Annotated in this window: 56 protein-coding genes, 1 tRNA gene and 2 pseudogenes (1 of these 59 cut by a window edge); 28 read left to right on the top strand and 31 right to left on the bottom strand. The window is 66.6% G+C overall.

Annotated elements, in window-relative coordinates; translation table 11 throughout:
* A partial coding sequence (locus tag TX76_RS18095) for a hypothetical protein (RefSeq protein WP_062946288.1) occupies positions 1-216 on the top strand: 216 nt, incomplete at its 5' end.
* Positions 179-1,795 (top strand): DUF11 domain-containing protein, encoded by a 1,617-nt coding sequence (locus TX76_RS09235; RefSeq protein ID WP_049901895.1) that lies wholly within the window; start codon positions 179-181, stop codon positions 1,793-1,795. The genes TX76_RS18095 and TX76_RS09235, both read left to right, overlap by 38 nt.
* A gap of 41 nt (positions 1,796-1,836) precedes the next feature.
* On the opposite strand, the gene TX76_RS09240 is transcribed toward TX76_RS09235, so the two are convergent.
* The 4 genes from TX76_RS09240 to TX76_RS09255 form a co-directional block, all read right to left on the bottom strand.
* Positions 1,837-3,117 carry a glycosyltransferase family 87 protein gene (locus TX76_RS09240; protein WP_049901898.1) on the bottom strand — a complete coding sequence of 427 codons (1,281 nt, stop codon included), beginning with the start codon at positions 3,115-3,117 and terminating at the stop codon, positions 1,837-1,839.
* Between the two features lie 70 nt (positions 3,118-3,187).
* Positions 3,188-3,706 carry an orotate phosphoribosyltransferase gene (pyrE, locus tag TX76_RS09245; RefSeq protein ID WP_049901901.1) on the bottom strand — a complete coding sequence of 173 codons (519 nt, stop codon included), beginning with the start codon at positions 3,704-3,706 and terminating at the stop codon, positions 3,188-3,190.
* 831 nt (positions 3,707-4,537) lie between these two features.
* A complete protein-coding gene (locus TX76_RS09250; RefSeq protein WP_049901904.1) occupies positions 4,538-5,317 on the bottom strand; it encodes a sugar phosphate isomerase/epimerase family protein in 780 nt (259 codons plus the stop codon).
* Positions 5,318-5,409: 92 nt separating this feature from the next.
* Entirely contained in the window at positions 5,410-6,672 is a 1,263-nt protein-coding gene (locus TX76_RS09255) for a tRNA(Ile)(2)-agmatinylcytidine synthase (protein WP_049901907.1), read from the bottom strand.
* Between the two features lie 146 nt (positions 6,673-6,818).
* Between TX76_RS09255 and TX76_RS09260 the strand changes: the two genes are divergently transcribed.
* Both TX76_RS09260 and hemL read left to right on the top strand, forming a co-directional pair.
* Positions 6,819-7,775: a transcriptional regulator gene (locus tag TX76_RS09260; protein ID WP_049901911.1), complete on the top strand. Its 957-nt coding sequence runs from the start codon at positions 6,819-6,821 to the stop codon at positions 7,773-7,775.
* Positions 7,776-8,183: 408 nt separating this feature from the next.
* On the top strand, positions 8,184-9,524 hold the full coding sequence (gene hemL, locus TX76_RS09265; RefSeq protein ID WP_049901913.1) for a glutamate-1-semialdehyde 2,1-aminomutase: 1,341 nt from the start codon (positions 8,184-8,186) through the stop codon (positions 9,522-9,524).
* A gap of 220 nt (positions 9,525-9,744) precedes the next feature.
* Here the strand turns inward: hemL and TX76_RS09270 are convergent, their stop codons facing one another.
* The gene (locus TX76_RS09270; protein WP_195156034.1) at positions 9,745-10,098 is read right to left on the bottom strand and encodes a hypothetical protein; all 354 of its coding nucleotides are present in this window, start codon (positions 10,096-10,098) and stop codon (positions 9,745-9,747) included.
* 191 nt (positions 10,099-10,289) lie between these two features.
* On the opposite strand from TX76_RS09270, the gene TX76_RS09275 reads away from it, so the two are divergent.
* The 3 genes from TX76_RS09275 to TX76_RS09285 all read left to right on the top strand — a co-directional run bounded on the left by TX76_RS09275 (position 10,290) and on the right by TX76_RS09285 (position 12,892).
* Positions 10,290-11,513 carry an AI-2E family transporter gene (locus tag TX76_RS09275; protein WP_049901916.1) on the top strand — a complete coding sequence of 408 codons (1,224 nt, stop codon included), beginning with the start codon at positions 10,290-10,292 and terminating at the stop codon, positions 11,511-11,513.
* A gap of 105 nt (positions 11,514-11,618) precedes the next feature.
* Positions 11,619-11,852: a DUF4177 domain-containing protein gene (locus TX76_RS09280; RefSeq protein ID WP_049901920.1), complete on the top strand. Its 234-nt coding sequence runs from the start codon at positions 11,619-11,621 to the stop codon at positions 11,850-11,852.
* Positions 11,849-12,892: a hypothetical protein gene (locus TX76_RS09285; protein WP_049901923.1), complete on the top strand. Its 1,044-nt coding sequence runs from the start codon at positions 11,849-11,851 to the stop codon at positions 12,890-12,892. The genes TX76_RS09280 and TX76_RS09285 overlap by 4 nt, the downstream gene beginning before the upstream one ends.
* A gap of 29 nt (positions 12,893-12,921) precedes the next feature.
* On the opposite strand, the gene TX76_RS09290 is transcribed toward TX76_RS09285, so the two are convergent.
* Positions 12,922-13,317: a hypothetical protein gene (locus TX76_RS09290; RefSeq protein WP_049901925.1), complete on the bottom strand. Its 396-nt coding sequence runs from the start codon at positions 13,315-13,317 to the stop codon at positions 12,922-12,924.
* Between the two features lie 130 nt (positions 13,318-13,447).
* On the opposite strand from TX76_RS09290, the gene TX76_RS09295 reads away from it, so the two are divergent.
* From TX76_RS09295 to TX76_RS09320, 6 genes are all read left to right on the top strand, one after another.
* On the top strand, positions 13,448-13,645 hold the full coding sequence (locus tag TX76_RS09295) for a DUF4177 domain-containing protein (protein ID WP_006078362.1): 198 nt from the start codon (positions 13,448-13,450) through the stop codon (positions 13,643-13,645).
* Positions 13,638-14,639: a hypothetical protein gene (locus TX76_RS09300; protein WP_049901930.1), complete on the top strand. Its 1,002-nt coding sequence runs from the start codon at positions 13,638-13,640 to the stop codon at positions 14,637-14,639. The genes TX76_RS09295 and TX76_RS09300 overlap by 8 nt, the downstream gene beginning before the upstream one ends.
* A gap of 76 nt (positions 14,640-14,715) precedes the next feature.
* Positions 14,716-15,831: a tRNA (guanine(26)-N(2))-dimethyltransferase gene (locus TX76_RS09305; protein WP_049901933.1), complete on the top strand. Its 1,116-nt coding sequence runs from the start codon at positions 14,716-14,718 to the stop codon at positions 15,829-15,831.
* A 78-nt stretch (positions 15,832-15,909) separates the two neighbouring features.
* Positions 15,910-16,746 carry a YihY/virulence factor BrkB family protein gene (locus TX76_RS09310; protein WP_049901935.1) on the top strand — a complete coding sequence of 279 codons (837 nt, stop codon included), beginning with the start codon at positions 15,910-15,912 and terminating at the stop codon, positions 16,744-16,746.
* Positions 16,747-16,820: 74 nt separating this feature from the next.
* Positions 16,821-17,681, top strand: coding sequence for a YihY/virulence factor BrkB family protein (locus tag TX76_RS09315; protein ID WP_049901938.1), 861 nt, complete (start codon positions 16,821-16,823; stop codon positions 17,679-17,681).
* Complete coding sequence (locus tag TX76_RS09320) at positions 17,678-18,130, top strand: ribonuclease BN (RefSeq protein ID WP_049901941.1); 453 nt, start codon at positions 17,678-17,680, stop codon at positions 18,128-18,130. The genes TX76_RS09315 and TX76_RS09320 overlap by 4 nt, the downstream gene beginning before the upstream one ends.
* A 65-nt stretch (positions 18,131-18,195) precedes the next feature.
* Here TX76_RS09320 and glnA read toward each other — a convergent pair whose 3' ends face one another.
* Positions 18,196-19,566 carry a type I glutamate--ammonia ligase gene (gene glnA, locus TX76_RS09325; protein ID WP_049901943.1) on the bottom strand — a complete coding sequence of 457 codons (1,371 nt, stop codon included), beginning with the start codon at positions 19,564-19,566 and terminating at the stop codon, positions 18,196-18,198.
* Between the two features lie 126 nt (positions 19,567-19,692).
* On the opposite strand from glnA, the gene lrp reads away from it, so the two are divergent.
* Positions 19,693-20,151: an HTH-type transcriptional regulator Lrp gene (gene lrp / locus TX76_RS09330; RefSeq protein WP_049901946.1), complete on the top strand. Its 459-nt coding sequence runs from the start codon at positions 19,693-19,695 to the stop codon at positions 20,149-20,151.
* Here lrp and TX76_RS09335 read toward each other — a convergent pair.
* Together TX76_RS09335 and thsB are read right to left on the bottom strand one after the other, a co-directional pair.
* The gene (locus TX76_RS09335) at positions 20,148-20,492 is read right to left on the bottom strand and encodes a hypothetical protein (protein WP_049901949.1); all 345 of its coding nucleotides are present in this window, start codon (positions 20,490-20,492) and stop codon (positions 20,148-20,150) included. The genes lrp and TX76_RS09335 overlap by 4 nt on opposite strands.
* 302 nt (positions 20,493-20,794) lie before the next feature.
* Complete coding sequence (gene thsB, locus TX76_RS09340; RefSeq protein WP_049902204.1) at positions 20,795-22,462, bottom strand: thermosome subunit beta; 1,668 nt, start codon at positions 22,460-22,462, stop codon at positions 20,795-20,797.
* Between the two features lie 136 nt (positions 22,463-22,598).
* On the opposite strand from thsB, the gene TX76_RS09345 reads away from it, so the two are divergent.
* Entirely contained in the window at positions 22,599-23,435 is an 837-nt protein-coding gene (locus TX76_RS09345; protein WP_228842348.1) for a nucleoside phosphorylase, read from the top strand.
* 1 nt (position 23,436) lies between these two features.
* Here the strand turns inward: TX76_RS09345 and TX76_RS09350 are convergent, their stop codons facing one another.
* From TX76_RS09350 to aglM, 8 genes and pseudogenes are all read right to left on the bottom strand, one after another.
* The gene (locus tag TX76_RS09350) at positions 23,437-23,835 is read right to left on the bottom strand and encodes a DUF7383 domain-containing protein (protein WP_049901954.1); all 399 of its coding nucleotides are present in this window, start codon (positions 23,833-23,835) and stop codon (positions 23,437-23,439) included.
* A 76-nt stretch (positions 23,836-23,911) separates the two neighbouring features.
* Positions 23,912-24,417: pseudogene (locus TX76_RS09355) on the bottom strand (hypothetical protein).
* Positions 24,418-24,720: a hypothetical protein gene (locus TX76_RS09360; RefSeq protein WP_049902205.1), complete on the bottom strand. Its 303-nt coding sequence runs from the start codon at positions 24,718-24,720 to the stop codon at positions 24,418-24,420.
* Between the two features lie 97 nt (positions 24,721-24,817).
* The gene (locus tag TX76_RS17590) at positions 24,818-25,561 is read right to left on the bottom strand and encodes a hypothetical protein (RefSeq protein WP_154019044.1); all 744 of its coding nucleotides are present in this window, start codon (positions 25,559-25,561) and stop codon (positions 24,818-24,820) included.
* 249 nt (positions 25,562-25,810) lie between these two features.
* Positions 25,811-25,883, bottom strand: a tRNA-Pro gene (locus TX76_RS09365).
* Positions 25,884-25,949: 66 nt separating this feature from the next.
* On the bottom strand, positions 25,950-26,342 hold the full coding sequence (locus tag TX76_RS09370; protein ID WP_079890795.1) for a CHY zinc finger protein: 393 nt from the start codon (positions 26,340-26,342) through the stop codon (positions 25,950-25,952).
* Positions 26,342-26,938 carry a tRNA (pseudouridine(54)-N(1))-methyltransferase TrmY gene (trmY, locus tag TX76_RS09375; protein ID WP_049901957.1) on the bottom strand — a complete coding sequence of 199 codons (597 nt, stop codon included), beginning with the start codon at positions 26,936-26,938 and terminating at the stop codon, positions 26,342-26,344. The genes TX76_RS09370 and trmY overlap by 1 nt, the downstream gene beginning before the upstream one ends.
* Before the next feature lie 57 nt (positions 26,939-26,995).
* A complete protein-coding gene (aglM, locus tag TX76_RS09380) occupies positions 26,996-28,300 on the bottom strand; it encodes a UDP-glucose 6-dehydrogenase AglM (RefSeq protein ID WP_049901960.1) in 1,305 nt (434 codons plus the stop codon).
* A 126-nt stretch (positions 28,301-28,426) separates the two neighbouring features.
* Between aglM and aglF the strand changes: the two genes are divergently transcribed.
* Positions 28,427-29,209 (top strand): UTP--glucose-1-phosphate uridylyltransferase AglF, encoded by a 783-nt coding sequence (aglF, locus tag TX76_RS09385; protein ID WP_049901963.1) that lies wholly within the window; start codon positions 28,427-28,429, stop codon positions 29,207-29,209.
* A gap of 13 nt (positions 29,210-29,222) precedes the next feature.
* Here aglF and TX76_RS09390 read toward each other — a convergent pair whose 3' ends face one another.
* The 5 genes from TX76_RS09390 to TX76_RS09410 form a co-directional block, all read right to left on the bottom strand.
* Positions 29,223-30,224, bottom strand: coding sequence for an NAD-dependent epimerase/dehydratase family protein (locus tag TX76_RS09390; RefSeq protein WP_049901966.1), 1,002 nt, complete (start codon positions 30,222-30,224; stop codon positions 29,223-29,225).
* Complete coding sequence (locus tag TX76_RS09395) at positions 30,221-31,144, bottom strand: NAD-dependent epimerase/dehydratase family protein (RefSeq protein ID WP_049901969.1); 924 nt, start codon at positions 31,142-31,144, stop codon at positions 30,221-30,223. Before TX76_RS09395 ends, TX76_RS09390 begins: the two co-directional genes overlap by 4 nt.
* A complete protein-coding gene (locus tag TX76_RS09400; protein WP_049901971.1) occupies positions 31,144-32,319 on the bottom strand; it encodes an NAD-dependent epimerase/dehydratase family protein in 1,176 nt (391 codons plus the stop codon). The genes TX76_RS09395 and TX76_RS09400 overlap by 1 nt, the downstream gene beginning before the upstream one ends.
* Positions 32,320-32,435: 116 nt before the next feature.
* Positions 32,436-34,226, bottom strand: a complete 1,791-nt coding sequence (gene glmS / locus TX76_RS09405; RefSeq protein ID WP_049901973.1) for a glutamine--fructose-6-phosphate transaminase (isomerizing) — start codon at positions 34,224-34,226, stop codon at positions 32,436-32,438.
* Entirely contained in the window at positions 34,226-35,425 is a 1,200-nt protein-coding gene (locus TX76_RS09410) for a sugar phosphate nucleotidyltransferase (protein ID WP_049901974.1), read from the bottom strand. The genes glmS and TX76_RS09410 overlap by 1 nt, the downstream gene beginning before the upstream one ends.
* A gap of 98 nt (positions 35,426-35,523) precedes the next feature.
* Here TX76_RS09410 and TX76_RS17595 point away from each other — a divergent pair.
* The 6 genes and pseudogenes from TX76_RS17595 to TX76_RS09435 all read left to right on the top strand — a co-directional run.
* A pseudogene (locus TX76_RS17595) lies at positions 35,524-35,727 on the top strand (zinc ribbon domain-containing protein); the annotation flags it as partial.
* 194 nt (positions 35,728-35,921) lie between these two features.
* Complete coding sequence (locus TX76_RS09415; protein WP_049901975.1) at positions 35,922-37,433, top strand: lipopolysaccharide biosynthesis protein; 1,512 nt, start codon at positions 35,922-35,924, stop codon at positions 37,431-37,433.
* 84 nt (positions 37,434-37,517) lie between these two features.
* Positions 37,518-38,921 (top strand): tRNA pseudouridine(54/55) synthase Pus10, encoded by a 1,404-nt coding sequence (locus TX76_RS09420; protein ID WP_049901978.1) that lies wholly within the window; start codon positions 37,518-37,520, stop codon positions 38,919-38,921.
* Between the two features lie 289 nt (positions 38,922-39,210).
* On the top strand, positions 39,211-39,573 hold the full coding sequence (locus TX76_RS09425; protein WP_049901981.1) for a VOC family protein: 363 nt from the start codon (positions 39,211-39,213) through the stop codon (positions 39,571-39,573).
* 40 nt (positions 39,574-39,613) lie between these two features.
* Positions 39,614-40,297, top strand: coding sequence for a ribonuclease HII (gene rnhB / locus TX76_RS09430; RefSeq protein WP_049901983.1), 684 nt, complete (start codon positions 39,614-39,616; stop codon positions 40,295-40,297).
* A 294-nt stretch (positions 40,298-40,591) separates the two neighbouring features.
* Positions 40,592-43,084: a DUF2298 domain-containing protein gene (locus TX76_RS09435; protein ID WP_049901986.1), complete on the top strand. Its 2,493-nt coding sequence runs from the start codon at positions 40,592-40,594 to the stop codon at positions 43,082-43,084.
* A 412-nt stretch (positions 43,085-43,496) separates the two neighbouring features.
* Here TX76_RS09435 and TX76_RS09440 read toward each other — a convergent pair whose 3' ends face one another.
* The 5 genes from TX76_RS09440 to TX76_RS09460 form a co-directional block, all read right to left on the bottom strand.
* Positions 43,497-45,140: a preprotein translocase subunit SecD family protein gene (locus tag TX76_RS09440; RefSeq protein WP_049901989.1), complete on the bottom strand. Its 1,644-nt coding sequence runs from the start codon at positions 45,138-45,140 to the stop codon at positions 43,497-43,499.
* The gene (gene secF / locus TX76_RS09445; RefSeq protein ID WP_049901992.1) at positions 45,137-45,994 is read right to left on the bottom strand and encodes a protein translocase subunit SecF; all 858 of its coding nucleotides are present in this window, start codon (positions 45,992-45,994) and stop codon (positions 45,137-45,139) included. The genes TX76_RS09440 and secF overlap by 4 nt, the downstream gene beginning before the upstream one ends.
* A gap of 84 nt (positions 45,995-46,078) precedes the next feature.
* The gene (locus tag TX76_RS09450) at positions 46,079-46,276 is read right to left on the bottom strand and encodes a hypothetical protein (protein WP_049901995.1); all 198 of its coding nucleotides are present in this window, start codon (positions 46,274-46,276) and stop codon (positions 46,079-46,081) included.
* Positions 46,277-46,343: 67 nt separating this feature from the next.
* The gene (locus tag TX76_RS09455; protein ID WP_049902208.1) at positions 46,344-46,862 is read right to left on the bottom strand and encodes a DUF5812 family protein; all 519 of its coding nucleotides are present in this window, start codon (positions 46,860-46,862) and stop codon (positions 46,344-46,346) included.
* A 68-nt stretch (positions 46,863-46,930) separates the two neighbouring features.
* Positions 46,931-47,578 (bottom strand): hypothetical protein, encoded by a 648-nt coding sequence (locus TX76_RS09460; protein ID WP_049901996.1) that lies wholly within the window; start codon positions 47,576-47,578, stop codon positions 46,931-46,933.
* Between the two features lie 75 nt (positions 47,579-47,653).
* Between TX76_RS09460 and TX76_RS09465 the strand changes: the two genes are divergently transcribed.
* Positions 47,654-48,940 carry a hypothetical protein gene (locus TX76_RS09465; protein ID WP_049901998.1) on the top strand — a complete coding sequence of 429 codons (1,287 nt, stop codon included), beginning with the start codon at positions 47,654-47,656 and terminating at the stop codon, positions 48,938-48,940.
* A 63-nt stretch (positions 48,941-49,003) separates the two neighbouring features.
* The gene (locus TX76_RS09470) at positions 49,004-49,768 is read left to right on the top strand and encodes a CPBP family intramembrane glutamic endopeptidase (protein WP_049902001.1); all 765 of its coding nucleotides are present in this window, start codon (positions 49,004-49,006) and stop codon (positions 49,766-49,768) included.
* Positions 49,769-49,790: 22 nt separating this feature from the next.
* Here the strand turns inward: TX76_RS09470 and TX76_RS09475 are convergent, their stop codons facing one another.
* The gene (locus TX76_RS09475; protein WP_049902003.1) at positions 49,791-50,249 is read right to left on the bottom strand and encodes an NOB1 family endonuclease; all 459 of its coding nucleotides are present in this window, start codon (positions 50,247-50,249) and stop codon (positions 49,791-49,793) included.
* The gene (locus tag TX76_RS09480) at positions 50,249-50,491 is read right to left on the bottom strand and encodes a PRC-barrel domain-containing protein (protein WP_049902006.1); all 243 of its coding nucleotides are present in this window, start codon (positions 50,489-50,491) and stop codon (positions 50,249-50,251) included. Before TX76_RS09480 ends, TX76_RS09475 begins: the two co-directional genes overlap by 1 nt.
* Before the next feature lie 150 nt (positions 50,492-50,641).
* On the opposite strand from TX76_RS09480, the gene infB reads away from it, so the two are divergent.
* Together infB and TX76_RS09490 are read left to right on the top strand one after the other, a co-directional pair.
* Positions 50,642-52,459, top strand: coding sequence for a translation initiation factor IF-2 (gene infB / locus TX76_RS09485; RefSeq protein ID WP_049902008.1), 1,818 nt, complete (start codon positions 50,642-50,644; stop codon positions 52,457-52,459).
* Between the two features lie 62 nt (positions 52,460-52,521).
* Positions 52,522-52,773, top strand: coding sequence for a hypothetical protein (locus TX76_RS09490; RefSeq protein ID WP_049902011.1), 252 nt, complete (start codon positions 52,522-52,524; stop codon positions 52,771-52,773).
* 93 nt (positions 52,774-52,866) lie between these two features.
* Here TX76_RS09490 and TX76_RS09495 read toward each other — a convergent pair whose 3' ends face one another.
* Entirely contained in the window at positions 52,867-54,081 is a 1,215-nt protein-coding gene (locus TX76_RS09495; RefSeq protein WP_049902015.1) for an inorganic phosphate transporter, read from the bottom strand.
* Positions 54,082-54,340: 259 nt separating this feature from the next.
* On the opposite strand from TX76_RS09495, the gene TX76_RS09500 reads away from it, so the two are divergent.
* Together TX76_RS09500 and TX76_RS09505 are read left to right on the top strand one after the other, a co-directional pair.
* A complete protein-coding gene (locus TX76_RS09500; RefSeq protein WP_049902020.1) occupies positions 54,341-54,670 on the top strand; it encodes a hypothetical protein in 330 nt (109 codons plus the stop codon).
* 342 nt (positions 54,671-55,012) lie between these two features.
* A complete protein-coding gene (locus TX76_RS09505) occupies positions 55,013-55,723 on the top strand; it encodes an SdpI family protein (protein WP_195156035.1) in 711 nt (236 codons plus the stop codon).
* Between the two features lie 361 nt (positions 55,724-56,084).
* Here the strand turns inward: TX76_RS09505 and TX76_RS09510 are convergent, their stop codons facing one another.
* Positions 56,085-56,248, bottom strand: partial view of a hypothetical protein gene (locus TX76_RS09510; protein WP_049902026.1) — the 3' portion only. The gene runs 643 nt beyond the window's last position; the window shows 164 of its 807 coding nt (coding positions 644-807); its start codon lies off the right edge, out of view; the stop codon is at positions 56,085-56,087.

Genomic DNA, 56,248 nt, shown 5'->3' on the forward strand with positions numbered 1-56,248 from the left:
GCCAACTGCAACGCCAACGCCGACGCCAACTGCAACGCCGACGCCGACGCCAACTGCAACGCCGACGCCGACGCCAACTGCAACGCCGACGCCAACGCCGACGCCGACGCCAACGCCGGAAAAGATCGACTTGGAGCTGAACAAGACGATCTCGAACCGGACTCCGGCCGGCGTGTGTGTGCCGAACACCGGGTTCGAGACGGGATCGGACGGTGAGCCGCTCGAAGCCGGACAGATCATCGACGACGAGTTCGCCGACGACGGCATCACCGTGAGCACGGAGAACGCGGGCGGCCGCGAGGTGATGGTGTTCGATTCGAGCGACCCGACCGGCGGCGACTTCGATCTGGGCTCGCCCAACGAGGACTTCGGTGGGCCGGGAGTCGGCGACGGTGGCGAGGCGGGCGAACCCGGCGAGAACAACATGTCGCTCGGCAACGTGTTCATCATCTCGGCCGACGGCGATCAGAGCGATCCGGACGACTTCGACGGTGGTGGGACGATCGTCTTCGAGTTCGACCAGCCCACGCGCGTCGACCAGCTCGAGTTCCTCGACATCGACGAGGGCGAGGCCGCGACCATCACGGCGTTCGACGCCGACGGGAACGTCGTCGCGTCGACCGAGTCGCCGGATCTCGGCGACAACAGCTACAACGTGGCCCAGCTCGACGCCGAGAACGTCCGCCGACTGGAGGTCACCTTCCCCGGCAGCGGCTCGGTCTCGGGGATCACCTTCTGTGAGCAGATCCAGCAGGGCGACGAGGTGACGTTCGACGTCACCGTGAACAACGACGGCTCGACGACCGCCACCGGCGTCACCGTCGAGGACGTGCTGCCCGAGGGGCTGGAGTTCGTCTCCTCGAGCGCGAGTCAGGGTAGCTACGACGCCGATTCGGGCATCTGGACGGTCGGCGAGCTCGCCCCCGGTGAGAGCGCCACGCTCCAGCTCACCGCGGAGCTGACCACCGACGAGGCCGTCGAGAACGTCGCGCAGGTCGAAACCGCCGATCAGGAGGACGTCGACTCGACGCCGGGCAACGACGACCCCGACGAGGACGACCAGGACAGCGTGACGGTCGAACCCGACGATGGGGAGGGTGAACCCACCGAAACCACGACCGAGACGACCACCGAAGCAACGGACACCACGACTGAGGAGACGACCACCGAAGCAACGGACACCACGACTGAGGAGACGACCACCGAAGCAACGGACACCACGACTGAGGAGACGACCGATACCACCTCCCCGGAAACCACGACGGACGACACCACGACGACCGACACCGATACAACCGACACTACGACGACCGACACTACGACGACCGATACAACCGACACTACGACGACCGACACTACGACGACCGAGACACCGACGCCAGTCGAGGGACAGCCGGAGATCAGCTTCGCTGCCTTCTGCACCGCGGGTGACGCCGACGCCGCCTCCGTCGACATCACCGACGCGTTCTACGACGACGAGGGCGAGCTGTACGCGTTCTCCTACGAGGGGTCCGGGATCGACACGGTCGTCGTCAAAGGTGGGCAGATCTTCGAGGACTTCGACGGTCGAGCGAGCGATACGGTGGTGTTCGGGAACGGCGAGGACGTGAGCGACGACCGATCGCCGTCGAACCCCTGTCCCGCGGGTCAGAACGAGATCAGGAAGTTCGAGCAGGATGAAGGGGACTTCCCGCCGTCCGGGTCGGCGGGCTCGGGGACGCCAGCACAGAGCGTGTTCGGCCTCGTCGGCGGGCTCGCCGCGGTGTCGCTCCTGATCAGACGGTCCGAGCGCTGATCTCGGCCGTCTTCGTTCGACACCGTTCGCAGCAGCCCCGTTCACCGAACGTCCGACAACCCTCGCGACAGCCACGTCGGCACCGACGCGTGTTCGGCGACACGCACGGTGGCGAGCCCGACGAGCAGGAGGTTGCCCCACAGTCCGGGTTGGAGAAGACCGTACGCCGGCTGGAGTGCCTCGACGAACCCGAACTGCGCTCGGAACGGGCCGACGAGAAGCTTGAGCCCCAGCGCGTGAACGTGCAACGAGAGGAGCGCGATCACGGGCACCACCGGCCGGCCATCGTCGCGCCGTAGCTCGATGGCGAGCAGTGCGACGACCGCCGGAAGGAGCGCCGCGAACGTGTACGTGTATCGCTGCGGAGCCAGCAACGGAAGTGCGGTCACCCCCAGTGCGAACGTCTGGGTGTCGGCGTCGCCCGACGCGGCCGCGAGCGCGAGGCCACCGACCACGACCACGCCGAAGACGCGCACCGTCGTCCCGGCGTGTCGAACCGCGTAGAGGGGATGGTAGTAGGCGACGTTCGACAGTCCCGGCGGCCTCGGATCGCCCCCCGACGCGATCCCCCAGCGAAGGACGTCGAGGTAGCGGAGGTGGGTTTCGAGACCGAAGGCGAGCAGCGAAACGGCGACCAGCAGCCCCCCGGTCACGACCGCTCCCGTCAGTCGGTCGCGGTCGCCGAGGAGGTGCGCCCCGGCGGTCAGGTAGGTGAGTTTGACCGCGGCCGCGATCGTGGTCAGCGCACCGCTCGCCGCCCGGTCGAGCCGCCCGTTCGGCACCGCTCGCCCGGTCGATCGCGATTTCCCGCGTTCGAGCCCCACGAGCGCGAACGCGAGCACCCCGCCGAGGAAGATCGACACCTGGCCGTGCTTGAACGAGAACCAGAGCGGGTAGAACCCGACCAGCGCCCACAGCAACACGCCGCACTCCCACCACGGGAGATCGAGGCCGTACGCCGCGACGACGAGCTGGAGGCCGATCCACAGCAACGCGAGCGAGAACAGCTCCCACGCCCACTTGGGGTGGGGCAGTCCATCGAACAGGTCGAACAGGAGCAAGACGAGCGGCGGGTAGAGGAACCCGCCGAAGTGACCGCCGCTCTCGTTCGGCCGATATATCGGCTCGCCAGCCTGCCAGGCGTCGAGTGCACCGAAGTACACTCCGGCGTCGTAGAACTCGACCGGTTCGAGCACACCCGTCGCCCGCAGATACCAGTCCGCGAACGGCCACTGGAGGAGCACCACGAGCGTGACGAGCGAAACCGCCACGAAGACGGGTCGTCGCTCGCCGCGGGACAGCAGGTCGGCGAGGGCTGACACGACTCGATCCCGTATCGTTACTCGGCTCGCACCACGTAAACGTGGGGGACGATCCGTACCGCGAGCGAGGTCAGTCGTCGAGCAACGCCGAGGCGGTCACGAGCGACGCGAGTTCGACGTCCGCCGCGGCCAGCGTCTCGCGTGCACCCTCCTCGCGGTCGACGACCACGAGCACGCGATCGACGATCGCGCCGGCCTCGCGGAGCGCACGGACGGCCGACAGCGCGCTCTCGCCGGTGGTGGCGATGTCCTCGAGCACGACCACCCGTTCCCCGTCGGCCAGGTCGCCCTCGATCCGGTTCCCGGTGCCGTACTCCTTCTGTTCTTTCCGCACGATCACGTACGGCGTGCCGGTCTCGACGCTCGTCGCGGCGACCAGCGGGACGGCCCCGAGTGCGACGCCCGCGAGTTTCGCCCCGTCGATCCGCCCGGCGAACGCCGCCGCGATCGTCGAGAGACAGCCCGGATCGGTCTCGAAGCGGTACTTGTCGACGTAGTAGTCGCTCGTGCCGCCGTGGGAGAGTTCGAACTCGCCGAACTCGACGGCGTCAGCTCTCTGGAGCGCGTCGATGAGGTCCTGATTCGCCATTGTCCTCCGGTCGGACGGCCCCGACATAAGCGGCGCGGAGCGTCGAACCGTGATCCGTACCTCTGATCGCTGGCACGATTCCCTGATCTGTCATCTCGCCATCCCTGAGCATCTCTCAGAGAGCCATCCTTGGGACATTTCACCCCTCTAACACCTGTGGACCGCAATGAGATCAGTTCGACAAACAGTTTATGTTGACCGTTGGATCTGTATAGCACATCGATGGACTCGAAAATGACTCGACACCAGTTCCTCGCTGCTGGGGCGAGTGTTATCGCTACTGCGCTTTCTGGCTGTACGGGGATTATCGGTGGATCAGAGAACACGCCCCCAGAGCTCGATCAAGTAGCACTCAGAAATGCGGATCATGAAGATCGTGTTCTCTCTGTGTGAATCAAGACGGACAGCAGTGTTGCCCATCGTACAACAGTAACGCTCGAAGCACCATCACGAAACGAAGAGGAGCAGGTCAGGAGCATTGATAATCAATTACTTAACAGTTCTGGCTGGGAAGACATGTCTAGTGAATGGACGATAGCGACTCGGACCGATACTGAGTCGCCGTGGTCAGAAAAGCTCGTTAGTAGCGACGTTAGTAGTGACTCGGACTGCTATTCGGTTCTAATCATAATTACGTTAGATGGAATATCGTAGCGCGAAGTTTGGGATGTTACAGTTCTTTAGTAACCACTAGTGACGTAGGGACGAGCCGTTAGACGGGATAAGTATGAGTGTGGAACGTGCAAGATACGCGCCCTAGGTCTTGCACGCCGATTTCAACGAGTCGGCAATCCGTGATGTGAGAACTCCGAAGACCTCCGCCAATCCTTATCAGAGCAGCTCGTCGAGCCGGTCGACGCTGGTCTCGATGTAGCCCCTGTCGTCGGTGAACACTTCGAGCGAGAGCGTGCCGGTCCACCCATCTCGAAGCGGTTCGAACACCTGCTCGAAGTCGATGGTGCCCGCGCCGAACGGCAGGTGTTCGTCCTTCGGCATCCGGGTGTCGTTGAGGTGGAGGTGGCCCACCCGATCGCCGTGTTCGGCGAGAAAGTCGGCCATCGCCGCCGCGTCCATCCCGTTCATCCGCGCGTGGCCGGTGTCGAGGGTCATGCTCGCGTCGGTCTCGTCGAACAATCGGGGGAACGATGCGGCGGGAAAGAACTCGCTGGCGACGTTCTCGACGCAGAGTTCGAACTCGCGTTCGCGGCCGAACGCGTCGAGATCGCGGATCGACGAGAGGAGGTGTTCACGGAGCGGATCGTGCTCCCATGCCGGCGGCCAGGCATCGGTGCTCGCGTGGATCACGCCCTTCTCCGCGCCGCACTCGCCCGCGGTCTCGATCGCCGCGAGGAGTTCGCGGAGCGAACCCTCGCGGACGTGCTCGAACGGCGAGGCGATGTCGAGACGGAAGGGGAGATGCACGACGAGATCGAGCCCTCGTTCGTCCGCGAGCGCGCGCACCCGATCGGCTTCGTCGGCGAGCGCGGTGCGCTCGTGCGCGCCGTCCATCATCAGCTCCACGTAGTCGAGCCCGAACGACTCCGCATGCTCGAACGCCTCCTCGTAGCCCATCCCGAGCTGGGTGACGAACCCACGACGAATCGCGCTCATACAGCGCCTACGTGACGCGACTCCTTAACCGCTCCCGGGTGAGAGGCCGGCCGAGCCACGGCGACGAACCGGGATGGTGAGGAACCGATCGGTCACCGCTCGGGATGGATCGGCGCGTCGAACCCACCCCGGACGAGGGGTCTGGCGATGTGGCGGCGCGCACACGGCGGCACCTCGTACCAGCCGGGTTTGAGGTCGCGTTCGATCGCGCGCTCGATCTTTCCGTCCCGACCGGTTCCGCAGTCTCGACACCGATACCCCTGATCGCGGCCCGCGCTCTCCATCGACCGCCCGCAGTCCGGACAGGACGGCACTGCGGACTCGGTCCGCACGAGGTCGCGGACGGCGAACTTCTCGAGTTTGAGGGTCCCGTCGGAAACCTCACCACAGACGGCGAGGCGATCCCCGACCCGGAGCGCGCGCACGCGCTCGCGGAACCGCTTCGTCGGCTCGAACGCGGCACACGCGAGCGACGCATCACCGTCTTCGAGGCTGAAGAAGACGTGGCCGCCCCGCCTGGTCTCGGGCTGCGTCGAAACGGTTCCCGCAACCCGGTAGGCCCGCCCGTCACGGAGCTCGCCCACGCTTCCCTCGCGGAGATGGGCGTCGGTGCCCTGGTTCGTGACGAATATCCCTGTGCGCTCTACCGGTTCGCTCTCGATCCGATCGGCGACGCCACGGACGACGTCGGGATCGTCGCCCCGGATCCCGTAGAGGATCGGTCCGGGAGCGCGGGGAACACACACCGAACTCCCCTCGTCGCGGTCGACGGTGTCCCACGCTGTCGGGTATCCCCAGTCGGCCGCCGCGAACACCGACTCGTGATCGACCTCGCGCGGCGTCCCTCTCCTGTGGGCCTCGCGATAGGCGATGTACTCGCAGGTCCACTCGTCGAACGCCGCCCATGCCCCGACCGCGGCGAGCGCGCCGATCAACCCCCTCGATTCCTTCCAGTCGGCGTGACGATACTCCCAGGCCCCGATCAGTCGACGCGCCCCGTCGATCGTGAGGCGCTCGCGGACGGCTCGACGGGCGAAATCGATCACCGGCTCCGATATCGCCCCGTCGGGCGCGACCACGACACCGGGATTCGTCCGCGGATCGTCGGTCACCGCCAGCGCCTCGACCGTCTCGCGAGCGACGCCGAGCGCACCCTCGACGTCGAGATCGGTATGGATCGCGAGCGCCGCGTTCCCCCGTGTCTTGTGCTCGATCGCGGGGTTCAGCCGAACGAGAACCTGGCGCTCGACGGCACCACCCTCCTCACGGACACGTGCCGCCACCCGCGCGGCGAGATACGTCGTACACATCCCTCGCTCGCGCGAATCGGTGTCGTCGATGCCGATGACCGTCACACCCCTCTTCACGACTCCACGGAACAACCGCGTTCCGGCTCGAATCTCGTATATAAATCTACCGTCGGGTACGGCAGCAACCGCCGGAAGAGAGGGATATATCGACGGCACAACCACTATATACGAGGCGCTACTTACGTACACCCATGTCACGGTCCGCACTGGTCGGCAACGTGACCGCGATGCTGGAGGACGCGGGGTTCCTCGTCAGCGACCGGTGTGCGGTCCGCCCGAAGAGCTTCGACGTCGCCGCGCGCCGCAGCGACGAGCTCCTCCTCGTGAAGATCCTCGGCAACATCGACGCGTTCGACGGCACCACCGGGGTCGAGATGCGCCGACTCGGGCGGTTCCTCGACGCGACGCCGCTGGTCATCGGGCTGCGGACCAGGGACGAGGAGCTGAAACCGGGCGTGATGTACCTCCGCCACGGCGTGCCCGTGCTCAGCCCCGACACCGCGCTCGACCTGTTCGTGGAGGAGGTCCCGCCGATGATCTACGCCGCCCCCGGCGGCCTCTACGTGAACATCGACGGCGAGGTGCTCGCCGACGAGCGCGAGGATCGCGACTGGAGCCTCGGCCGGCTCGCCGACGAACTCGGCGTCTCGCGACGGACGGTCTCGAAGTACGAGGACGGGATGAACGCCTCGGTCGAGGTCGCCGCACGGATGGAGGATCTCCTCGACGCGCCGCTCGCGAACCCGGTCGACGTGCTCGACGGCGCGGACGAGGTCGTCGACGACTCGGTCGACCGCTCCGACGCTCCCGAGGCCGACGACGAGGATCTCGTCGCGGTCCTCACTCGGGTCGGCTTCGACGTCCATCCGACGACGCGCGCGCCGTTCAAGACCGTCAGCGAGGACGACGGCGGGGCCGAGAACGTGCTGACCGGGCACTCCGCGTTCACGAAGACCGCCGAGAAGCGCGCCCGGATCATGAGCTCGCTCGGCGCGGTGACCCGGACCCGATCGGTGTACGTCGTCGACGACGCCTCGCGCGACGCCGTCGACGACACCGCGCTGATCGAGCGCGAGGAGATCGCGGCGATCGACGACCCCGACGCGCTCCGTGATCTGATCCGCGAGCGCGCGAAATCCTCCGCCTGAACCTTTTTACTGCGGGGGGTGCGCTCGCTCGTTTCACTCGCTCGCCCACCCCCGCTTGCAAAAACGTCCTCAGAAGTCGAAGACTTCTGATGGGCTGCGTTAGAGCTCCGCTCTAACGAACGTTCATGAAAAACACCCGCTCACTCGGCCTTCGGCCTCGTTCGCGGTAGAACTACTCCTCCTCCCCGCAACCGCACAGCACCGCCCGAGCCCTCACTCCCGTTGGTCGCTCGCCCTCGATCCTCCGAGGTCCCCCTCCGCAGCCGCACCGCCGAAGCCCTCACTCGCTTCGCTCGTTCGCCCTTCATCCGCCGAGGACCGCTACCGCACCGCAGCCGCCACCGCACCGCCACCGCACCGCCACCGCCGCTCAGTAACGTCTTTCAGCCCGACAGCCCAATCCGGCGCATGAACCGCTCGACCTCGCGCGATCTCTACGACCGCGCACTCGACGTGCTCCCCGGCGGCGTGAACTCCTCAGTGCGGGCGACCCAACCCTACCCAGCGTTCGTCGAGCGCGGCGATGGGGCCCACGTCATCGACGCCGACGGCAACCGGTACATCGACTACGTGATGGGCTACGGGCCGCTCCTGCTCGGCCACGACCTCCCCGAGTCGGTCCGGGCGGCGATCCAATCGACGCTGAGCGAGGGGCCGATGTACGGCGCACCCACCGAGATCGAGGTCGAACTCGCGGAGTTCGTCGCCCGCCACGTCCCGAGCGTCGAGATGTGCCGGTTCGTCAACAGCGGGACCGAAGCCACCGTCTCCGCCGTTCGACTCGCTCGCGGCTACACCGGCCGCGAGAAGATCGTCGTGATGCAGGGCGGCTATCACGGTGCGCACGAGTCCACGCTGGTCGAGGGCGATGCCGAGAACCCACGGCCGTCCTCGCCCGGCGTTCCCGGATCGTTCGCCGAACACACCATCCCAGTGCCGTTCAACGACACGGAAGCCATCGAGGCGGTCTTCGAGGCCCACGGCGACGAAATCGCGGGCGTGCTGACCGAACCCCTCCTCGGCAACACCGCGGGCGTGCTGCCGGTCGAGGGCTATCACGAGCGCCTGCGCGAGCTGTGCGACGAGTCCGGCGCGCTCCTGATCTTCGACGAGGTGATGACGGGCTTTCGGGTCGGCGGGCTCCAGTGCGCCCAGGGAAAGCTGGGCGTGACACCCGACCTCACCACGTTCGCGAAGATCGTCGGCGGCGGGTTCCCGGCGGGCGCGATCGGCGGTCCCGCCGAGATCGTCGAGTCGTTCACGCCTTCGGGCGACGTGTTCCAGTCGGGCACGTTCTCGGGCCACCCGGTCGCGATGGCCGCCGGGCTCGAAACCCTGCGCTACGCCGCGGAAAACGACGTCTACGACCACGTGAACCGGCTCGGCGAGAAACTCCGGAAGGGACTGACCGAGATCGCCGAGGACCGCGCGCCTGGCTACACCGTTCTCGGCACCGACAGCATGTTCAAGCTGGTGTTCACCCGCGGCGACGCCGCCACGCCCGCCGCGGCGTGCGAGGCCGGCTGTCGTCAGGATCCCGACTGCGACCGGTTCGGTCGCTGTCCCAAGACCGGCGGGGACGTCGAACGAAGCGAGACCGAGCGCTGGGATCGGCTGTTCCGGCCCGCGATGCTGGACGAAGGGATCTTCCTGACCGCGAACCAGCTGGAATCGCAGTTCGTGAGCGACGCCCACACCGACGAGGACGTCGAGGAGACCCTCGAAGCGTACAAAACCTACTTCGAGTGAGCGCCATACCCCAGCCGCCGGCGTGACTGACCGTTGGCGGTGGGGCTGTGGCCGGCGGCCGCGGGGCGGTGGTGCGGTGGCAGATGCGGTGCGGGCCTCGGCGGATCGAGGGCGAGCGACCGGAGTTCTCGTGAGTAGCGCGGGACCGAAGGTCCCGCGGACCGTTCGCGCGGCGAAGCCGCGCGAAGAAGCCGTCTCGTAGCACAGCAAAAAAGTGGGTTTAGAGGAATTCGCGGACCTCGGCGTACCACATGTCGTGGTGATCGAGCGCGTCGACCCGGCGGGCGATGGCGACCGCGAGGACGTGCCAGCAGGCCTCGTCGGGATCGTCCGAATCGAGGTTGTACGCCGAGTCCTTGCAGGTGCAGCCCCCGTTCTCGACGACGTACTCCTCGGTGTGGCCCACCACGACGGTGAAATCGCGGTACTGCTTGACGCGACGCTCGGCGACCGCCTCGATCGCACGCACCCCGCGGTCGCCGTGGACGCGGATGATCTGTTGGGTCACGTCCGAGTCGAGTTCGCCCGCGTCGGCGAGCGCCGCCCGCCACCCCTCGGTCGCTGTCACGGCCATCCGTTCGGACGGATCGGTCAAAACACGTTCGATGGCCTGGCGTCGGCGGTCGTTCCGATCGATGACAAGCGACGTGGTCGTGATCCCGACCGTTCGAAAGCGAAACCGGCACGACCGGGCGGGCGACCGTCGAGAGGCGAACGCGGTCGTTCGAGCAGTAGCTACAAGGAGACACGACCGAATCACGCTCCATGGCCACCGGATTCCCGTCGGAGATCGATCGCCGCCGCGTCGCCTGGTGGCTCGTCGCCGCCGGCGTGGTCGCCATTGTCGGACTGTTCTTCCTCTCCTTCGTGGGGACGTTCGTCTTCGGACTGTTCGTCTACTACGGGGCCCGGCCCGTCAATCGGCGGATCCAGTCCCGAGTCGATTCGCGGGTGATCGCGGCGACGGTCACGCTCCTGTTCATCGTCCTCCCGACGCTGGCGCTGCTCGGGTACACCGGCGTCGTCGCGTTTCGGGAGTTCACCACTTTCGCCGGACCCGGTGCGGTCGATACGGTGCTGAACCGCCTCCCGGGTAACCAGCAGTCGATCGCCGGGGCCCTCCGGAACCTGCCGCAGCTCGCGCGCCGGCTCGGCCAGGTCTCGGGCGTCCAGCAGGGGCTCACCACGGCGTTGGGGACGCTCGGGGCGATCTCGAACGGGCTGCTCCACCTCACGCTGGCGCTGACGTTCGCCTTCTTCCTCTACCGGGACGGCAACCGACTGGAGTCGTGGTATCGGGCGGAGGTCGGGGGTCGCGACACCGCCGCGTACTCGTATCTCGCGGGCGTCGACGCGGATCTCGAGGTGGTCTACTTCGGGAACGTGCTCACCGTGCTCGCGGTCACGATCGGTTCGATCGTGGTCTACAACGGGTACAACGTGCTCGCGCCGACGGCCGTCACCCTCCCGCTCCCGACGCTGCTGGCCGTTCTCACTGGCCTCGCGACGTTCGTCCCGCTGGTGGTCGGGAAAGTCGTGTACGTCCCCGCGGCGGCGTACCTCGCGTGGCGGGCGGTCGAGGCCGGTGCGGATCTCCTCGTCTACCCGATCGTCTTCCTGGTGGTTGCCTTCCTCCTCCTCGACATCATCCCGCAGTCGATCGTGCGCCCGTACATCTCGGGCCAGACCATGCACGAGGGCGCGGTGCTGTTCGCCTACATCCTCGGCGCGGCGCTGTTCGGGTGGTACGGGCTCTTCCTCGGTCCGTTCCTGCTGGTGATCGTGGTCCAGTTCGCGAACGTCGTTCTCGGCGATCTGATCCGAGGACGGCCCTTCTCGCCAGCGCCGACCGAGACGACGTCGCTCGGAACCGACCCCACCGAGGCGAAGGTCGACGCCGTCGGCCAGGCGACGGCCGACGACGGAGATCAGTCCGCCGAAATCGACGACGAGGGAACGACCACGGACGAGACCACCGACGACGGGTAGAACCGCACGCGTCCGTCGGAGCAACAGCGGGGCGTCGCTCCAGTCCCACACGCCCGTCGTCGAGGCAAGGACCGGCTTTTTGACGCTGTTGGGCGTGGTCGGCGTATGGGAAGCCGCCGATCCGACTCCGACACGCAGTGGGAGTACGAAACCCTCAGGCCGCCGAGAGGCGAGACGAGAAAGGAGTCCGAGGACCCGAAGGACGAACTCAACGACCTCGCCGCCGAGGGGTGGCGACTCGTCGACACCATCGACTACACCGGCGGCGGAACCAAGTTCATCGTGTTCGAGCGCCCCGCCGGTTCGAGCGACGACTCCGAGGATGGTGGTTCGTCGTGAGTTCCGACATCGACGAATCGAACGTCGACACGGACATCGACGTCAGCACGCCGAACACGATGCGCGAGCGTGCGGGTGAAAGCCGGCTCAAGCTTTGGTTGCTGCTGGGGGCGAACCGCCTCGTCGTCACCGGCGTCCTCGCGGTTGCGATGTTCGCCGTGTTCGTCGTGGGCGTCACGGTGCTCCCGCCGCCGCTGGTCCCACAGCTCGAATCCGGCGACACGATCGAGACGATGTTCTCGGCGATGCTCGGTGCGATCATCACCGGCGTCACCCTCGTCGTCACGATCGGTCAGCTCGTGCTCTCCCAGGAGAACGGCCCGCTCGGCGAGCAGCGCGAGCGGATGGAGAACTCGATGGACTTCCGGGACTACACCGAGGAGCTGATCGGCACGCCGAGCCCCGCGGACCCCTCGGCGTTCCTGCGTGGTCTCGTCGACCTCTCCCAGGAACGCGCCGAGGCGGTGCGCGACGGTCTCAGCGACATCGACAGCGACCAGCTCCAGTGGGAGACCGAAGAGTTCACCGAGAGCCTGATCGGCAACTCCGAAACCGTGCGCGACCAGCTCGACGGCGCGACGTTCGGCACGTTCGACGTGCTGTTCGCCGCCCTGAACTACAACTACGGCTGGAAGATCTACCAGGTCGAGCGCCTCCTCCACGACCACGAGGAGGACCTCGGCCAGCCCGAAAACGACCTCCTCAACGAGTTGAAGTCGGCGCTCTCGATGTTCGGGCCGGCGCGCGAACACGTCAAGACCCTCTACTTCGAGTGGGCGCTGGTCACGCTCTCGCAGCTGATCCTCTACGCCGCGATCCCGGCGCTCGCCGTCGCGGGGATCATGCTCACCGTCGCCGAACCCGGAACGCTCTCCGGAACCACGCTCGGGTTCGAGAACATCACTCTCCTGATCGGCGCTGCGTTCACCGTGACGCTGATCCCGTTCTTGCTGTTCACGTCGTATGTCCTGCGGATCGTGACCGTCGCGAAGCGCACGCTCGCGATCGAGCCGCTGATCCTCCGGGACTCACAGCGATAGCCCGCGCCTCCACGAGCCGGCTCTCGGCCTCACAGGACCCGGTTCCCGCCGGCGGTCACGTTCACCGTCTCGATCGTGGTCGAGTTGACGGTGTTGCTCGCGACGATCGTCGAATTCCGGTTCGCGGGGACGGTGAAGACGACCGTCGTCTGGCCGGGATCGACGCCGATCGTCCCGAACGATCGCCCGTTCGGCTCGATGACGGTGAGCTGGGTCACGTTGCCAGCAGCGCCGGTGGAGCGAAGCGTCGCGTTGACCCGGACGCCCGCTTCGATCCACGGCTCCGTCGCCGAGAGGCTCTCGAACACGACCGAATCGTTCGTTTCGGCCGTGATCGTCGGATCGAGCGTGAGACAGCCGCCGGCCGCGAATCCGACGACGACGAGCGCCGCCGCGAGAACGCGCCGCCACGATGCTCTCGGCATGGATGCCCGACACGGCGACGGAGAAAAACGGTTCTGCCTGCAACGTCGCGCCCGATCGAACGACTACGGACCCGCGGCTGCAGACGGGCGCAAGGCCCTCACTTAACTGAGCGCCGCCGATCCGTACTGTATGGTCGGCAATCGGCCGGTGAAGTGGGAGTACAAGACGCTCGAACCACCGAAGGGGTTGACCAAGCGCGAGACGATCGACCCGAGCGACCAGCTCAACGAACTCGGCGAGGAGGGCTGGGAGCTCACGGCGACGATCGACTACGACAAGGGCGGCACGAAGCTGCTGCTGCTCAAACGGCCGGTGTACGATGAGTGAGAGGGATCTCTCCTCGGCCAACACCCTGCGCGAGCGAACCGACGTGAACAAGGTCCTCTTCTGGGTGCTTCTCGAAGCGAACCGATGGGCCGTTGTCGGGGGATTCGCGCTCGTCGTCTTCGTCGCGTTCATGCTGTTCGGCCTATTCAAGCCGCTCTTGCTGGCATCGATGATGGAATCGAGCGATATGGTCGAGACGGTGTTTTCGGCGCTGCTCGGTGCGATCATCACGAGCACGACGCTCGTGGTCTCGATCAACCAGCTCGTGCTCTCCCAGGAAATCGGCTCGCTCGGCACCCAGCGCAGCCGGATGGACACGACGATGGATTTCTACCAGAACACCGACGACCTGCTCGAAACCACCACGCCCAGCGATCCGCCCGTTTTCCTCGAACGGCTCATCGAGACGTGTGAGGAGCGAGCAGGTGCGCTGCGCGAGGCCATCGCCGGGAACGAGAACGACGACCTCCGCGACCGCGTGAACGAGTACGTCGAGGACCTCGAAGAGAACGCGGACACGGCGCTCGACGAACTCGACGGCGCGGACTTCGGGACGTTCGCCGTCGTCTCCCCGGCCCTCGATTTCAACTACGCCCAGAAGATCCACGACATCCGGCGTCTCGGCGAGGAGCACGAGGACGACCTCACCATCGAAGAGCGCACGGCGTTCCGGGAGATGCTGGAGGCGGTGACGATGTTCGGGCCGGTGCGCGAGTACGTGAAGGTGCTCTACATCCAGTGGGGGTTGGTGAAACTCTCCCGGGCGATCCTCTACGCTGCGATCCCGGCACTCATCGTGGCCGGTGGCATGGTCGTCTTCGTCGATCCGAGCACGTTCACCGGCACCCTGCTGGGGCTCGAAACCATGCTCTGGGCCGTGAGCCTCGCCTTCACGATCTCGGTCACGCCCTTCCTCGTGTTCACGTCGTACGTGCTGCGGATCGCGACGCTCGCGAAACAGACGCTGACCGTGGGCCCGCTCGTCCTCACGTAGACTGCTCGGGGCTCGGGAGCCATCGGCCGTCTCGGCGGAACGGGTCGCTTTTCGCGCTCGGCGACCCAGCCCCGCCATGCAGGTTTCCGAGGGCGACCTCTCCGTTCGCGTTCCCGAACAGCCCGACGCGGGCGTCGGCGAGGGCGTCTTCTTCAACCCCGACCAGGAGCTCAACCGGGATCTCACCGTCGCCGTGCTTCGAACGGTTCGCGACCGCGACGGCCGCGAGTCGTACCTCGATGCCCACGCCGCGACCGGGGTGCGGGGCGTGCGCGCGGCGAACGAGGGGTTCGACGCGACGCTGTGTGATCGCGATTCCGACGCGACCGAGCTCTGCCGGACGAACCTCGATCGGAACGGCCTCGACGGCACGGTCGAAACCAGGAACGCGAACGCGCTCCTGCACGAGCAGCATTTCGATATCGTGGATCTCGACCCGTTCGGCACGCCGATCCCCTTTGCCGACGCCGCCTTTCGGGGCGCGCGCCACTTCGTCTGCGTCACCGCGACCGACACCGCGCCGCTGTGTGGCGCACACAGAGAGAGCGGGATCCGGTCGTACAGCGCCGTCCCGCAGAACACCGAGTACCACGCCGAGATGGGGCTTCGGGTCCTGCTGGGCGCGCTCGTCAGGACCGCTGCGCGGTACGACGTCGCCGCCACCCCCGTGCTGAGTCACGCCACGAGCCACTACGTTCGGACGTATCTCTCGCTCTCGCGCCGGGCGAGCGACGCGAACGACGCGCTCGGCTCGGTGGGGTACGTCCACCACTGCTTCTCGTGTCGCCACCGCGAGTCCCAGAGCGGACTGATCGCGCGCCCGCCGGACGAATGTCCGGCCTGTGGCGCGAACGTACGAACCGCAGGTCCGCTCTGGCTCGCCAGGCCGCACGACGGCGTGTTCGTGGGTGACGTTCGCGACCGACTCACCGACGAGCTGGGCACCGCCGACCGCGCCCGCGACCTCCTCACGACGCTCGACGGGGAGCTCGATACGCCGACCCACTACGACCAGCACCGACTCTGTCGACAGTGGGGGCGCTCCGCGCGCGCGATGGACGAGTTCCTCGACCGGCTTCGCGGGGCGGGCTTTGCGGCCTCGCGGACCCACTACGGCGGAACGACGTTCAAGACCGACGCCACGGCCGCCGAGATCGAGATTGCGACCGACCCGGGAAGCGGCTCTGCCTGATCCGACCCCGGCTTCGGCGAGCGGTTCGAACGCAGCCCGAAGGTGAACTACTTGACGGCGGGGGCTGAACCGAGCGGCGTGCAGGTCGGCAAGCGCGTCCGTGGACGGGTCGAGAACCTCGGTCCGGTGGCACGGACGGTCGTCGCGGTGGCCCGCGAGGAACAGATCACGCTGCTCGCGGCGAGCCTCGCGTACTACCTGTTCCTCGCGCTCGTCCCGCTCGTACTCTTCACCGTGATCGGGCTCTCGCTGTTCGGCAACGGCCTTCTCTCGCAGGCGAGTACGGCGGCGTCGGGGACGGTGCTCCCGCGCGGGACGTCGGCACCCCGGCAGCTCCTCACCCAGACCAGCGGCCGGATCCGGGCCGCGGCGCTCGGAGCCGTCATCCTCGGGTGGAGCGGCCTCCGGATGTTCGGTGCGCTCGACGGGGCGTTCGCGGCGGTCTACGACGAACGTGAGGCGGTCTCACTCACCGGGAAACTGATCGACGCGATCCTCGTGCTCGTGTCGGTGACGGTCGCGGCCGCGGCGCTCGCGGGAGTCAGCCTCGCGGTTGCGGTCGTCGTGGGGGACAACTCCGTACTGCGGTTCGTGAGCCCGCTCCTCCTGTTCGCCACGCTGGTCGGGGCCTTCCTCCCGATGTTCTACGTTCTGCCCGAGGTCGACGGCGTCTCGGTCCGTGAGGTCCTCCCGGGAGCGCTGTTCGCCGCGCTCGCGTGGACGGTCTCGGGCGTGGTCGTCCGGCTGTACGCCACCGCGTCGAGCAGCGTCGCCCTCTATGGGGCCATCGGCGGCCTGTTGCTCGTGCTCACGTGGCTGTACGTCGGCGGGCTCGCGCTGCTCGTGGGGGCGGCGCTCAACGCGAGCCTGGCGGGGCGGGTCGATCCCGACGCCGGGTGGCTGCCGACCCGCTGACTCGACCCGCCTGGACGCGCCGAACGACACGGGCTCCCGCCGATTATATATACGCCTCGGTCGAAGGCGCGGTCGTGAGTACAAGTACGCGCGCGACTTCCTTCGGCCGGGCGTTCGTCGGGGAGGTCCAGGAAAAGGAGATCACGTTCATCGCGGCGAGCATCGCGTACTACGCGTTCGTCTCGCTGATTCCCCTGCTGTTGCTCCTGCTCGTCACGCTCTCGGTCGTCGTCGATCCCTCGACGGCCCAGGAGGTCGTGAACAGCGCGACGAGTTCGCTACCGGCGAGCGCACAGGACCTCGTGAGCGGTGCGATCGACGGCCAGAGCGGGGCCGGGGGCGCGACGGCCGTCAGCTTCGTCGCGCTGCTCTGGAGCGCGCTCAAACTCTTCCGTGGACTGGACACCGCGTTCTCGCGGGTGTACGGCCGCGAATCCGGCAGCATCGTGACCCAGGTCAAAAACGGCGTCATCACGCTGGCCGCGATAGTCCTCGGCGCGATCGCCGCGGTTGGGATCGCCGCCGCGGCGTCGTTCTGGCCGGTCGAGGTCGAGTTCGCCGGCGTCTCCGCGGCGGCGATCGTCGGGACGCTTGCAACGTTGCTCGCGCTCACGATCGTCCTGCTGCCGCTCTATTACTTCCTTCCCGGACACGACGTAGCGGTACGCGAGGCGATACCGGGGGCAGTGTTGGCTGCCGTCGGACTCACCGTGCTTCAGGTCGTCTTCCGGATCTACGCGGCGCGGGCCGGTGCGTTCGAGGCTTACGGGGTCCTCGGCGGGGTGTTGTTGCTGGTGACGGTGCTGTATTTCGCCGGGATGGTCCTCCTGCTCGGGGTGCTGTTGAACGCACTCCTCGCCGGTCGCGTCGCCGGCCGTGAGACACAGACCGAAGGTGGTCTCGCGGCGCGGTTGCGCTCGGGAGGTGGCTCATGAGCCGCGAGGACACCGAGACCGACGATGTCGGCGATCCGGTCCGGGAGGACGAGGGCCTCGGCGAGCGAATCGACGACGACCGCACCGAGACCGCGACTGTCGAGGACGTCGAGACGCTGCGGGCCGACGTGGTGGCGTTCGCCGACGAGGTCGAAGAGCGGATCGTCAAGCGCGACGCGCTCGAAAGCGATCTCAGACAGTACGTCCGCAAGCGCCAGCGCCGCGGCCACGCGCGCGGCTGGGGGCCGTATCTCGTCCTCCTCTACGGCACCGCGATGACGATCGGCGCGTTCGCCCTGCTGAACGGCGGCTGGGCGATCCTCGCGATGCTCGTTGTCTGGCTCTCGACGCTCGGCCTCTACGTGTTGATGGTGCTCGTCGGCCTCGCCGGGGCCGCACTCGGCCTCCCGGGGCGGCTCCGTGATCTGGTCGGTCGCATCCGATCGTAGCGACGCCGCGAGCGTTCGCTGGCGATTCTCACGGCGATCGACGAAAATCGAGGACGAAGCCGCGTTCAGAACGTTTCGAGGTAGCGGTCTTTCTCCCACTCGCTGACCGACACCCGGTAGTCGGTGACCTCCTCGCGTTTGGCCGCGACGAACGTGTCGGCGACGTGGTCACCGAGCGCGCTCGTGACGACCTCGTCGGCTTCGAGCGCGTCGAGCGACCCGGCGAGCGTCGTCGGCAGCGTGTCGATCCCGTACTCTGCACGGCGCTCCTCGTCGAACTCGTAGATGTTCTCGCGAACGGGATCGGGGGCGTCGAGTTCGCGCTCGATCCCGTCGAGCCCGGCGGTGATCATCGCCGCGATCGCGAGATACGGGTTGCACGAGGGATCGGGCGAGCGGAGTTCGATCCGGGAGGCCGCCGGGGTGCGCGCGGCGGGTTTGCGGACCAGTGCCGAGCGGTTCCTGTCCGACCACGCCACGTAGACGGGAGCCTCGTACCCTGGCACCAGGCGCTTGTAGCTGTTGATCGTCGGGTTGCAGACCGCGGTGACGGCGGGCGCGTGATCGAGGATGCCCGCGACGAACTGTTTGGCGGTGTCGGAGAGGTCGAACTCGTCGTCCCCGTCGTGGAAGGCGTTCTCGCCCCCGTCAAAGAGCGAGAGGTGAGTGTGCATCCCCGAACCGTTGATCCGCGCGATCGGCTTGGGCATGAACGTCGCGTGGAGATCGTGCTGGGCCGCGATCGCCCGCACCACCGATCGGAACGTCGCGACGTTGTCCGCGGTCGTGAGCGCGTCGTCGTACGTGAAGTTGATCTCGTGTTGGCCCTGGGCGACCTCGTGGTGGGAGGCCTCGATCTCGAAGCCCATCTCCTCCAGCCCGTAGATGATGTCCCGGCGGACGTCCGAGGCGAGGTCCTTCGGCGCGAGGTCGAAGTAGCCGCCGGCGTCGTTGGTCTTCGTCGTCGCACGGCCCTCCTCGTCGTGCTCGAACAGGAAGAACTCGGGTTCGGGCGCGGCGTTGACCTCGTAGCCCAGCTCCGCAGCGCGATCGAGCGCGTCCTTGAGCACCCCACGCGGGTCGCCGGCGAACGGCTCGCCGGTCGAGGTGTTCATGACGTCGCAGATCAGCCGCGCGCTCGCGGTGCCGTCGTCGCGGTCGCGCCACGGCAGGACGGCGAACGTCGTCGGATCGGGCTTGAGCCGCATGTCCGACTCCTGGATCCGGACGAACCCCTCGATCGAGGAGCCGTCGAAGTAGATCCCCTCGGTGAACGCCTTCTCCGCCTGGGAGGCGGGAACGGAGACGTTCTTGACCGTGCCGAGGATGTCGGTGAACTGGAGCCGGAGGAAGTCGACGTTGTGCTCGTCGATCCGTTCGAGAACCCGCTGTGCGTCGGTCGAGAGACCGCCGTCGGGTGGAGTTTCGTTTGTCATGCTTCGTGCCTACTCGGTGGGAGACCCCGGGCTACAAAAACACTACCCTTCGTCGCAAATATTGAATGCGGGACAGGAACTGGATATTCGTAAAGTTTTACTCCCCGGAATCAGTACGGGAGTGTGATGACGTACGAAAACCTCGATACGGAACTCGTCAACGCGCTGCTGGGCGACGGTCGTGCCAGCCTCCGGAGCCTCGCCGACGACCTCGACGTCTCGGTGACGACGGTCTCGAATCACCTCGCGGATCTCGAAGACGAGGGCGTCATCCGGGGGTACTCGCCCACGGTGGACTACAACGCGCTCGGCTACGACGTCACCGCCGTGATCCAGCTCAAGGTCGACGGCAGCGCGCTGCCCGACATCACCGATCGGCTCCGCGAGCACGACCAGATGATCTCGGTGTACGAGGTCACCGGCGATCACGACATCGTTGCGATCGGGAAGTTCGAGGACACCGACGACATGAACGACGCGATCAAGACGCTGCTCGCCGACGCCGACATCCGCGAATCGAACACCAACGTCGTGCTCAACACCGTGAGCGAGCACGAACAGTTCGAACTCGACATCGAGGATTAGACCGCCGCGAGCGCGACCCCGAGGTTCAGTCCGGTGACACCGGCCCCGAGGGCGATCAGGCCCAGAAAGAAGCATCGCCAGCCCGGAACCGTCCTGATGAACCGTTCGCCGGCGAGCGCGAGGACGCCCGCGAGCACCGCCGCGGCGAGTTTGACGCCGAGTGCGAGCGTCGGCGTCGGGAGCAACGCTCGGACGAGCGGGTTCGATTCGAACTCCACGCCAACGAGCGCCGCGGCCACGAGCGTCGAGACGCCATCGAACACCCCCCACGCGATCACCACGCCGACGACCAGCTCGGCGTAGTCGACCTCGCGTTCGGCCCACGGTGAACGGCTCTCCACACGGAAAGCGAAGGGCTACACACGGAAGTGGTCGCCGACTAGATGCGTAAAAATTCGGTGTCGTTTGGGCGGTGCGATGCGGCGCGGATGCGGTCGCGGAGCGGGCCTGGTGGATGAAGGGCGAGGCCCGCGAAGCGCTGCTCGCGAGTCGTTCCTCCCCGCTCGCTATTCGAGACGCTTCACTTCGTTCGCGCCTCGCAGCCGAGGGCTTCCGTGGTGCGGTTGCAGAGCGGTCGCGGTCTTTTTCCCCAAGTTTTTGCCGAGCGAGCGCGCGAAGCGCGCGAGCGAGGGAAAAAGTGGGCTTACATCATGCCGCCCATGCCACCCATCCCGCCCATGCCACCCATGCCGCCGGGTGCGCCACCGGGACCGCCGGGGCCGCCCGCCTCCTCGCCACCCTCGGTGGTGAGGTCGCCGGCCGAGATGATGTCGTCGATCTTGAGCACGAGGTTCGCGGCCTCAGTAGCGCTCGCCAGGGCCTGCTCCTTGGCGTGGGCCGGCTCGACGACGCCGGCCTCGTAGGTGTCCTCGACGTCGCCGTCGTAGACGTTCAGACCCGCGTGCTCGTCACCGGACTCGTGGGCCGAGCGGAGGTCGACGAGGGTGTCGATCGGATCGAGGCCCGCGTTCTCCGAGAGGACGCGGGGGACGAGTTCGAGCGAGTCGGCGAACGCCTCGACCGCGAGCTGCTCGCGCCCGCTCACGGAGTCGGCGTACTCGCGGAGCCGGGAGGCGAGTTCGACCTCGATCGCGCCGCCGCCGGCGAGCACACGCCCGTCGGAGACGGTCTGAGCGACGACCTCCAGCGCGTCCGTGATGCCGCGTTCGAGCTCGTCGACCACGTGGTCGGTCGAGCCCCGGAGGAGGATCGTGACGCCGTGGGAGTCATCGCCCTCGACGTAGAACAGGCCCCCTTCCTCGTCGCGCGTCACCGAGCCGGTGCCGAGGTCGTCGGCACGCGCGCTGTTCAGGTCCGAGACGATGTTCGCCCCGAGGACTTCCTTCAGGAACTCGATGTCGGATTTCTTCGCCCGGCGCACGGCCAGGATGCCCTCCTTCGCGAGGTAGTGCTGGGCGAGGTCGTCGATGCCCTTCTGGCAGAACACGACATCAGCGCCGGTTTCCTTGATCTGCTCGACCTTGGCCTTCAGCTGCTCGTCCTCCTGGTCGAGGAACTGCTGGAGCTGGTCGGGATCCGAGAGGCTGACCTGCGAATCGACGTTCGCCTCCTCGACCTCGACGGCCTCGCTCAGCAGGAGCACCGAGGCGTCCTCGACCTCGGTCGGCATGTTGTCGTGAACCGGGTCCTTGCTGATGACTGCGCCGTCGAGGAGCGTCGAGTCGCTCGCGGACTGGCCGGTCTGGGTCTCGATGTTGACGTACTCGAGGTCCACGACGTTCTCGCCGGTCTCGGTCTCGACGGTCACGTTTTGAACCGCGTCGACGATGAGGTTCGCGAGCTGCTCCTTGTTCGACTCGGCTCCCTTGCCGGTCATCGAGGTCTCGGCGACCTTGCGGACCCGCTCGGTGTCGTCGGCGTCGATCTGCTCGGCGAGGTCGTCGATCTCCGCGCGGGCGTGGTCGCTCGCCATCTGGAGGCCCTTGATGATCGCCGTCGGGTGGATGTCCTGTTCGAGGAGCCCCTCGGCGTTCTTGAGGAGTTCGCCCGCGACCGCGACCGCCGTCGTGGTGCCGTCGCCCGCCTCGTCCTCCTGGGTCTCGGCGACCTCGACGATCATCTCCGCCGTGGGGTTGTTGATGTCCATCTCGGTCAGGATGGTGACGCCGTCGTTCGTCACCGTGACGTCGCCCATCGAGGAGACGAGCATCTTGTCCATCCCCTTCGGCCCGAGTGTCGATCGAACCGAGTCCGATACTGCGCGTGCCGCGTTGATGTTGTGGGACTGAGCGTCCTCGTCCTGGACGCGCTGGGAGTCGTCGCCCATGATGATCATGGGTTGGCCCTGCATTCGCTGACTCATGATTCACCGACCGATTGAATGTGCTTCTATAAAAAACTATCCATTGCTGCCGAAGCGATGTCGAGGATGCTCACGAACCGAGAGTACGCAAACCACCCGACGATGTGCTCACGAACGACGAATCATGCAGGGTGTTATCGATGACTGTGATGCGAGCTACGACAGCGGCGACTGTAATTTATATACATCGACGGCCTTCCTCGGACGAATGCCGTACCCGAACAGTCCGGACAAGCACGATTGGGAGGCGCTGATCACGCCGCGGGCGAGCCTCGAGTACTTCCACGACGAGCCGGATCCGGTACCGAAATCGCTCGTCCTGTGTTTCCACGACGGACTTCTCGACCACGTTGCCGAGAGCTACGCCGTCACCGAGTTCGAGACGTGGGATACGGGATACGCACTCGACACCACCGATGGGCGGGTCGGGATCGTTCGCGTGCCTGGCGTCGGCGCGCCGGTGACCGCCCTGGTGATGGAGAAGTTGATCACCCGCGGAACCGAGCGGTTCCTCGCGCTCGGACACGTCGGCAGCCTCCAGCCGGACGTCGAACTCGGCGATCTTGTGATCGTGGACCGCGCGCTGCGCGACGAAGGGACCTCCCATCACTACCTCGATGCCGGGACGTACGTCGACGCGACACCCGCGCTGTGTGACCAACTCGAAGCTGCACTCGATGCAGTCGACGAAACCCACCACACTGGCCCGACGTGGACCACGGACGCGATCTACCGGGAGACGATCCCAGAGATCGAGCGCTACCGTGAGGACGGGATCATCACGGTGGACATGGAGGCCGCGGCGGTGTTCGCGATCGCGGAGCGTCGCGGTGTCGATGCGGGCGCGCTGTTCACCATCAGCGATCACCTCGACCCGTCGGGCTGGGAGCCACGGTTCACGGAGACGGGCGAGCACCTCGAACGTGCGTTCGCGCGGGCCGTCGCGGCGCTCACAGGGTGACTCACTCGACTGGTTCCTTCCAGTGGACTGTGACTGTGCCGATCACGAAGTCGTCGCCCGTGCTAGCGTCGCGGACGAACCGAAGCGTGTTGGTGCCCTCCACGAGGTCCGCGCCGGTGATCGGGTCCATCCAGTACTGCCAGCCGTCGGCGGGCGGGATATCGAAGCCCGTGAGCGCGTCGCCATTGACGAGGATTTCGTGGTCGTATGCCGAGATGTCGAAGACCTGGAGTTCGAGGTACGGGTCGACGACCGGCTCGGTGGGGACGGTGAACTCGAACTCGCTCGAACGGTGGTTGCCGACGAACTCCGCCCACGACACGTCGAGTCCGTCGGCGCTATCGCCGAGGTATTCCTGGACGGTGAGGAGCGCGTAGTTCGCACGGGTGGGCTGATTCATCGTGTGCGTTCTCGCCTGCCGGGGACCTAAACCCGCCGCCTCCACTCGGGATGGGACGTCATCGAATTCTGATCTATCACCGAAACGTCTCCCGTGCACGCCCGATATAGCTGTTGTTCGCCCAGCTACGGACCTCGCTCATCCGTCGAGTAGCGTTGCTGCATCGACTTCGGTGAGCACGCCGTTCCGGACGAACACCGCCAGCAGCTTCGGCGTCGTCACCAGACGAGTGTCGATCAGCGACGCGTGGACCAGGCCGAGTTGATTGAACTCGTCGCACAGGAACATCGCCGCATCCGTGTCGTTCGCGAGCGTGACCGCAGCGTTCCCCCCGTCGTCGAGCGGGAAGTCCGCATCGAGGTCGCTTTGCCGGACGTCGAGCTCGTCGCGACGGTCGAGCACCGCTTCCGCGGCCTGGCTCTGTGCGTCCGCGTACGACGCGACGTCTTCGAGTTCGTTCACGACTTCTCTCGGGACGAGAACCTCGTACTCGCGGTAGAGACAGTCGAGCGGCGACGGATCGTGCTCGGCGGCGGTCCCGAGGCTGACGAGGGCCGACGTATCGGCGACGACACACGCCATCTATAGGTCGGCCAACTCCTCGGTGAGCGAATCGTCGAGTTGGCGCTTTAGCACCCGGAAGTTCGCCGCCTCTTCGGGACCGACGAGCGCCTTCAACTGCTCGAAGGTGATCTCGTCGTCGTAGTACGCGCCCGCAATTTCCTGGGTCAGCCGGTCGTCGTGGGCGGCGTCCCGAAGGTACTCCCGCAGCGCGTCGGTCAGCACGTCGGTGCGGTCGGTCCCGAGGACCGTCGCCAGCGCATCCGCGCGCTCGATGAGCTTCTCGGAGGCGCGGAACTGGACGCGGCGTTTGTCGCTGCTCATCTTCATCTATCTTCAGGTGTGAGCTCGCAAAACTCTTGTGTACAATGTGAGCCAAGAAGTCTCCTCTTTCCATCTTACCGATGAGTAGAGGAACTATTCACAGCGAATTTCGGATATGGAAAAGCACTTTTACGAGATAGATCGAGATTGATTGGTAGTTCTCTATTTCACCATCGGATATGTCTGTTTCAATCGAATGTGCTTCTGCGTTCGATGGTTTTCTGATCGAATTTAGCTCTCTAATGAAGTTATCGTCAACCTCGCCAGAATAGTGTTCGAAATCAGACTGTAACTCTTTGAAATTCTCTATGAGCTCATAAAAACTATGGAATTCTGATGAATCAGGGTCGTAGTATATCTCGATTCTATCCGTGCCATATTTTCTCCGTAACACATCAATTAGGAGATTCTCAATCAGTTTTCTCGTCAATATGAGCGTAGCATCGTTTATACCAAGCTGATAGCAGGTGTTTATCCTCTCTATGAGACCTGGGTAGAACGTTCCTGCAACGTTGTCGATGTCGAGAAACGGTTCTGAGTGGGTTGGAACTTGTGGGTGAGCGATCGTATCTGAATCGTGTTTTAGTGCTTCTAGTGCTGGATATTCTCGAAGCTCTTCTGCATCGGTGCCACCAGTTGAAGAGTACACTCGGCGCATTATTCCAAGTGCGAGTTTTTGATTTTCCTGATGAACCTCTCGAATAAAGATTCGGGTTGATCTGTGTCGCTCTTCGCTTTTTATCCTCCACCTACTCATCAATCGATTGCTTTTTGCGATTTCAAGGACACCGAACTCTGCTGCTATTGATTCCCATCTTCTGTAGTCGATTTGCTCGTTCACACAGAATCGAGCAAACTGTGCGAACAGAGCCTGCTGTTGGTCCGGTATCATCGTTGGTTACAAGACCTCACTGGATAGTAATGAATTGTACTACATAGATACATACACAAGTGTAGCATCCGCGAGCGACCGTAGGGAGCGAGCGGGCCAAGGAACCCCCGGAGGGGGTGACGCAGGCTTTTGATCCACATTTTGCCAGCGAAGGAGCGAGCGGTAGCGAGCGACTGAGCGCAGCAAAAGGTGGTAGCATGGGCCGGCGCGAATTCGAATCGCGGTTACGGCCACCCGAAGGCCGAAGGATACCAAGCTACCCCACCGGCCCGCGGCCGAAACCACGAGCAGGAGCGTGTTAACCCTTCCGTCTCAGCGTGGTCTCGACTCGTAGCAGCTACTCGATGGCGAAGTAGCGATCCCAGTGACGACGACAGCCAGGGTTGAACGCGCCGTCACACTGCGGGCAGCGATGATCGCTGTCGAGATACGCCGCGATCGAGAATTGCGCGCCACAGCGCCCACAGACCACGGCCCGTTCGTCGAAGCGTGCCTGCGGCCACCGGCTCGTCTCGTGATCGGCGAGCGCCCCGTGGCACTCGATGCAGGGGTAGAACGTCTCACAGCACGGCAGCGCGATGGCCACGACGTCGCGATCGGTCCGGTAGTGCCGACAGCGCGTTTCGGCGTCGACCCCGACGCCACGGATCGGCACGTCGAGTGCATGATCGTCGGTCGCGGTGCGATCGTCCGCGTCGGACCGGTCGTCTCCATCGATCTGGTCGACCATCAGTACCGGGTGTACCCCGCGGTGTCGAGCCAGTTGTGCGCGACCGTGATGGCGTGATCCGCATGAAGCCGCTCGGGGCCGAGACGCACCCGAGCATCCGCAACCTCGGCCAGCAGCTCGGCCTCGTGGCCGGTGAAATCGCGGTGGTCCGACAGCACGAACGCTGGATTCTCCGGTGGGTCGATCTCTCCGACGGGATCGCCGTCCTCGTGGAGCGCGACGATGGTGCTCTCCTCGGCGACCTCCTCCAAGATCGGCTCGAACCCGCGTCGCGAGAGGAAGACGCCCGGCGAACTCTCGACTTCCATGTGGCCGATGGCCTCCTCGCGCGAATCGAGCGCGTTCCGGACCAGCGCGGCCGTCGAGCGCTCGTCGGGGTTCAGCCGGCGGAGTTCGCTGCCCTCGAAGCGCACCGCGAACTCGTCGGCGAGCACGAGCCACACCCGAACGTCCTCGCGGAGATCGTGCGAGAGGAAGAACGCCGAGTTCACACACCGACAGCACACGTCGAGCCGCCCCGCACCACCGGCGAGGTCGTCGAGCGAGAACTCGGCGGTCGTGGGGGCCTCGTGACCCGAGACGACGAACTGGCGCATACGCTGCATCGCGGGCGGGAACGAATAGCCCCGTCGATCACCACGTCGGGCCTTCGTTCACCACGTCAGTCCCTCGTAGGTGAGCCCCTCGCGCGGCTCGACGATCCGCCGGCCGTCGATCACTACTCGACTACTCATCTCGTCGAACGCGCCGTCGAGCGCCGCGAACTCGTCCCAGTCGGTGACCACGAGCGCACCGTCAGCTCCCCGAAGCGCGTCGGCCGCCGAGCCGGTGTACTCGATATCGGGGTATTTCTCGGCCATCGCGCTGGCGGCGACCGGATCGTAGGCCGCCACGTCCGCACCGCGTTCGAGCAGCCCGGCGATGATCGGCGTCGCGCGCGACCCGCGGATGTCGTCGGTGCCGGGCTTGAACGCCAGCCCGAGCACTGCGATCCGCTTGCCTGCGGGATCGACGTGGCGTTCGAGCAGTTCGAGCATCCGCTCGGGCTGGCGATCGTTGACGTCGACGATCGCGTCGAGCAGCGTCGGCTCGTAGCCCACCGAGCGCGCGGCGGCCCGGAGCGCGTCGGTGTCCTTCGGGAAGCACGACCCACCCCAGCCAACGCCCGATCGGAGGAACCGTTCGCCGATCCGGTCGTCGAGCCCGATCGCGTCGGCGACCTCGTAGGAGTCGACGCCGAACTCCTTGCAGACGTTGCCGAGCTCGTTGATGAGGCTGATCTTCCCCGCGAGGAAGACGTTGTTCGCGTACTTCACCATCGCGGCCTCGCGCCGGCCGGTCTCGACGATCGGCACCTCACTCTCGTTTGCAGCGACCAGCGGCTCGTACACACCGTGGAGTCGTTCGAGTGCTCGACTGTCCTTGTCTTCAGTGCCGAACACGAGCTTGTCGGGTTCGAGGAAGTCCGTAACTGCCGATCCCTGGCTCTGGAACTCGGGGTTGACCGCGACGCCGAACGCCTCGCCCGCGCGCTCCCCCGAGGCGTCTTCGAGGACCGGGACGAGGCGTTCCTCGACCATCCCCGGGATCACGGTGCTCTTGACCACGACGAGGTGGTAGCCCTCGGTCGCCGCGAGTTCCTCGCCGATGTCGCGCATGCCCGCCTCGACCACGGAGAGGTCGATGCTGCCGTCCTCGCGGGTGGGTGTCTGAAGCGCGACGAACGTGACGTCGGTCTCGCGGAGGGCGGCGTGGTCGGTCGTCGCGCGGAGCCGGTCGCCCGAGTGCGTCGCAACGCGCTCGTCGAGCCCCGGCTCGTGGATCGGCGTCTCGCCGGCGTTCAGGGCATCGACGATCCTCTCGTCGATGTCGATCGCGACCACACGGTGTCCGAGGTCGGCGAGACAGGCCGCGACGCTCGTGCCGACGTAGCCGCTGCCAACGACGCTGATCTCCATGCTGGCCCGTTCACCACCTCCGTCCTTGAGCGTTCGGATGGCGACGGCTCGCGCGCGGTGGCCGGTCGAAACGCGGCGACAGGACCGATGAACAGGCTTTTGCGATCCGGCGCAGGACGAGGGGACATGAAAGCCGTCGTGATCGCCGCTGGCGAGGGGACTCGCCTCCGGCCGCTCACCGAGGACAAGCCGAAGGGAATGGTCGAGATCGACGGGAAACCCATTCTCACGCACTGCTTCGAGTATCTCACCGATCTCGGTGCGGACGAGCTCATCGTCGTCGTCGGCTACAAGAAGGAGGTCATCGTCAGCCACTACGACGACGAGTTCGAGGGCGTGCCGATCACCTACACCCACCAGCGCGAGCCGAAGGGGATCGCCCACGCCCTGCTCACCGCCGAGGAGCACATCGACGACGACTTCATGCTGATGCTCGGCGACAACATCTTCGCGGCGAACCTCGCGGACGTCGTGGACCGCCAGCGCGAGGACCGCGCCGACGCCGCCTTCCTCGTCGAGGAGGTCCCGATGGAGGAAGCCGACCGGTACGGCGTCTGTGACACCAACGACTACGGCGAGGTCACCGACATCGTGGAAAAGCCCGACGATCCGCCGACGAACCTCGTGCTCACGGGCTTTTACACGTTCACGCCCGCCATCTTCCACGCCTGCCATCTCGTCCAGCCCTCCGGTCGCGGCGAGTACGAGGTCTCCGACGCGATCGACCTCCTGCTCCGCTCGGGCCGCACGATCGACGCCGTCAAAATGGACGGCTGGCGGATCGACGTCGGCTACCCCGAGGACAGGGACGAAGCCGAACGACGGCTCCAGGAACAGCGTGGCGAGGCCAGTGCGGAGACGGACGCCGAGTCCGGAACCGAGACGGCGGACGCAAGTTCGAACGAGTAACGAGCCAGCAGGACTACGCGGTACGGAGCCGTTCGCGGATCGTCTCCTCGACGGTGTGCTCGGCCGACCAGCCGAGGTCGCGCTTCGTTCTGCTGGTGTCGACCGGGAACGAGTCGACGAGCGTCTCGCCCGACCGGGGGTTTTCGATGATCTCGATGTCGGCATCGATGTCGCGCTCCTCGGCCGCCACGTCGGCGACCAGCTCGGCGATCTCCTGGACGCTCGGGTCCTCGTCGCTCGCGAGCTCGTACTTCTCGACGCCGGTGTCGCCGCGATCGAGCGCTTCGACCAGCGCCTCGGCGCTCTCGACGTAGGCGCGTGCGACGTCCTCGACGTGGACGTAGTTGCGCGACTGGGTGCCCGGCTCGTACACCGTGAGCGTCCCGCCCGAGAGCGCACGATCGAGGAAGAAGTTCGTGACCGTGCCCTTCGAGATCCGCTCGCCGTCGATCGTGTGATCGCCGTAGAGGTTGGCGATCATGAACTGGTGGGCCGGGAACGCTCCCTCCGAGAAGGTCTCGATCGCGCGCTCGTTCAGCAGCTTGGTCCGGCCGTACCAGTTGAGCGGGTCCCGTGGGTGGTCGACCGTGATCGGGAACTCCCGTGGGTCGCCGATGACGCCCATGCTGAACGGGAAGATCAATCCAGCCTCGTGCTTCCGGCAGAACCACGCCACGTTCTCGGTCCCGTGGACGTTGACCTCGTAGGCGAGGTCCGGGTGATCCGCACAGTCGTCGACGCCGCTGAGTGCGGCGAGATGCATCACGATGTCCGCCCCGGCGAGCGCGTCTTCGAGCCGCCCGCGGTCGCGGATGTCGACGTGTTCAACCGCGACGTCGCCGACCCCGCGAACGTCGCCGAGATAGAAGTTGTCGAACGCCCTGATCGTCCATCCCGGGTGGGCCGCCTGGAGCTGTTTGACGACGCAGCTCCCGATGTACCCCGCCGCGCCGGTGATCGCGACGGTCGTCGTCTCGGCGCTCTCGCCGTCGGCCTCGGTGTCGGTCGCGCTCATCCCCTGAACCTCCGTGCGAGCTCGCGGACGCCCTCGCGGAGCGTGTACTCGGGTTCGAAGCCGGTCTCACGGAGTCGGTCGAAGTTCACGTGATAGGAGGGGCCGGGGTGTTCGTCCTCTAAGTATGTCACGTCCACCGTCTCGATCTCCTCGCTGATGAGTGTAGCGACGTCCCGGATCCGATAGTTCTCGTCGTTCGCCCCCACGTTGTAGACGGGTTTCGGCCACGCGTCCGGCCGGAGCACGGCATCGCGGTAGGCCCGCGCGGCGTCGTCGACGTGGACGAACGGCCGCCAGTTCGAGCCGTCGCCGTACACGGTGAGTGGCCGGCCGGTGAGCGCCCGGAAGACGAACTGGTTGACGACGAGGTTGAACCGGATGCCCGGCGCGTCGCCGTACACCGTGCTCAGCCGGATCGCGGTCCCGTCCATGTCGTATTCGGCCACGTACTCACGGAGCAGTTTCTCGGACTCGTACTTGGTCTCGGCGTAGGGGTTGATCGGGTCGGGCTCGATCCCCTCGTCGATGTCGGTGCTCGTCGCCCGGCCGTAGATGTTACACGAGGAGGCCACGACGACGCGATCGACGCCGATCTTCCCGGCCGCGGTGAGCACGTTCCGCGTGCCCTCCAGATTGGTCGCGTAGGTCTCCTCGCGCCGGTCGTGGGTGCTGTCCGCGCCGGTGATCGCCGCGAGGTGGACGATCCCGTCGACGTCCCGCACCGCGCTCTCGACGTCGCCGTACTCCCGGACGTCGCCCCCCCGGAAGTCGACGTCCCCGACGCAGCCCAGCAGGTTCCGCGGCGAGCCCGTCGAGAGATCGTCGAGCACGACGACCCGATCCACCCGGTCGTCCTCGCACAAGAGGGGCACCAGCGCGCTCCCGATGTACCCACACCCGCCGGTGACGAGGAGGTCCATCAGTCCTCCCGGTCTTCGAGCACGTCCGGCAGGAAGCGGTCCTCGTGGGCCGTGATGACGTCTGCCTGCTCGGTCATGGCTTCGAGCACCTCGTCCATCCCGGTCTCGAAGTCGACCGACCCGCCGCCGATCAGGTCGTCGTACTTCTCGCGCTCGATCTCCATCTCGTGGGTCTCGTCCTCCTCGCGCGGGTTCTCGACGTGCTCGACCGCGACGTCGAGATCGTATTCGGCCCCGACGTCGGCGATGGTTTCGGCGATCTCGACGATGCTGATCGCGCGCGTCGTCTGGTTGTACACGGTGTGGGCCGCGGGTCGGTCGTCGGGATCACACAGCGCCAGCCGCGCGAGCCCCTCGACTGCATCTTCGAGGCTCACGAACGGCTTTCGCTGCTCGCCTTTCCCATAGACCGTCAGCGGGTAGCCCGCGACCGCCTGGGCCGCGAAGCGGTGAGCGACGACCCCGAAGTAGTAATCGAAGTCCAAACGAGTGCCCAGCCGGTCGTCCGCCCGGGTCTCGTCGGTGCCCGCCCCGTAGACGATCGCGGTTCGGACGTCGCTGATCGGGAGGTCGAACTGGGTGTTCGCGAGCCGGAGGTTCGCCGCGTCGTGGGCCTTGGTGAGGTGATACCACGAGCCCGCCATCGCGGGGAAGGGAACCTCGTCGCGCTCGCCGTCGTTCTCCATCGTCGCCCCACCTTCCGGGATGGGGAACTCGGGCGCGCCGTACACGCCCGTGGTGGTGGTCTCGACGAAGTGGGTGTCGGAGAGCCCCGCCTCGTGGAGTCCCCACACGAGGTTCCGGGTCGCCTGCATGTTGTTGTGCTGGGTCTCGTTCGCGTGCTCGCCGTTGATCTGGGAGTACGGCGCGGAGGGCTGGGCCGCGGTGTGGATCACCGCCGCGGGCTCGTGGACCGCGAGCAGCCGATCGACGAACGGCCGATCCGTGAGGTCGCCCTCGACGAACGAGAGGTTCGAGAGGCCCTGCTCCTCGGCGGCCGCGAGGCGCTCCTCGATCGACGCGACCGGCGTGGCGCTTCTCGCCCCGACCGACGCGACCCACTCGCGCCTGGCGAGGTTGTCCACGCCGAGCACGCGCTGGTCGGTCCGCTTCGCGATCCTGAGGGCGGTCGGCCACCCGACGTAGCCGTCGGCCCCGGTGACGATGATCGACATAGTTACTCGATCAGCGAGTAACTCGCCCACGATCAAAACACTTTCCCTCCATCCGCGTCGCTACTGGCGGCCGAACCGTTCGGAGGAAAACGGATCGAAACCGATCCATGGGCCGTCTACTCGACGGTGACGCTCTTCGCGAGATTGCGGGGTTTGTCGATCGACCGGCCGAGCTGGGCTGCGGTGTGGTAGGCGAACAGCTGGAGCTGGACGTTGGCGAGCACCGCGGCGGTCCGGGGGTGGGTCTCGGGGATCGGGAGGACGTGATCGGCGTAGCGCTCGATGTCGGACTGACCGTCGGTGACGGCGATCACGGAGGCGTTCCGGGCCTCGACCTCCTTCACGTTGCCGACCGTCTTTCGGGCGAGTTCGCCGTCGCCGGTGGCGATCGCGATCACAGGGGTGTTCTCCGTGACCAGCGCGAGCGGACCGTGTTTGAGCTCGCCCGCCGCGAACCCCTCGGCGTGGCGGTAGGTGATCTCCTTCAGCTTGAGCGCGCCTTCGAGCGCCACCGGGTAGTTGAGCCCCCGGCCGATGAAGAAGTACCCCTCCGCGTCGAGGTACTCCGTCGCGACGGCGGCCGCGGTCGAGTCGTCAATCACGGCTTGCACCTCGCTTGGGAGGTCCCGGAGCGCGCCCAAAGCGTCTCGATCGCCGCCGTTCGCGGTGGCGAGCGCGAACAGGTTGAGCGCCGCGAGCTGGCTCGCGAACGTCTTCGAGGCCGCGACGCCGATCTCCGGGCCCGCCCGGATGTAGATGACGTGATCGCACTCCCGGGAGACCGTCGAGCCGACCACGTTGGTGAGTGCGAGCGTGCGTGCGCCCCGACCCTTTGCCTCCCGGAGCGCGCTCAGGGTGTCCGCGGTCTCGCCGCTTTGCGTGACGCCGACCACGAGCGCGTCGCCCGCCGGCGGCGGCGAGGTGACGTACTCGCTCGCGAGGAACGCCTGGGCGGGGATGCCGGCGTCCTGGAACAGCCGCGCGCCGTAGAGCGCGGCGTGATACGAGGTGCCACACGCCACGAACTGGACCGCGGTCGGTCGAGGCGGCTCGTCGAGCTCGTCGAGTTCGACGGTGCCGCCGAGCTCGTCGACCCGGCCCCGGAGACACTGTCGGAGCGCCCGGGGCTGCTCGTGGATCTCCTTCAGCATGTAGTGGTCGTAGCCGCTCTTTCCCGTCTCTTCTGCGTCCCACTCGACGGTGTGAACTGACTTGTCGACCGGTTCGCCCGCGAGCGTCGTCACGGTCCAGCCGTCGTCGTCGATCCGGGCGATCTCGCCGTCGTCGAGGTAGATCACGCGGTCGGTGAACTCCCGGAAGGCAGGCACGTCGCTCGCGAGGTAGGTCGCGCCGTCGTCGACGCCGAGCACGAGCGGCGAATCCGCTCGGGCACAGTAGACCGCGTCGCCGCCGGCGAACACCGCGGCGATCGCGTAGCTCCCCTCGATCCGCTCCATCGCCGCGCGGAACGCGTCTTCGGGGCTGGCCCCGTCGGCGAGCGCCGACTCGATCAGGTGGGGGACGACCTCGGTATCGGTGTCGCTTTCGAACTCGTGGCCCGCCGCGATCAGCTCGTCCTTGATCGTCTGGAAGTTCTCGATGATCCCGTTGTGGATCACTGCCACTTGTCCCTCGCAGTCGGCGTGGGGGTGGGAGTTGCGGTCGCTCGGCGGGCCGTGCGTGCTCCAGCGGGTGTGACCGATTCCGACCGGGCCACCGAGATCGATCCCCTCGAGCGCCGCTTCGAGGTTCTCGAGTTCGCCCTCGCGTTTCTCGATGTCCACAGTCCCGTTGGCGAGCGCGACACCCGCCGAGTCGTACCCCCGATATTCGAGCTTCGAGAGGCCGTGCATCAGGACATCGAGCGTCTCGTCGGGTCGACCGACACAGCCGACGATCCCACACATCAGCCGAGCACCTCCGCGTCGGCCTCGATCCGACCGCTCGCACGGACCCCGGTGTAGAGCCGTGCGCCCGGCCCGACGAGCGTGCCCGGCGCGAGCGTGACCGCCCCGCCCGCGTGGACCCGATCGGCGACCACCGCCCCGAGCGCCTGCTCCTCGTACACCTGGGTGTCGATCCGCACGTCGGCCGGCCCGCCGGGGACCGTGTTCGCCGCACCCAGGGTGACGTCCTGGCCCGCCACGCAGTCGAGGACCGTGCTCCCGGGACCGATCCGGGTGTCGGTGTCGAGCACGCTCCGCTCGACGGTGGCGTTCGCCTCGACGGTGACGTTCCGGCCGAGCGCGACGTCCGGGCCGACCACCGCACCGGGGCCCACCTCGCAGTCCGGTCCCACCACCACGGGAGCCTGGAGCGTCGCGTCCTCGTGAACGAGTGCGCTGTCGTCGACCCAGACGCCCTGTTCGCGCGCGGGCTCGTCGACACGGCCGCGTGCGAGGATCTCCCGGGTAACAGTCAAGAGGTCCCACGGGTAGGTGGCGTGTGGCGAGAGGCCGTCGATCCGAACCCCGCGGACGGCCTCGCCGTCGTCGATCAGCCGCGCGAGCGTGTCGGGCACCCGGAGCTCGCCGTCCCGACGCTCGGTCGCCTCGATCGACTCGAAGATCTCGGTCCGGAAGGCGTAGACGCCCGCGTTGATCAGGCGGTAGTCGTCGGTGTCGGGCTTCTCCACGATCTCCTCGATCCGGCCCTCGTGGAGCGCGACCGCACCGTAGTGGCGGGCGTCGCGGTGTTCGAGCACGCCGAGCGTCGCTGCGGCGTCGGGGTGGGCCTCGAACTCCCCGATCACGTCCGCGACGAGGCCGGATTCGATCACCCGATCGCCGTTCACCACGAGGAACGGCTCGTCGACCGCGGACCGGGCTTCGAGCAGCGCGTGGCCGCTGCCGAGCTGTTTCTCCTGGACGACGTACTGGAGGGGCCGATCCCGGTAGGTCGGGCCGAAGTACTCCTGTACGCGGTCGCGCTTGTAGCCGATCACGACCGCGATCCGCTCGATCCCGGCGTCGATCAGCGCGTCGAAGACGTACTCCAGCATCGGCCTGTTCGCTGCGGGGAGCATCGGCTTCGGGCGGTTGTGTGTCAGAGGTCGCAGCCGGTTCCCCTCCCCGGCAGCGAGGACGACGGCTGTACGGAGGCTCATTGGTCGAACATCTACGGCGAATGATTTCAACCTAGCGGTAGCGCAGAGCCTCCTTTCACAAGGAGCGAACGGAGTGATGTGAGCAAGCCCACACGGACAACCGTGACGCGAGTCCGTTCGAGTGCCTGAACTGCGGCTACATGCTCGATGCCGACTACAACGCGGCAAAGAACATCGCGATGAAGTACGCGAAGAAACTCCGCCGGTCGCACACGTCGTCCGACGGAGGGGTATCCGTAGACATACCCTTGAACAGTGGATCGCTGACGGTCGAAGGCTCGACCACGGTTGTGGTCGGCTAAGACGACCCAAGATCACGCTGAAAAGCCCCCAACCTCAAGCGCGAGGGCGTGCTTGAGCGAGAGCGGGGTTGTCTATCGTTCTGCATGCTATCTTCGCCCCCGATAGACGTCGATGGAACTTCTCGCCACGATTCAATGATGGGACGACTCGACGGCGACGCTTTTACGTGCCGCCCGGGAACTCCCGGCGATACGTGTCGCTCCAGAGCGTCGTGAAGCGTCTCCGGCGCGCGCTTCGACCGGGCGGGAGCCTCGCGGAGCGTGCGGTCACCGGTGGGGTCTGGGTCGCGCTCACCAACGTCGCCGACCGCGCGCTCCAGCTCGGGATGGTCCTCCTCGTCGCGCGACTGATCGGCCCCGACGCCTACGGTGTGATGGCGTTCGCGCTGATCGTGATGAGCGCGCTGACGAAGCTTTCCAGACTCGGGATCGACGCCGCGCTGATCCAGCGCGAGGAATCGGACGTCGACGCCTATCTCGACACGGCGTGGGTGATGCAGAACGCCCGGAGCCTCCTCGTTGCCGGGATCCTGTTCACCATCGCGCCGGTGGCGGCAGGGTTTTTCGACGAGCCACAGCTCACGAACGTTCTCCGCGTGCTCGCGCTCTCGCCGGTGCTCTCGGGACTTCAGAACCCCGCACTGCTGTATCTCAAGAAGGATCTCCGGTTCGACAAGCAGTTCGTCTACACCCTCTCGGGCACCGTCTTCTACGTGACGGTGGCGGTCGGCTACGCGCTCGCCACGCGGTCGGTGTGGGCGCTCGTCTTCGGGCTGGTCGCGAGCGACGCCGCACGACTGATCGTCTCGTACCTGCTCGTCGACTACCGGCCGTGGCCCCGGTTCGATCTCGATCACGCGCGCGAACTGTTCGGGTACGGACGGTGGATCTTCGCCTCGGGGATCGTCCTCTTTCTCATCATGGAGGGCGACGACGCCTTCGTCGGGTGGTATCTCGGCGGGGCCGTCCTCGCGTTCTACCAGCTCGCCTACCGGGTCTCGAACGCACCCGCGACCGAGGTCACCCAGACCATTTCGAGCGTGGTCTTCCCGACCTACGCGAAACTCCAGAGCGAGGACCGACGCCTCCGTGACGGTTTCTTCAAAACCGTCCAGCTCACCACGTTCGTCTCCTTCCCCGTCGCGGTCGGCATCGCCGCGATCGCGCCCACGTTCGTCGACGCCTTCCTCACCGAGGAATGGGGGCCGATGGTCCCGATGATCCAGCTGCTCGCGGCGTGGGGACTCCTCCGCTCGCTCGGCGCGACCACCGGCCCGCTGTTTCAGGCCGTAGGTCGGCCCGACTTCGCCACCAAGATCCAGTTCGGGAAGCTCCTCGTCATCGCGGCGTTCATCTACCCTGCAACGGCGGAGTACGGCGCGGTCGGGACCGCACTCGTGATCGTCGGCAACTCGCTGCTGTTCTCCGAACCGGTGTCGTCGTACCTCGCGGTCCGGGTGGTCGAGGGCAGCTACGTCGAACTCCTCTGGTTGCTCGCGTACCCCGCGCTCGCGAGCGCCGTCATGGGCGGCGCGGTCCTCGCCCTGCGAGAGTCTCTCGTGGTTGGGTCGGCCGTACTCGAACTCGTCGTTCTGGTCGTTGCGGGCGTCGCGGTGTACACCGCCCTCGTGCTCGGTCTCGAACGCTACTCGGGCTACGACAGCGTCAGCCTCTGTCGTCGGATGGTCGAAACCGTCGTCTCCTGATCCCGTCGCCCTGACCGATCGGCCGTCGTCGAGCCACCGATAGCGAACCACAACACGTGTGTGTTGCCCGCTCCTCGAAGCGTCATGTCCATCCTCGACGACGCCCGGGCCGTCATCGCCAACGGTCCCGTCTGCGATGCCTGTCTCGGTCGTGTCTTCGCCGATCGGAGTTTCGGTCTCACGAACGACGAGCGCGGCCACGCCCTCCGGGTCGCGAGCGCACTCGACGCCGACGACCCCTTCGATCCCTCCGAGGGACCGGATACGTGCTGGGTCTGTGAGGGCGAGTGCGGCCGGTACGACGCGTGGGCCGAGCGCGCGGTCGACGCCCTCGACGGGATCGAGTTCGCGACCTACCAGGTTGGAACACGCGTTCCGCCACTGATCGAGGAGAACGATCGGCTGCTCCGCGAGGACAGCGGCTTGCCCCCCGACGCGGGCGAGTCGTTCAAATCCGCCCTCAATCGCGAGGTCGGCAAGCGGGTGGGCGAACACACGGGCACCGAGGTCGATTTCGAGCGCCCGGACGTGCTCGCGCTCGTCAATCTCGAACGCGGCGATGTGGACGCACAGATCAATCCCGCGTTCGTCTACGGTCGGTATCGCAAGCTCGACCGCGACATCCCCCAGACCGAGTGGCCGTGTCGAGAGTGCGGTGGTGGCGGCACCCAGCTCGCCGCCGACGGTGGGACCGAGCCCTGCGATCACTGCGGCGGCAGCGGCTATCTCTACGACGAGAGCGTCGAGGAGCTGACCGCACCCGTCGTCGCGGACGCGATGGAGGGTGTGGATGCGGTGTTCCACGGTGCCGGCCGCGAGGACGTCGACGCGCGCATGCTCGGTACCGGTCGCCCGTTCGCGATCGAGGTCAAGGAGCCACACCACCGCGAGATCGACGCAGCGGATCTCGAAGCCGCGATCAACGACTTCGCCGACGGCACGGTCGAAGTCGAGGGACTCCGGCGCGCGACCCACCGGATGGTCGAGCGCGTGAAGGAACTCGACGCGCACAAGACCTACTCGATGGCCGTGGAGTTCGCGGAGCCGGTCACGGCGTCGGCACTTGCTGACGCGCTCGTCGCTCTCGACGGCGCGACGATCGCCCAGAACACTCCCGAGCGCGTCGACCACCGTCGGGCGAGTCGCACCCGCGAGCGCACGGTGTACGAGATCGACGGTGAGCTCGACCCCGACCGCGACGGCGACACCGACGACGGGGACGGCGCGCGTCACGCGACGGTCGAACTCCGTGGCGAGGGCGGGCTCTACGTCAAGGAACTCGTGAGCGGCGACGGCGATCGGACCGAGCCGAGCCTCGCGGGGCTGCTCGGGATCGACGCCACCGTCACGGCGCTCGACGTCCTCGCGGTCGAGGGCGAGGACGAACCGTTCGCGACGGCCGAGTACGTGATCGGCGCGGACGGAGACGAACCCGACGCGGACGAGCACACGGACGACGGCGAAAGCGAGTCTCGGCGGAACGGTTAAGAGCGCTCGTACCGTGGCGCGTGTGGGGTGTCAACCCATGTGTCATCACAGGAGCACGGACTCCGTGCGGCTGTACGAGGACACCGAAGAACGCGAGGACGAGACGACACCGGAGTGGGCCGACGAACCCGACGAGGAGACGGAGGACGAACCGCTCGCGCCTGGCGTGGCCGACTGAGCCCGCCGAACCGACGCTCCGCATTTTTCGGCCACCGAGCGCCCGATCGGTCCTGCCGGTTCGACGGAACGAAGGGCCGAGATTTATGACCCTTCCTCGTCTCGATCGGCCATGATTCAGTGGCGACGGATCGACCACGTCCAGGTCACGATCCCTCCCGGGGAAGTCGACGCGGCGCGCGAGTTCTACGGCGAGGTTCTCGGGCTGACCCCGATCGAGCAACCCGATTCGTTCGGCGACACCGACACCACGTGGTATCGCGCGGGTGACGTCGAGATCCACCTCGGCGTCGAGGATTCCGACGAACAGTCCAGGCGACATCCCGCCTTCGAGATCGCGGACGTCGCCGCTGCGCGTGACCGGCTCGAAGCTCACGGTATCGAGACGGTCGACGAACCGCCGATTCCGGGTCGCGAGCGCTTCTCGTTTCGTGACCCGTTCGACAATCGGATCGAACTCCTCCAGCGAGCCTGACGGACGAAAGACGCTTCTCGCCGCCGCTCGGGACGGGTGCATGGAGCGTTCGTTCGGCGTCGACGAGGCCGGCCGCGGCCCCGTCCTCGGCTCGCTGTTCGTGGCGTGCGTCCGCGCCGACCCCGCCGCCCTCCCCGCGGGCATCGACGACTCGAAGCGACTCTCGCCAGGCCGCCGCGAGGCGCTCGCTGCCGACCTCCGCGACGACGACCGGATCGCGGTCGCGGTCCGGGAGGTCACGCCGACCGAAATCGACGCACCCGACACCGACCTGAACGCGCTCACGATCGAGGCAGGTGCGGCCGCGATCGATAGCGTGGCGAGCGTCGGGGCCGACGCCGAAGCGACAGCCGACAGGACGGCAGCCGATGCAGCCGGCGTGGTCGACGCCTGTGACACCGATGCGGAGCGGTTCGGGCGGCGCGTCCGTGAGGCCACGACCGCGGACGTCGAGATCACCGCCGAACACGGCGCAGATGAGAAATACGACCTCGTCGGTGCGGCGAGCGTCGTCGCCAAGGTCGCTCGTGACGCTCACATCGGGGCCCTCGCGGACGAACACGGCCCCGTCGGGAGCGGCTACCCGAGCGATCCCACCACCCGCGAGTTTCTCGCGAAGTACGTCCGCGAGCAGGGCGATCTTCCATCCTTCGCGCGTCGGTCGTGGAAGACGAGCCGCGAGGCGCTCGCGGCCGCCGAACAGTCGGCGCTCGCGGAGTTCTGAGCGATCATGAATCGTTAGTGAGCACGAGAACACAAACCGCGATTCCCGGCACAACTGATCGTCCGCACAGCACCGCAACTGTCCACACGCCTCCCCAACCAACTCCCTCGTTCGCTCGCTACGCTCGCCTCACTCGGTCATCCCTCGCGCGAGTCGTGCGTCTTCGACGCACTCCCGCGCGCCGACCGCGGTGACTGCCACGCTACACGCGCTCCTCTCCACTGGCCGTCCGGCGTCCGATAGCGACGCTGCGAACGGAATCCCTTTGCCGTCCCGCACCGGTTGGTCGGTCGAATGGAGTACGGTCTCGTCGCGCTGTGGTTCGTGGCCTACGCCCTCCTCGCCGTCGTGGGAGCGCCGATCGCCTCTCTCCTCTTCGAGCGCTTTCCCGACCGCGGCGCGACGTTCGCGCTCCCGATCTCGCTCGCGGTCCTCACGCTCGTCGCCTACTGGGTCGGTCACGCCAGGTTCGGCTGGGTCGCGGTCGGCGTCGCGGTCGCGGTCCTCCTCGTCGCGTCCGGTCTCGCTCTCCGCGCCGGCGGGTCGATCCACCTTCGTGGCCTCGCCGCTGCGATGGCGGTGTTCGGTGTCGCGTTCGCGTTCCTGCTCGCGATCCGGGCGGTCGATCCGGCGGTGCATCCCGGCGGCGGCGAGAAGTTCCTCGATTTCGGCCTGATCCAGACGGTGCTGCGCGCCGATCGCCTCCCGCCGGAGGACTTCTGGTTCGCGGGCGAGCGCCTCCGGTACTACTACGGCGGGTTCGTGATGACCGCGCTGCTCTCGATGCTCACGGACACGCCCGCACGCTACGCGTACAACCTCGCCCTCGCCGGGTTCTTCGCGTCGCTCGTGACCGCCGCCTACGGCCTCGCGGGCGCGATCGCCGCCTCTCACGGTCGCTCGCACCGCCTCGCGGGTGCGCTCGCGGCCCTCTTCGTCGGGATCGGCGGCAACCTCGCGACGCCCGGAAGGATGCTCCTCGGGGTTCTCCCCGACGATCTCGCCGCCCAGTACGGCCGCGTTTTCTTCGCTGGCGTCCGCGGCGTTCCCTACGAGGAGGCGCTCGCGAACCTCACCACTCCGAAGGAGTTCTCGTACTGGTACGGCCGGTACGTGATCGACGGGACGCTCAACGTCTTCCCACTCTGGTCCTTTCTCAACGGCGACCTGAGCGCGTTCATGATCGCGATGACGTTTCTCCTCGGCTGTGTCGCGCTCTCCTTCGCGTACTACCGAACCCCTGAGACCGCTCTCACCCGCCGGCGCGCGCTCGTCTTCGTCGCGTTCCCGCCCGCGGTGGGTCTGTGCGCACTGATCAGCACGTGGAGCGTGCCGAGCGCGGTCGGCGTGCTCTGGCTCTCGCTCGCCCTCGGTGACGCCCGCCCGGCGACGCTACTGCCCAGCGTGCTCGCCCGGCATCTCCCCACCTCGCCGGACGCTACGGCCGGTCCCGCCCGCCTTGCTCGGTTCCGACACGAACTCTCACGGACGGTCGTCGCGGCCGTGCTCGCGTGCGCCGGCGGCCTCGCGGGCGCGGCGCTCGCCTCGCCGTTCCTCCTCTTTCACCGGCCGGCAGTCCGCGGGGTCAAGTTCCTCCCGCCACGCAGCGGTCTCGGCGAGCTGTTCTTGGTCCACGGGGCCTTCCTCACGCTCTTCGCTCTCTACCTCGTCGCTCGCCGACCACGGTGGCTGCGAGCCCGACTCGCGCGCGCGCCGCCGAGAGCGCTCGCGATCACGGGCATCGCGAGCGTCGCGGTGTTCGCCGTACTCGGCCTGGTCGTGGATCTCGCGGCGGTCGCGCTCGCCGGCCCGTTCGTCGTCGCCGGCTGGGTGCTGTGTCGCACACGCGCCGATTCCTCGCGGGGGCCGGCGGATGCGACGGCGACCGAGCGGACGCGATCTCCCCATCGCTCCTCGTCCGGATCGGAGTCGCGGATTCTCGGTGGGGGCGGCCTCGTGGGCTACGAGACGGTGCTGATCGTCGCGGGTGCGGGCCTCGTGCTCGCGGTGGAGTTCGCGTACGTGAGCGCGGGCTCGATCACCCGCAACGTGCGCTGGAAGACCGTGTTCAAGGTGTACCTCCAGGTCTGGGTGCTCTGGGGCACCGCCGGCGGCGTCGCGCTCGCGTGGCTGCTCGCGGCAGCCAAGGACACGCTCGTCGGCGCGCTCGCCGATCGATCCGCGCCGCAACCACGCACCGCGCTCGCCGCTGGCCTCTCTATCCTCGCGATCGCGGCGCTCGTGGTCCCGGCCACCGGCACGTTCGCCGGGCTCGCGCTCGCGACGCACTTCGACGACCCGCCCGCGGAGTCCGCCGGCCTCGATCCCTCGCTCGACGCGACCCGGTTCGTCGACGTCTCCCGGCCGGCCCAGGCCGAATCGATCGCGTGGCTCGACAATCGCTCGGGCCAGCCGAACATCGTGACCGAGCCGGGCACCCGGATGTACACGTGGACGAGCGCGCCCGCGACCCTCACCGGCGTGCCGACCGTGATCGGGTGGCGACACGAGCGCGGCTACCGCGGCGCGGCGGCGTTCGAGGAGCGCGTCGCGGCCGTGAACACGATCTACACCGAACCGTGGTCCGAAGGCGCTCCCGTGATCGACGAGCACGACGTCCGGTACATCTACGTCGGCCCACCCGAGCGCGAGCGTTACGGCGACGTCCAGAACTACGCACGCCAGGCGAACGTCTCGGTCGCGTTCGAGAACAGCGCGGTGACGATCTACGCGGTCGATCCCGCTTTCGTCTGCGAACCTGAGGACACGAACTGCGATACCGGGTGAATCGCGACGGCGGTATCGAGTTGCGAAACTGCTTGCCGAGCAACCGCTGCGGATGGGACTGAAAGGGGCTGCCGGGGGCTTTCCGAAGCGGTTGCGATCGTCAGTGCTGTCGTCGTCGAGACCGCACTACTGCCGACACAAACGAGAACCGCAGGCCACGACCTCCCCAACCGATTCCTTCGCTCGCCACGCTCGCTCAGTCATCCACCGTCAGAGCTTCGCTCTGACGAGCCTGCGCTCGCTCCGCTCACGGCTCACTACGTTCGCCGTTCGCATCGAGGCGCTCCCGTTAGTCGCGCCTCGCACCGCTCGCGCAGACCTCGCGCGAGTCGCACGCCTCCGGCGTACTCCCGTGCGCCGACAGCAACAGCCAGACTCCCGCGATCGACCCCGCGCGCCGAAACGTTTCACTTCAGCCGTCGGTCACGAGGTTCCGGAGCACGTTGCCGTACGCCGGCCGCGTGATGAGGACCCCGATGAGCACGCCGACGATGGTGACGAGCGCGAACCCCTGGAGGTCACCGAGCGAGAGCACCGCGAGTGGGCTCATCGCGACGATGGTGGTGGCGGCGGCCGCACCGATGACCCACAGCGCCCGGCGGAACCGGCTCTTGAACACGCGGCCGGTCTTGACGTCGCTCTGGAGGATCTCGTCAGCGATGATCACGAGATCGTCCACCCCGGTGCCGATGACCGCGATGAACCCCGCGATGTGCGAGAGATCGAGCGCGAGCCCGATCGCGGACGCGAACCCGAGGAGGATGAACACCTCCGAGAGCGCGGTCACCACCATCGGCGCGGCCACCCGCGGATCGCGATACCGGATGAACACCGTGACCGCGACCGCGAGCACCGCGACCAGGCCCGTGACGAGCGAGAAGACTTTGAACCGCTCGGCGAGGCTCGGCAAGATGAACTGACTCGTCCCGGCGTCGAGGTTCAGCCGGGCGGGCAGCGCACCCGCCTGGAGGTCGACCCGGAGGTCCTGAGCCTCCGAGACGTTCGGCGCGGAGGTCTGGTACTCCGGCCGGTTCTCGAAGTCGCCGCTGGCGAACGACCGAGCGAGGTTGGGCACGACCTCGGCGGAATAGACCACCCGTCCGTCGACCACGGTGAGCAGGCAGTGACCTGTTCGGCTCTGCTGGAACTGACACGTGCTGTTTGCTGGGTCAGCGAAGCCGTACTGGCGCATGTCGGCCGCGAATGGCCCGGCGGCCTCGTCGGTCAGCGTCACCGGCACCACCGGCTGGCCGGCCTCGCCGCGCGTGACGGGGCTGATGGTCCCGAACCCCTCCTGGCTCTGGAGCACCGTGACGCTACAATACCCGTCCGGCACCGTCTCGTTCGACGTGGCGTTGTCCCAGCTATCAGGATTGCAGTACTCCGGCGTCCTGTTGCCCTCGACCGGGAAGTACGCCACCGTCGCCACCCGGCCCTGGTCGGCGACGAGATCCCGCACCTCCGAACGATTTTGATTCGGGACCTCGATCTGAATGTACTGCTCGCCCGCCGACTGCACTGTCTGGACTGTCCCGCCGGCGAGTCCCGCCTCGTTGACCTTGTTTTCGAGCGTGTTCACCGCCGTCTCGTAGGTCGTCTCGGTCACGCCCTCGCTGATGTCGCCGGCCGAGACGTCGAGCCCGGCCGACTGGAGCGCCCGCGCGAACTCCGCCTGGGAGACGTTGCCGGTGCCGTTCGCGGACTCCGGGCCCGTGACCCGCTCGGGGAAGACCTCGACGGTGGCGGAGCCGTTGCCGGTCCGGACCTGGACGTCGGCCGCCGAAACGTTGAGCGCGGTCGCGACCGCCTGGCTGGTGTTGGCCTGCTCGCCTGGCGCGACATCGACGCCCTCGGCGGTTAGCCCGACGAGCGGCGCGCGAATCTGTGTCCCGCCCGAGAGATCGAGCCCGAACTGGAGGTTGGTCGGGCCGTCGGCGGTCGGGGCCGTAGCGGTCGCGTTCGCCGCGCCGCCGCCGAGCGGGGGCGCGAACAGCGCGACCCCACCGGCGACCACGAACACGACGAGCAGGACGAGCCGCCAGTTCTCTCTGATCATCGGGCGATCCCCTCGTACTTGTACCACCGCAGCAGACTCACGTTCATCAGGTAGGTGTTCATCAGGTCGGCCGTGAGCCCGAACACGAGGACGATCCCGATGTCGGGCAGGAGCGGAATCCCCAGATACGTCGCCACGATCGCCATCACCGCCATCGCCGAGATCGACGTCAGCGTCATCGTCACTCCGGTGCGCATCGCGCGATACGTGCTCTCGTAGAAATCACCCCGTCGCCGGAGGATGTGATTGTTGAGAAGGATGTCGGAGTCGACGCTGTACCCGATCAGCATGAGGAGTGCGGCCACCGTCCCGAGTGAGAGCTTGATCCCGACGAGGTTCATCAGCGCGAGCGGGATCACGATGTCCGAAAACGCCGACAGCACCACCGCGACCGAGGGCACGAACGTCCGGAACATCCCGAACACGAGGAGCGCCATCCCGACGAACGCCACGCCGAGACCGATCAGTCCGAGCCGCTGGGTCTCGGCGCTGAAGCTCGCCGACGTCCCCTGCACCGATTCGACCGTGTAGCCCGCCTGCTCGGCACTCTGTCGGATCGCGTCGGTGTCGGTCGACTGGAAGGTGACGACGTAGCTCTCCTCGCCGCGGACCTGACGCGTCGATTCGTCCTCGATGGCGAAGGCGTCCTCGATGGCGACGTCGGAGCCGGCGGTCGAGATCTGGATCTCGGTGCCGCCGGTGAAGGCGATGCCCGGCGTCACCGGTGCGCCGGTCACGACGTACCACCCGACGAGCACCACCAACGCGAGCGCGAGCACCGCCAGCGGGATCGCCGCGAGCTGACGGTTCGAATAGTCGGGATACTCCACGTCCGGCACGTCGAACGCAACCATGTCCTGCGGTGCGGAACGCCTCCGAATAAGCCTTGGTATATCGCCACCGACCGCCCCGCTGTGGCACGTCCAGTCGAGTCACGACTACCGCCGCCGTCCCACGAGCGCGACGACGGCGAGGGCCACGACGACCCTACCAACGATCCCGAATCCGGGACCGTTCGACGATGTCGTCTCGGCCCGTGTTTCGGTCAGACAGGACGACGCTTGGGTGTAGAAATTGATCGTCTGGCCTCCGGTGGCCTCGAACGCGAAGAAATCCACGACGCTCCCTCGGTTCACGTGATCGACTCCGGGTTCCGATCCCCCTCGAATACGATTTCTGTCGTCGTGACACTCCTCGATCCCGCTAGGGCATGTAGCGAACGCTCACCACGCCGTCCTCGGTGTCGGCGCGGACTTCGACGCGCTCGACGCCGAGGTCGGCCGCACGCACCAGGGTCGCCTCGTCGTCGAGTACGTCCGCGATCGCGTCCTCGACCTCCTTCGGTGGTACGGTGAGCACGTGGATTTCACCGATGCCGGCCCGTTCCCGCCGGGTGAGATCACCCTCGTTTTGGCCGGCCGCGATCTCGCGTTCCTGTGTCGTGGGTGGCTCCGAACTCCGCTCCGTGGTCAGCGATCGACGGTCCCGGATCTCGCGGAGTTCCCACGCCACGTCGAGTGGCGGTTCGGGCGCGATGGTCGCCTCGATCGCGTCGTCTGGCGACAGTGCGCCCCCTCCTTCCGATCCGTCGCCGGCGAGGTCCGAGTCCGCGTCGAGTGTGGGGTTCGTGGCGAGCGTGTGGACCTGACCGTCCGCGGTGTCTTTCAGCACCGCGGAATCGTCGTCGGCGTGCGTGACGAGAAAGGTTCCCTGCTTTGCCATACCGTCGTCTCGGCCGCCGACGGATTGAGGCTTTCCGGTCGCGTCGCGGGTTCGCGCGGCGGCCGTCGTCACTTCGTCAGCCGGTGGGCGAGGGCGATCAGCCCCGCGGCGAGCACCGGCGGAACGAGGCCGGCGAGCTGTGGGAGCCCGTAGAAGAACTCGACGATCGGGACGAGGATGTCGATGGTCGTCCGGACGATCGGAAGCTGGACACTCCCGATCGTGTTCCCGCCGAGCACGATCGCGACCGGCTGTGGCGGGGTCTGCTGTGCGGGCGGTACCGAGATCAGGAGTCCGAGATACAGCGAACCGAGAAAGGCGAAGCCGGCGAGCCCGAGCGCCCCGTCGTAGCGTTTCGTCGACCCCTCGCGGCGGTGTCGCCGCGCGACGAGGAGGAGGGGCGCGAGTATCGGCCCGACGACGAACAGCCCGACCACCACGTAGAACGCTCGCGAGAGCGTCAGCGACCCCCCGCCAGTACCGGTCGCGGTCGCGCCGAACACCACGACGAGCGCGAGCGTCATCAGCACCGTCACGGCGACGGCCGCGAGCGTGCCGATCACGACGTACCCTCTGAAGAGCCGGGAGCGACTCGCGCGGAACGCGTACGGGATCGCGGTCAGGAGCCCCGAGTACGTCGTTTCCTCCGACCCTCCGGCCTCGCCGATCCCACCACTTCCGTCGGCGTCCTCCACCGTCCCGGAGCGGTCGGCCATACCCAAACTGGGACGGCCGGGCGATTAAGCGCCGCGGTCGACAACGACTTTACCCCGGCGCGAACCACTCTTCGCATGCAAATCGACATCGGCAACGCGCTCGCCGCCGAGGCCAGGCCGGGGATCTCACGCGACGCACTCGACCGGCTCGACGACCGCGTCGCGACCTGCCACGACCGGATCGCGAGCGGCCGCGAGGCGGGCGAATTCGGCTACGCCGCGCTGAACCTTCCCGAAACCACCGATCCCGACGCGATCACCGAGGCAGTTTCGCCCCTCCAGGGGGCCGAACACGTCCTCGTGGTCGGCATCGGCGGCAGCGCGCTCGGTGCGGCCACGATCGCCGGCGCGCTCGGCGACTCCAGGGTTCACACCCTCGACAACGTCGACCCCGCCCACGTCTCGCGCGTCCTCGAATCGCTCCCGCTCGAAGATACCGTCGTGAACGTGGTTTCGTGCTCGGGGACCACCGCCGAGACGCTCGCGAACTTCCTCGTGGTCCGCGAGGCGTACGAGGAGTCGGGCGTCGACTGGACCGATCGGACGGTGGTGACGACCGGCGAATCGGGCCCGCTCCGGGAGTTGGCCGACGCTCACGACCTGCCCGCACTCCGCGTTCCCGACGGCGTGCCGGGTCGCTTCTCCGCGCTCTCGACTGTGGGTCTCGTCCCGGCGGCGATCCGCGGTCACGACATCGAGGCCGTGATCGACGGTGGCCGGCGCGCAGCCGATCTCTCGGGGTCGCTGTTCGAGACACCTGCCTACGCCTACGGTGCGATCGCGTACGCGCTCGACATGCGGGGTGCGGCGGTCAACGCGATGATGCCGTACGCCGAGTCCTTGGAGCCGTTCGCGGAGTGGTTCGCCCAGCTCTGGGCCGAGAGTTTGGGGAAGGACGGCCTCGGCCAGCTTCCCACCCGGGCGCTCGGCGCGACCGACCAGCACTCCCAGCTCCAGCGCTATCGTGCGGGCCCCGCGAACACGCTCGTGACGCTGGTCCGCCCGCGAGAACGACCCGACCGCGAGATACCGGCGACCGACCGCGAAGAACTCGCCTACCTCGGTGGCACGGACCTCGGCGACCTGCTCGACGCGGAGTTCGACGCCACCGAGGCGAGCCTCGCGGCCGCCGACCGGCCCTCGGTGCGGATCGAACTCGACCGGCTCGACGAGCGGGGGATCGGCGAGTTGCTCTACACGATGGAGACCGCGTGCGTGCTCGCGGGCGAACTGTACGGGATCGAGACGTTCACCCAGCCCGCGGTCGAGTGGGGCAAGCGCGCGGCACGCGGGCTGCTCGGCGGCGGCGAGTTCGCGGAGGCCGACGCGGTGGCCGAGAAGACCGAACTCGTGATCGAGTGATCGACCGCTGACCCATCGGGACCGGAGGACGTATTCGGCCGGCGTCCCAACTCCACCCAACGCATGGCGTCGGATCACCGCGAATCTGCGGGCGTCGACGGACAAAGCGCGCTCCTCGATCTCCTGTCGGCGATCGCAGTCATCGCGCTCGCCGTTCTCCTCGGCAGCGTCGCCGCGTCGCTTGCGGCCACCGTGCTCGTCGAGATGGGGATCGCCGGGTTCGATACTACGCTCAACTACGTCGCCCGCTCGATCGCCCAGTTCGTCGGGTTCGGGATCGCGGTCGCTGCCTACCTCTCGCTCGCCGACGCGTGGTCGGTGTTGCGCGCTCGATCGCTCGATCTCCGGAGCGCCGCCTGGATCGCCGGCGGCGTCGTCACCCTTCTGGTCGTTTCGACCGGTGTCAGAGCCATCCTCTCGCAGTTCGGGATCGTACCCGCCACGAACCAGGTCATCGCGATGGGCCGCGAGAACCCGGCCCTCTTCCTCTACATGATCCCGGTCACGCTGCTGTTCGTCGCGCCCTTCGAGGAACTCGTCTTCCGGGGAGCCGCCCAGGGGTTGCTCCGGCGGGCATTTGGGCCGGCGCTCGCGATCGCGATCGCGAGCGCGCTGTTCGGGGCGGTCCATCTGATCGCGCTCATCGGTGGCGGCACCGGCCAGCTGGCGTACGTCGTCGTCGCGGCGCTGCTCGGCGTGATCCTCGGTGGGATCTACGAACGCACGAAAAACCTCGTCGTGCCGATCGTCGTCCACGGGCTCTACAACACTACCCTGTTCGCGATTCAGTGGGTTGATGCGACCGGGAGCGCGACTGCGCTGCTGTAGCCCGGATACCGGTTCGTCGTGGCTACGAGGGGTTCTTCCGTGCGAGATCGCTGCCGCAGATCGGGCAGCGCTCCTTGTTCTCGTCGAACTCGCGGCCACAGCCCGCACACTGGAAGTCCCAGTCGCGCTCCTCGGTGATCCCCTCGCGCGCGATGAGTTCGATTCGCACGTCGAGGCGCTCGGCGACGTTCTGCATCGCGTAGTCGTCGGTGACGAGTCGGGCGTCGAGCTCGAACGCCGCCGCGAGGAGCCGGACGTCGGTGGTCGAGAGCTCCGCCGCGTCGCCGCTCTCGCGGGCGGTGCGTTCGACCCGTTCGACCACCGCCTCCTCGGGGACGTGGATGTACATTCCGCCGCCTTCGAGCGCGTCGAAGCGGTAGGCGCTCTCGCCGTCGAGCTCGGCCTCGACCGCGGGGATCGTCGCGATGTCTCCGTCGGCGTCGTACTCGTGGATGAACGCCGAGGCGTCTAAGAGTTCCATCACCGACCGACGACGATGTGGTCTTTGACCGCCTGGACGCTGCCGATCGGGACCGTGTATCGCCCCTCGTCGTCGCGGTCGAGATCGATCTGTGCGTCGGTGTCGTTTCTGGGGGTGATCACGAGATCGTGCAGCCGCCCGGTCTCGGTGTCGACCGTCATCGTCGAGAGCGTGCCGAGCTCGGTTCCGTCCGAGCCCATCACGGCCTTGTCGAGCAGGTTCCGCGCGAGTACGTCCGGCATACCCGGCCTACCGGGGGCCGTCACTATAAACACCACGGAGGCTCCGGGTGGCGACGGTGCGGTCGCTGCGGTCTCACGACCCGCGTGACGACGAACTTAACTGCGGCCGTCGGCTGTATCACACAACGAGTTTCTCTCGGGTGAGATTGGATGTCTGAGACACACACGGACGCCGACGCGGCCGACGCCACTGGTGAGACGCTTCGAACACCGATCGTGGCCGTGCTCGGCCACGTCGATCACGGCAAGACCAGCCTGCTCGATCGGATCCGGGGATCGACGGTGATCGACGGCGAGGCGGGCGCGATCACCCAGCATATCGGCGCGACTGCCGTCCCCCTCGAAACGGTCTCCGAGATCGCGGGCTCGCTGGTCGACCCGACCGATTTCGACCTTCCCGGCCTGCTCTTTATCGACACGCCGGGCCACCACTCCTTCTCGACGCTGCGCTCCCGCGGGGGCGCGCTCGCCGACATCGCGATCCTCGTGATCGACGTCAACGACGGGTTCCAGCCCCAGACCATCGAGGCGATCGACATCCTCCAGCGGACCGAGACGCCGTTCGTCGTGGCGGCGAACAAAGTCGACACGACGCCGGGCTGGAATCCACAGGAGAACACCCCGATCCAGCAGAGCTACGACGCCCAGTCCGACCGCGCGCGCTCGACGCTCGACGAAAACCTCTACGACCTCATCGGCGATCTCTCGGATCACGACTTCTCGGCGGACATGTACTGGCGGGTCCAGAACTTCGCCAACAACGTCGGCGTCGTCCCGGTCAGCGCCGAGACTGGTGAGGGCGTTCCCGACCTCTTGACTGTCCTCATGGGCCTCTCCCAGCGCTACCTCAAGGACGCGATGGCGATCGATGTCGACGGTCCCGGTGCGGGAACGGTCCTCGAAGTCAAGGAGCAGAAGGGGTTCGGGACGGCGATCGACGTGGTGCTCTACGACGGGACCGTAAAGGCGGACGACACGATCGTGGTCGGCGGGACGGGCGATCCGATCGTAACCGACGTGCGCGCGCTGCTCCAGCCGCGGCCGCTCGCCGAGATCCGTACCGAAAAGCGGTTCGAGGAGGTCGAGTCGGTGACCGCGGCAGCGGGGCTGAAGATCGCCGCGCCCGACCTCGACAGTGCGATGGCGGGCGCACCAGTCCGGGTGCTCAGAAACCAGCAGCGCGAGGCGGTCACCGAGGAGGTCGAGGCCGAGCTCGCCGCGCTCGGCGTCACCACCGAGGAGCAGGGTGTCGTGGTCAAGGCCGACACATTGGGGAGTCTGGAAGCGGTCGCAGACGCGCTCGACGAGGCCGAGATCCCGATCGTGCGCGCCGAGGTCGGCGACGTCGCGCCGCGCGACGTCACGGTGGCGAGCACCGCCGACGAGGAGCGCCACGAGACCGTGATGGCGTTCGGGGTCGACGTGCTCGACGACGCCGCCGAGCGAGCCGAAAACGAGGGCGTCAGGCTCTTCGAGAGCGACGTGATCTACCGCCTCGTCGAGGAGTACGAGGAGTTCATCGCAGAGCGCGAGCGCGCCCAGCAGGACGCGATCCTCGACAACATCGCCCGACCCGCGAGATTCCGGCTCCTCCCGGATCACACCTTCCGCCAGAACGATCCCGCCGTGGTCGGCGTCGAAGTCATGACGGGCACGCTGAAGCAGAACTCGCGGGTGGTGAACTTCGAGGGCAACCAGCCCGAGCGCCTCGGTCAGGTCAAGGGGATTCAGGAGCAGGGTGAGGACGTCGACCAGGCCCGCGCGGGCGAGCGCGTCAGCGTCGCCATCGACGGTCCCACGGTCGGTCGCCAGATCGAAGAGGGCGACGAGCTGTGGTCGGAGATTCCCGAAAAACACGCGAAAGTGCTGGAACAGGAACTCACCGACGACATTCCGGCCGACGAACTCGAAGCGCTCCACGTCTATCTCGACAAACACCGCCAACGCGACCCCTTCTGGGGGAAGTAGCTCGGGTTGCACACGCAGTAATAATATTTAATTAGCCGGCGCGAGTCAGCACCGAGTGAACGATGACTCGCTCCAGCCAGCACGGCGACACGGATGGGTCGGTCGTCGAATTCGTCCACGAGCGCCGACCGACGGTCGCGCCAGCGGATCTCGTGCTCCTCGTCCTCCCCGCGCTGCTCGTCGCGGGCTGGGCCGCTGGCGTCGTGTCGAGCGCGTCGCTGTCGGCGGCGCTCGCGGTCGCGATGGTACCCGCACTCGCCACGCTCGGCTACGCGCTGTTCTACGATCCGCCAAGTGGAGCGTACGCGAACTGAGCTTTCGTTGCTGTCGGTCGGCAGTAGTGGAGGCGGTTCATACTCATCCTGTGCCACAGCGCCCTCGATTGCCGAATCGTACCCGCTGTCTTCTCACGATAGTCCGGGAATCGTTGATAACACTCGATAGAGAGCGAAACTCACCGCGCCTGCACCGAGCATCGACCCGACCCAACTCACGACCGTATAGCCGGTTTTTCGTGGCGAAAAGTCGCCACTCCCGGGCCGTGCAGCGAGTCCGGCCCCGATGATGCTCGAAATCATGACCTTGTTGAACGAGATGGGGATACCGAACACGATGGCGAGTTGTGCCATCAGAAACGCCGGAACGAGCGCCGCGATCGAGCGGCGCGGGCCGAGCGTGGCGTACTCAGTGGAGACGGCCTGAACCAACCGTGGTGCGCCCGTCCACGCGCCGACGAGAATCCCGGCACCGCCAAGCAACAGCAGGTACACCGTCGGGAACCCGAGGTTTCCGGAGAACACCGTTTCGAGCGGGCCGGTAGCGAGACCGACCTGCGTCCCGCCGCTCGTGAACGTCACGAGGAGGCCGAGGACAATCAGAAATCGTTGCATTCCGGATTCGAGCGATCGCCGGAGCGACCGTCGGACCAGCACGAACGCGACCACTCCAAACAAGAGGCTCACGCCACCCATCGTGAGGGTGTACGATCCAAGCGAGACCGGCGTGGTGAGTCCCGCGGTGGCCGCGAGATACCGCGCCAGCGTCCCCTGCTCGCCGGCACCGCCCGTCGGAATCACCGAGAGTCGGATGTTCGCTATGGCAAAGCCGACGAAGCCGGCGACGAAGGGGATGCTGGCCGACTCGGGCACGCGCTCGTATCTCAGGACGGTAGCGATGACGAATCCGAGCACCCCCTCCACGACGACGATAGCGGCCCAGAACCCGAGGATTTTCGCGTATTCGGCGGTAGCGAGACTGCCGCCGAGAGCGAGACCGACGCCCACCACGGAACCAGTGACCGTGAACGCCGATGGGATCGGGTAGCCCCTGAACACGCCAAGCGAGATGAACGTCGCCGCAGTGAGCAGGGCAGCGGCGGCGAGCGGCGTGATCCGTGTCCCGTGAATGAGGTTTCGCCCGACCGTCTCCGAGATGCTCCCGCCTTGCACCACCGCCCCGAGACTGGCGAACAGACCCACGAGCAGCGCCGCCCGCATGACTGGCAGCGAATCGGCCCCAACAGCGGGTGCGAGCGGTGGCGAGTTGCTGTTCGCCCCGATGGTCCACGACATGAACAGCGCCGCAACGAGCGCAATCCCGACGAGCAGCAGTTGGTTGGCCATCCCGCGTCCGATTAGGGACGACCGCGATCGTGTTCGGATTTTGCGGAGATTCAGTGGCTTCGACCGGAGCGCTGACTGTCATCTATTCGGCGGTTTGTGTCGAGACGGTTCAATCCTCATATTTGCTCGCGAGGATTGCTACCGATGCCGTTCTTTGTGAAGTGTATCGACGGAATCGCGGATGGTACGTGGAGATCATCGTCGCCGAACCCGAGACACGACCCGAACTCTTCTTCTCGGCTCGCTTCTTTCACCCCCAATGGATTTCGAGATCAGCAGCGACGACTTCGATGAGATCGAGGAGCGATTGATGGAAGTACAGCGGCGCATTGCGGAGTTTCGAGCGGGAACGAAGGTCAGTCTCGCCGAGTTCTTCGCACCGACGCTCATGCGGGAACATACCCAGTTCGAATCGTTCGCGCAATTCCGCGATGACTGCCCTCGAAACCCGAACACAGGCGAGGAACTAGCAGCAATTCCCGACGAGGTGCTCGACCCGTTCGCAACGGAGACGACGGAGTTCGAGTCGTGGCAGGCGATGCAGAACCGGGCCGCACAGGAAGAGATCATCAGTCAACTCACCTTCTGATCCGTCTCCAGTTCATCCTGCTCGATAGCAGAATTACTCTGGTACATCCGGTGCGATGTCGCTGAAAACGCTGATACGGACCGTGAATCATCCGGTAGGGCTCGTCGATCCGTGGGCCGTGGCCTCGCAGTCAGCGGCGGCCCCGCTGATCGGTCCGCTCTCGGGAAAGATAGAGCGGCGCTATCCTCAGTGTGAGCGGCCCCACTGTGCAGAGATTGCGGCCGAACGTTCTCGAAAGAAGGCCACACGAGCGTGGTGTCGACCCAAATTACTTCCTTGGTTCCTGTAGATGAGACCAGGTATGCGTTTAATTTATATAACTAGAGTATTGGATTGTGTCATGTGACCGAATCAAAGACGACAAATCCGAATGGAGATACACGAAACCGTCGACAGGCCGGTTTGGACGCCGGTACCCTCCACAAATCGGGTATCGTGTTCGTATTCACAGTCCTCTTGGCTCTGTTCGCCGTCGTTCGTCTCCCCGCTTCGGTCGTGGTTCTCTGGGACGCAAGCGGGAATTCGGTAGTCACGCTGTCTACACCGACGGCTGTCGCTTCGGTGCTGGTTGTTCAGGTGATCCTCCTTGGCGTATTCGCCATCGCGCCGCGGGTCAACAGAATCGAGAAAACGGTAGCGTCGGTTCGCGATGCGTATCAGTGGACTGCCTTCGCACTGGTGAGTCTCGTGTTGCTCGTCTTCGCGACGATCGTCGCGTGGAATAGCGGTCTGCAGTTCGGCGGTGGACAGCCTCTCTCGACGCGGATCGGGGCGCTGGTTGTCGCTATCCTGCTGTACAGTGGTTCGAAAGCGTTGCCGGTCCTCGAACAGAACCGGTTGGTCGGAATCCGCTCGCCGTGGACGATGAGCGACGAGACGGTCTGGAACCGGACCCACGATCACGCAGTTCCGTTCTTCAAAATCATTGCCGTCATCGCGGCCCTCGCCGCCGCCGCTCCGTCGGTGATAGTCGCTCTCGTACTCATCGTCGTCCCGTTCCTCTCGGTGCTCGGGTATCTGTACTACTACTCGTATCGTCTCTACGATGGGTGAGACGCGGTTCCCGGACGCCGCTCACGCATCGGTGCCGGACACCGTGTCCGTGAGGCGGCCAGCCGTGATTCGAGACCGTCTCTTGTTTCGTGGACATCCGGGACGATCCGACCAGCCGTCGAAAGCGGTCGGTGTCGTCGTCGCTGGGCCAGCGTGGTCGGAGCACCTACTGATCGTCGGATCGGCGTACCCTCCATGCGAGCAAGCCGTCCCCCGACTCACGGCGACGCTGGCAAGTGACCGCGTACGGAACCAGTCCGGCCCCGTCGGTACCCGGCGTCTCTCCAGCCGAACATGGCGAAAACCGGACGTCACAGGGGCCGATACGACGACCGGCACTGCCGACCACGCGGTGACGTGCTCACGTCGCCGGGAGGATGTCCTCGGTATCAAACCGGGTCGTTACCCAGTAGCCACAGATCGCGATCAGACACAGAATCGAGACGATCGAGGCCAGTGAGAACAGGAGCAGATTCAGATTGGGGAACAGATTAACGAGAATAGTCAACGCTAGACCGGGGATGA

Source organism: Halococcus agarilyticus, from assembly GCF_000334895.1.
GTDB lineage: Archaea > Halobacteriota > Halobacteria > Halobacteriales > Halococcaceae > Halococcus > Halococcus agarilyticus.

Bases quoted from the DNA above. Each gene is read 5' to 3' on its own strand.
- TX76_RS09470 (WP_049902001.1), top strand. From the start codon at position 49,004: ATGGCGTCGGATCACCGCGAATCTGCGGGCGTCGACGGACAAAGCGCG.
- TX76_RS09460 (WP_049901996.1), bottom strand. From the start codon at position 47,578: ATGGCCGACCGCTCCGGGACGGTGGAGGACGCCGACGGAAGTGGTGGG.
- TX76_RS09480 (WP_049902006.1), bottom strand. From the start codon at position 50,491: ATGCCGGACGTACTCGCGCGGAACCTGCTCGACAAGGCCGTGATGGGC.
- TX76_RS09290 (WP_049901925.1), bottom strand. From the start codon at position 13,317: ATGCCGAGAGCATCGTGGCGGCGCGTTCTCGCGGCGGCGCTCGTCGTC.
- TX76_RS09305 (WP_049901933.1), top strand. From the start codon at position 14,716: ATGCAGGTTTCCGAGGGCGACCTCTCCGTTCGCGTTCCCGAACAGCCC.
- TX76_RS09410 (WP_049901974.1), bottom strand. From the start codon at position 35,425: ATGAGCCTCCGTACAGCCGTCGTCCTCGCTGCCGGGGAGGGGAACCGG.
- pyrE (WP_049901901.1), bottom strand. From the start codon at position 3,706: ATGGCGAATCAGGACCTCATCGACGCGCTCCAGAGAGCTGACGCCGTC.
- TX76_RS09465 (WP_049901998.1), top strand. From the start codon at position 47,654: ATGCAAATCGACATCGGCAACGCGCTCGCCGCCGAGGCCAGGCCGGGG.
- TX76_RS09275 (WP_049901916.1), top strand. From the start codon at position 10,290: ATGGCCACCGGATTCCCGTCGGAGATCGATCGCCGCCGCGTCGCCTGG.
- TX76_RS09440 (WP_049901989.1), bottom strand. From the start codon at position 45,140: ATGATCAGAGAGAACTGGCGGCTCGTCCTGCTCGTCGTGTTCGTGGTC.
- TX76_RS09420 (WP_049901978.1), top strand. From the start codon at position 37,518: ATGTCCATCCTCGACGACGCCCGGGCCGTCATCGCCAACGGTCCCGTC.
- TX76_RS09435 (WP_049901986.1), top strand. From the start codon at position 40,592: ATGGAGTACGGTCTCGTCGCGCTGTGGTTCGTGGCCTACGCCCTCCTC.
- TX76_RS09390 (WP_049901966.1), bottom strand. From the start codon at position 30,224: ATGAGCGCGACCGACACCGAGGCCGACGGCGAGAGCGCCGAGACGACG.
- hemL (WP_049901913.1), top strand. From the start codon at position 8,184: ATGAACCGCTCGACCTCGCGCGATCTCTACGACCGCGCACTCGACGTG.
- TX76_RS09350 (WP_049901954.1), bottom strand. From the start codon at position 23,835: ATGAATCAGCCCACCCGTGCGAACTACGCGCTCCTCACCGTCCAGGAA.
- TX76_RS09300 (WP_049901930.1), top strand. From the start codon at position 13,638: ATGAGTGAGAGGGATCTCTCCTCGGCCAACACCCTGCGCGAGCGAACC.
- thsB (WP_049902204.1), bottom strand. From the start codon at position 22,462: ATGCAGGGCCAACCCATGATCATCATGGGCGACGACTCCCAGCGCGTC.
- TX76_RS09475 (WP_049902003.1), bottom strand. From the start codon at position 50,249: ATGGAACTCTTAGACGCCTCGGCGTTCATCCACGAGTACGACGCCGAC.
- TX76_RS09280 (WP_049901920.1), top strand. From the start codon at position 11,619: ATGGGAAGCCGCCGATCCGACTCCGACACGCAGTGGGAGTACGAAACC.
- glmS (WP_049901973.1), bottom strand. From the start codon at position 34,226: ATGTGTGGGATCGTCGGCTGTGTCGGTCGACCCGACGAGACGCTCGAT.
- TX76_RS09395 (WP_049901969.1), bottom strand. From the start codon at position 31,144: ATGGACCTCCTCGTCACCGGCGGGTGTGGGTACATCGGGAGCGCGCTG.
- TX76_RS09260 (WP_049901911.1), top strand. From the start codon at position 6,819: ATGTCACGGTCCGCACTGGTCGGCAACGTGACCGCGATGCTGGAGGAC.
- TX76_RS09250 (WP_049901904.1), bottom strand. From the start codon at position 5,317: ATGAGCGCGATTCGTCGTGGGTTCGTCACCCAGCTCGGGATGGGCTAC.
- TX76_RS09490 (WP_049902011.1), top strand. From the start codon at position 52,522: ATGACTCGCTCCAGCCAGCACGGCGACACGGATGGGTCGGTCGTCGAA.
- TX76_RS09360 (WP_049902205.1), bottom strand. From the start codon at position 24,720: ATGAGCAGCGACAAACGCCGCGTCCAGTTCCGCGCCTCCGAGAAGCTC.
- TX76_RS09370 (WP_079890795.1), bottom strand. From the start codon at position 26,342: ATGGTCGACCAGATCGATGGAGACGACCGGTCCGACGCGGACGATCGC.
- lrp (WP_049901946.1), top strand. From the start codon at position 19,693: ATGACGTACGAAAACCTCGATACGGAACTCGTCAACGCGCTGCTGGGC.
- TX76_RS09270 (WP_195156034.1), bottom strand. From the start codon at position 10,098: ATGGCCGTGACAGCGACCGAGGGGTGGCGGGCGGCGCTCGCCGACGCG.
- infB (WP_049902008.1), top strand. From the start codon at position 50,642: ATGTCTGAGACACACACGGACGCCGACGCGGCCGACGCCACTGGTGAG.
- glnA (WP_049901943.1), bottom strand. From the start codon at position 19,566: ATGACAAACGAAACTCCACCCGACGGCGGTCTCTCGACCGACGCACAG.
- TX76_RS09495 (WP_049902015.1), bottom strand. From the start codon at position 54,081: ATGGCCAACCAACTGCTGCTCGTCGGGATTGCGCTCGTTGCGGCGCTG.
- TX76_RS09345 (WP_228842348.1), top strand. From the start codon at position 22,599: ATGCAGGGTGTTATCGATGACTGTGATGCGAGCTACGACAGCGGCGAC.
- TX76_RS09455 (WP_049902208.1), bottom strand. From the start codon at position 46,862: ATGGCAAAGCAGGGAACCTTTCTCGTCACGCACGCCGACGACGATTCC.
- aglM (WP_049901960.1), bottom strand. From the start codon at position 28,300: ATGGAGATCAGCGTCGTTGGCAGCGGCTACGTCGGCACGAGCGTCGCG.
- aglF (WP_049901963.1), top strand. From the start codon at position 28,427: ATGAAAGCCGTCGTGATCGCCGCTGGCGAGGGGACTCGCCTCCGGCCG.
- TX76_RS09295 (WP_006078362.1), top strand. From the start codon at position 13,448: ATGGTCGGCAATCGGCCGGTGAAGTGGGAGTACAAGACGCTCGAACCA.
- rnhB (WP_049901983.1), top strand. From the start codon at position 39,614: ATGGAGCGTTCGTTCGGCGTCGACGAGGCCGGCCGCGGCCCCGTCCTC.
- secF (WP_049901992.1), bottom strand. From the start codon at position 45,994: ATGGTTGCGTTCGACGTGCCGGACGTGGAGTATCCCGACTATTCGAAC.
- trmY (WP_049901957.1), bottom strand. From the start codon at position 26,938: ATGCGCCAGTTCGTCGTCTCGGGTCACGAGGCCCCCACGACCGCCGAG.
- TX76_RS09320 (WP_049901941.1), top strand. From the start codon at position 17,678: ATGAGCCGCGAGGACACCGAGACCGACGATGTCGGCGATCCGGTCCGG.
- TX76_RS09425 (WP_049901981.1), top strand. From the start codon at position 39,211: ATGATTCAGTGGCGACGGATCGACCACGTCCAGGTCACGATCCCTCCC.
- TX76_RS09400 (WP_049901971.1), bottom strand. From the start codon at position 32,319: ATGTCGATCATCGTCACCGGGGCCGACGGCTACGTCGGGTGGCCGACC.
- TX76_RS09500 (WP_049902020.1), top strand. From the start codon at position 54,341: ATGGATTTCGAGATCAGCAGCGACGACTTCGATGAGATCGAGGAGCGA.